This window comes from Janthinobacterium sp. 78 (assembly GCF_003096775.1).
GTDB classification, from domain to species: Bacteria; Pseudomonadota; Gammaproteobacteria; order Burkholderiales; family Burkholderiaceae_D; genus Janthinobacterium; species Janthinobacterium tructae.
The window spans coordinates 3896611-3954281 of record NZ_QENT01000001.1 but is presented as its reverse complement, the minus strand read 5'-3'; the positions used below and the strand labels follow the sequence as shown (position 1 = coordinate 3954281).

General features: G+C 63.4%; 48 protein-coding genes (2 of these 48 only partly in view). 21 read left to right on the top strand and 27 right to left on the bottom strand.

The annotated features are described in order from the left end of the window. The 6 genes in view from C8C92_RS17490 to C8C92_RS17465 are tightly spaced (at most 34 nt apart) and all read left to right on the top strand, a layout consistent with a single transcriptional unit that may run on beyond the window. Positions 1-209, top strand: the 3' portion of a protein-coding gene (locus tag C8C92_RS17490) for a hypothetical protein (RefSeq protein ID WP_116744761.1). 1147 nt of this gene lie to the left of the window's left edge; only the last 209 of its 1356 coding nucleotides appear in the window; its start codon lies beyond the left edge, outside the window; the stop codon is at positions 207-209. A 10-nt stretch (positions 210-219) separates the two neighbouring features. Beyond that, positions 220-2370: a hypothetical protein gene (locus C8C92_RS17485; RefSeq protein WP_116744760.1), complete on the top strand. Its 2151-nt coding sequence runs from the start codon at positions 220-222 to the stop codon at positions 2368-2370. Between the two features lie 20 nt (positions 2371-2390). Further along, positions 2391-3419 (top strand): aminotransferase class I/II-fold pyridoxal phosphate-dependent enzyme, encoded by a 1029-nt coding sequence (locus tag C8C92_RS17480; RefSeq protein WP_116744759.1) that lies wholly within the window; start codon positions 2391-2393, stop codon positions 3417-3419. Beyond that, positions 3403-4296, top strand: coding sequence for a GIY-YIG nuclease family protein (locus tag C8C92_RS17475; RefSeq protein WP_116744758.1), 894 nt, complete (start codon positions 3403-3405; stop codon positions 4294-4296). The genes C8C92_RS17480 and C8C92_RS17475 overlap by 17 nt, the downstream gene beginning before the upstream one ends. A 34-nt stretch (positions 4297-4330) precedes the next feature. Next, positions 4331-4987 (top strand): hypothetical protein, encoded by a 657-nt coding sequence (locus C8C92_RS17470; protein ID WP_116744757.1) that lies wholly within the window; start codon positions 4331-4333, stop codon positions 4985-4987. A gap of 16 nt (positions 4988-5003) precedes the next feature. After that, positions 5004-5738: an amidohydrolase family protein gene (locus tag C8C92_RS17465; protein ID WP_243420262.1), complete on the top strand. Its 735-nt coding sequence runs from the start codon at positions 5004-5006 to the stop codon at positions 5736-5738. Positions 5739-5744: 6 nt separating this feature from the next. On the opposite strand, the gene C8C92_RS17460 is transcribed toward C8C92_RS17465, so the two are convergent. From C8C92_RS17460 to C8C92_RS17445, 4 genes are all read right to left on the bottom strand, one after another. Further along, on the bottom strand, positions 5745-7139 hold the full coding sequence (locus tag C8C92_RS17460) for a sigma 54-interacting transcriptional regulator (protein WP_243420261.1): 1395 nt from the start codon (positions 7137-7139) through the stop codon (positions 5745-5747). A 252-nt stretch (positions 7140-7391) separates the two neighbouring features. Then, entirely contained in the window at positions 7392-9647 is a 2256-nt protein-coding gene (locus tag C8C92_RS17455) for an arginine/lysine/ornithine decarboxylase (protein ID WP_116744755.1), read from the bottom strand. 250 nt (positions 9648-9897) lie between these two features. After that, the gene (locus C8C92_RS17450) at positions 9898-10383 is read right to left on the bottom strand and encodes a dihydrofolate reductase (RefSeq protein ID WP_116744754.1); all 486 of its coding nucleotides are present in this window, start codon (positions 10381-10383) and stop codon (positions 9898-9900) included. Continuing rightward, positions 10380-11150, bottom strand: coding sequence for an alpha/beta hydrolase (locus tag C8C92_RS17445; RefSeq protein WP_243420260.1), 771 nt, complete (start codon positions 11148-11150; stop codon positions 10380-10382). Before C8C92_RS17445 ends, C8C92_RS17450 begins: the two co-directional genes overlap by 4 nt. Before the next feature lie 221 nt (positions 11151-11371). On the opposite strand from C8C92_RS17445, the gene C8C92_RS17440 reads away from it, so the two are divergent. From C8C92_RS17440 to C8C92_RS17430, 3 genes are all read left to right on the top strand, one after another. After that, complete coding sequence (locus C8C92_RS17440) at positions 11372-11947, top strand: TerD family protein (protein WP_116744752.1); 576 nt, start codon at positions 11372-11374, stop codon at positions 11945-11947. A 76-nt stretch (positions 11948-12023) separates the two neighbouring features. Continuing rightward, positions 12024-13274 carry a TerD family protein gene (locus C8C92_RS17435; RefSeq protein ID WP_116744751.1) on the top strand — a complete coding sequence of 417 codons (1251 nt, stop codon included), beginning with the start codon at positions 12024-12026 and terminating at the stop codon, positions 13272-13274. Positions 13275-13283: 9 nt separating this feature from the next. After that, on the top strand, positions 13284-14627 hold the full coding sequence (locus C8C92_RS17430) for a VWA domain-containing protein (RefSeq protein WP_116744750.1): 1344 nt from the start codon (positions 13284-13286) through the stop codon (positions 14625-14627). A gap of 13 nt (positions 14628-14640) precedes the next feature. Here C8C92_RS17430 and C8C92_RS17425 read toward each other — a convergent pair whose 3' ends face one another. The 3 genes from C8C92_RS17425 to C8C92_RS17415 are packed head-to-tail and all read right to left on the bottom strand — an operon-like array spanning position 14641 to position 15927. Then, positions 14641-15060: a DUF2141 domain-containing protein gene (locus C8C92_RS17425; RefSeq protein WP_099763494.1), complete on the bottom strand. Its 420-nt coding sequence runs from the start codon at positions 15058-15060 to the stop codon at positions 14641-14643. 20 nt (positions 15061-15080) lie between these two features. Next, on the bottom strand, positions 15081-15371 hold the full coding sequence (locus tag C8C92_RS17420) for a transcriptional regulator (RefSeq protein WP_116744749.1): 291 nt from the start codon (positions 15369-15371) through the stop codon (positions 15081-15083). 10 nt (positions 15372-15381) lie between these two features. Continuing rightward, on the bottom strand, positions 15382-15927 hold the full coding sequence (locus C8C92_RS17415; protein WP_116744748.1) for a hypothetical protein: 546 nt from the start codon (positions 15925-15927) through the stop codon (positions 15382-15384). A 244-nt stretch (positions 15928-16171) separates the two neighbouring features. Between C8C92_RS17415 and C8C92_RS17410 the strand changes: the two genes are divergently transcribed. After that, complete coding sequence (locus C8C92_RS17410; protein WP_116744747.1) at positions 16172-18457, top strand: outer membrane beta-barrel family protein; 2286 nt, start codon at positions 16172-16174, stop codon at positions 18455-18457. Here C8C92_RS17410 and C8C92_RS17405 read toward each other — a convergent pair. After that, positions 18454-19497 carry an SMI1/KNR4 family protein gene (locus tag C8C92_RS17405; protein WP_116744746.1) on the bottom strand — a complete coding sequence of 348 codons (1044 nt, stop codon included), beginning with the start codon at positions 19495-19497 and terminating at the stop codon, positions 18454-18456. The genes C8C92_RS17410 and C8C92_RS17405 overlap by 4 nt on opposite strands. Then, the gene (locus C8C92_RS17400; protein WP_116744745.1) at positions 19497-20471 is read right to left on the bottom strand and encodes a thymidylate synthase; all 975 of its coding nucleotides are present in this window, start codon (positions 20469-20471) and stop codon (positions 19497-19499) included. Before C8C92_RS17400 ends, C8C92_RS17405 begins: the two co-directional genes overlap by 1 nt. A 157-nt stretch (positions 20472-20628) precedes the next feature. On the opposite strand from C8C92_RS17400, the gene C8C92_RS17395 reads away from it, so the two are divergent. After that, positions 20629-23421 carry an EAL domain-containing protein gene (locus C8C92_RS17395; protein ID WP_243420259.1) on the top strand — a complete coding sequence of 931 codons (2793 nt, stop codon included), beginning with the start codon at positions 20629-20631 and terminating at the stop codon, positions 23419-23421. Between the two features lie 159 nt (positions 23422-23580). Continuing rightward, positions 23581-25014 (top strand): OmpP1/FadL family transporter, encoded by a 1434-nt coding sequence (locus tag C8C92_RS17390; protein ID WP_116744744.1) that lies wholly within the window; start codon positions 23581-23583, stop codon positions 25012-25014. 136 nt (positions 25015-25150) lie between these two features. Here the strand turns inward: C8C92_RS17390 and C8C92_RS17385 are convergent, their stop codons facing one another. The 9 genes from C8C92_RS17385 to wrbA are packed head-to-tail and all read right to left on the bottom strand — an operon-like array spanning position 25151 to position 35382. Further along, entirely contained in the window at positions 25151-26242 is a 1092-nt protein-coding gene (locus C8C92_RS17385; protein ID WP_116744743.1) for a beta-eliminating lyase-related protein, read from the bottom strand. Between the two features lie 12 nt (positions 26243-26254). Continuing rightward, on the bottom strand, positions 26255-26929 hold the full coding sequence (gene leuE / locus C8C92_RS17380) for a leucine efflux protein LeuE (RefSeq protein ID WP_099763502.1): 675 nt from the start codon (positions 26927-26929) through the stop codon (positions 26255-26257). 2 nt (positions 26930-26931) lie between these two features. Further along, complete coding sequence (locus C8C92_RS17375; protein ID WP_116744742.1) at positions 26932-28800, bottom strand: ABC transporter transmembrane domain-containing protein; 1869 nt, start codon at positions 28798-28800, stop codon at positions 26932-26934. 50 nt (positions 28801-28850) lie between these two features. Further along, complete coding sequence (locus C8C92_RS17370) at positions 28851-29927, bottom strand: carotenoid 1,2-hydratase (RefSeq protein WP_116744741.1); 1077 nt, start codon at positions 29925-29927, stop codon at positions 28851-28853. Then, entirely contained in the window at positions 29927-32524 is a 2598-nt protein-coding gene (locus tag C8C92_RS17365) for an FtsX-like permease family protein (protein WP_116744740.1), read from the bottom strand. The genes C8C92_RS17370 and C8C92_RS17365 overlap by 1 nt, the downstream gene beginning before the upstream one ends. Further along, the gene (locus tag C8C92_RS17360; protein WP_116744739.1) at positions 32512-32940 is read right to left on the bottom strand and encodes a DUF4124 domain-containing protein; all 429 of its coding nucleotides are present in this window, start codon (positions 32938-32940) and stop codon (positions 32512-32514) included. Before C8C92_RS17360 ends, C8C92_RS17365 begins: the two co-directional genes overlap by 13 nt. Further along, positions 32937-34352: an FAD-binding oxidoreductase gene (locus C8C92_RS17355; protein WP_165829473.1), complete on the bottom strand. Its 1416-nt coding sequence runs from the start codon at positions 34350-34352 to the stop codon at positions 32937-32939. The genes C8C92_RS17360 and C8C92_RS17355 overlap by 4 nt, the downstream gene beginning before the upstream one ends. 11 nt (positions 34353-34363) lie before the next feature. After that, positions 34364-34777: a DUF2069 domain-containing protein gene (locus tag C8C92_RS17350; RefSeq protein ID WP_099763508.1), complete on the bottom strand. Its 414-nt coding sequence runs from the start codon at positions 34775-34777 to the stop codon at positions 34364-34366. Continuing rightward, positions 34774-35382 (bottom strand): NAD(P)H:quinone oxidoreductase, encoded by a 609-nt coding sequence (wrbA, locus tag C8C92_RS17345; protein WP_099764561.1) that lies wholly within the window; start codon positions 35380-35382, stop codon positions 34774-34776. Before wrbA ends, C8C92_RS17350 begins: the two co-directional genes overlap by 4 nt. A gap of 67 nt (positions 35383-35449) precedes the next feature. Here wrbA and C8C92_RS17340 point away from each other — a divergent pair, with 67 nt between their 5' ends. Next, positions 35450-36826, top strand: coding sequence for a YihY family inner membrane protein (locus tag C8C92_RS17340; protein WP_099763509.1), 1377 nt, complete (start codon positions 35450-35452; stop codon positions 36824-36826). A gap of 7 nt (positions 36827-36833) precedes the next feature. On the opposite strand, the gene C8C92_RS17335 is transcribed toward C8C92_RS17340, so the two are convergent. Genes C8C92_RS17335 through C8C92_RS17315 form a run of 5 tightly spaced genes read right to left on the bottom strand, consistent with a single transcriptional unit; the run spans position 36834 to position 42753 of the window. Beyond that, on the bottom strand, positions 36834-37148 hold the full coding sequence (locus C8C92_RS17335; protein ID WP_116744737.1) for a hypothetical protein: 315 nt from the start codon (positions 37146-37148) through the stop codon (positions 36834-36836). A 21-nt stretch (positions 37149-37169) separates the two neighbouring features. Continuing rightward, positions 37170-39158: a WG repeat-containing protein gene (locus C8C92_RS17330; protein WP_116744736.1), complete on the bottom strand. Its 1989-nt coding sequence runs from the start codon at positions 39156-39158 to the stop codon at positions 37170-37172. A gap of 29 nt (positions 39159-39187) precedes the next feature. Further along, complete coding sequence (locus tag C8C92_RS17325; RefSeq protein WP_116744735.1) at positions 39188-40594, bottom strand: PoNe immunity protein domain-containing protein; 1407 nt, start codon at positions 40592-40594, stop codon at positions 39188-39190. A gap of 34 nt (positions 40595-40628) precedes the next feature. Then, positions 40629-41441, bottom strand: a complete 813-nt coding sequence (locus C8C92_RS17320; protein WP_116744734.1) for an alpha/beta hydrolase — start codon at positions 41439-41441, stop codon at positions 40629-40631. A gap of 1 nt (position 41442) precedes the next feature. After that, positions 41443-42753 carry an O-acetylhomoserine aminocarboxypropyltransferase gene (locus C8C92_RS17315; protein ID WP_116744733.1) on the bottom strand — a complete coding sequence of 437 codons (1311 nt, stop codon included), beginning with the start codon at positions 42751-42753 and terminating at the stop codon, positions 41443-41445. A 281-nt stretch (positions 42754-43034) separates the two neighbouring features. On the opposite strand from C8C92_RS17315, the gene C8C92_RS17310 reads away from it, so the two are divergent. The 3 genes from C8C92_RS17310 to C8C92_RS17300 all read left to right on the top strand — a co-directional run bounded on the left by C8C92_RS17310 (position 43035) and on the right by C8C92_RS17300 (position 46078). Continuing rightward, entirely contained in the window at positions 43035-43658 is a 624-nt protein-coding gene (locus C8C92_RS17310) for a 2OG-Fe(II) oxygenase (protein WP_116744732.1), read from the top strand. A gap of 128 nt (positions 43659-43786) precedes the next feature. Next, entirely contained in the window at positions 43787-44233 is a 447-nt protein-coding gene (locus tag C8C92_RS17305) for a CBS domain-containing protein (RefSeq protein ID WP_010398828.1), read from the top strand. Between the two features lie 150 nt (positions 44234-44383). Continuing rightward, positions 44384-46078, top strand: a complete 1695-nt coding sequence (locus tag C8C92_RS17300; RefSeq protein ID WP_116744731.1) for an ankyrin repeat domain-containing protein — start codon at positions 44384-44386, stop codon at positions 46076-46078. Position 46079: 1 nt separating this feature from the next. Here the strand turns inward: C8C92_RS17300 and C8C92_RS17295 are convergent, their stop codons facing one another. Beyond that, positions 46080-48341 carry an EAL domain-containing protein gene (locus C8C92_RS17295; RefSeq protein ID WP_116744730.1) on the bottom strand — a complete coding sequence of 754 codons (2262 nt, stop codon included), beginning with the start codon at positions 48339-48341 and terminating at the stop codon, positions 46080-46082. Between the two features lie 421 nt (positions 48342-48762). Between C8C92_RS17295 and aroC the strand changes: the two genes are divergently transcribed. After that, positions 48763-49857 carry a chorismate synthase gene (gene aroC / locus C8C92_RS17290; protein WP_099667641.1) on the top strand — a complete coding sequence of 365 codons (1095 nt, stop codon included), beginning with the start codon at positions 48763-48765 and terminating at the stop codon, positions 49855-49857. Between the two features lie 120 nt (positions 49858-49977). Here aroC and C8C92_RS17285 read toward each other — a convergent pair whose 3' ends face one another. Next, positions 49978-51474 (bottom strand): HDOD domain-containing protein, encoded by a 1497-nt coding sequence (locus C8C92_RS17285; RefSeq protein ID WP_099763517.1) that lies wholly within the window; start codon positions 51472-51474, stop codon positions 49978-49980. Further along, on the bottom strand, positions 51471-53210 hold the full coding sequence (locus C8C92_RS17280; protein ID WP_099764562.1) for an EAL domain-containing protein: 1740 nt from the start codon (positions 53208-53210) through the stop codon (positions 51471-51473). Before C8C92_RS17280 ends, C8C92_RS17285 begins: the two co-directional genes overlap by 4 nt. Before the next feature lie 396 nt (positions 53211-53606). On the opposite strand from C8C92_RS17280, the gene C8C92_RS17275 reads away from it, so the two are divergent. From C8C92_RS17275 to C8C92_RS17260, 4 genes are all read left to right on the top strand, one after another. Continuing rightward, positions 53607-55289 (top strand): isovaleryl-CoA dehydrogenase, encoded by a 1683-nt coding sequence (locus tag C8C92_RS17275; protein WP_116744729.1) that lies wholly within the window; start codon positions 53607-53609, stop codon positions 55287-55289. A 145-nt stretch (positions 55290-55434) separates the two neighbouring features. Next, positions 55435-56085, top strand: coding sequence for a uracil phosphoribosyltransferase (gene upp, locus C8C92_RS17270; protein ID WP_071076875.1), 651 nt, complete (start codon positions 55435-55437; stop codon positions 56083-56085). A gap of 20 nt (positions 56086-56105) precedes the next feature. Then, complete coding sequence (locus C8C92_RS17265; protein ID WP_099763519.1) at positions 56106-56468, top strand: Hpt domain-containing protein; 363 nt, start codon at positions 56106-56108, stop codon at positions 56466-56468. A gap of 298 nt (positions 56469-56766) precedes the next feature. Beyond that, positions 56767-56970: a cold-shock protein gene (locus tag C8C92_RS17260; RefSeq protein WP_010398811.1), complete on the top strand. Its 204-nt coding sequence runs from the start codon at positions 56767-56769 to the stop codon at positions 56968-56970. Between the two features lie 253 nt (positions 56971-57223). Here the strand turns inward: C8C92_RS17260 and C8C92_RS17255 are convergent, their stop codons facing one another. Next, positions 57224-57671, bottom strand: the 3' end of a protein-coding gene (locus C8C92_RS17255) for a LysR family transcriptional regulator (protein ID WP_099763520.1). 464 nt of this gene lie beyond the right edge of the window; 448 of the gene's 912 nt are visible here — the last part of the coding sequence; the start codon falls outside the window, past its right edge; its stop codon occupies positions 57224-57226.

The window sequence follows — 57671 nt, the reverse complement described above, 5'->3', positions numbered from 1 at the left end:
CGACCCTGGTGTTCGCCGTGCTGGGCCAGGCGCGCGCCAGCGGTACCTTGAGCCCGGAAGACGAAAGCGAGCTGCTGGGGCGTTTGCTGACCCACTGGGCCCTGCGCAGCACCCTGGACACGTCGGAGCTGTGCGCCGATGTCGTGCGGCACGGCCGCCAGTCCGGCAGGCCGCTGCCGCCCCTGGCATCGCGTTTGATTATCCATTGAGGAGAATGACATGAGCAGCAAGATCAGCAGCAAAAACAGGGGGGCTGGCCAGGCTGGCCCGATACATCGCGGCGGAAGCATCGCGGTCACCGTGCACGAGCACGATAGCGGGATCATGGTCGTCAATGCCGCCATCAGCCTGTACCGGGGAGCCGAGGCCGATTGCCATAATTTCAATCCCGCTACCTGGGTAGCCGATCCCGCCATGCTGGTGGGCGTGCGCTGGACCGATGGCCGCGGCAGCACCGTGTTTGCCGACCTGGCGACGGGCAGCTACGTGGGCGTGTATGGCAATTTCCCCGCCACGGCGCCCCAGTGCGTGACGGTGCAGGCCGGTTGCAGCGCCGTGCTGTGCTTCAAGCCCCAGCTCAATCCGCAGGTGGCGCTGGTGTTTGAAACGCCCGACTGCCATCCCAGCGATTGCAATTTTGGCCGGGTGGGCGACCGCGCCGTCGCCAGCGTCGCGTTTGACGGCGATCAAAGCGCGGACGGGCGCGACCAGGTGCAGGTGCTGGCCGCCTCGCCATGGGTGCCCATGCGCGGTGCCGTAAATACCTTTTCCACACCCGTGCGGCGCGCCGGCATGCACCGTTTCATGGGCCAGATGATGCTGTCGCAGCGGCCCGAACTGCGCAACGCCTTGCCCGTGCCCGAGGGCCTCAGCCCGAACGCCATGCTGGCCGTGGATACGGAATACGAGACGGAAGAGCGCCAGCCGCAGCCCATTTCCGGCAATGTGGGCGTGTCGCTGACGCGCACGGAGACGGAGCCGACGGAAGACTTGCCGCTGTGGACCTTGATACGCAACAGCACCGAAGCGATGTCGTTTACGAATTACCTGCATTTCATGGACAGCCTGTTTTGCGGCGACCTGGCCAATGTACGCGGCTTCGAACAGGAACGCTTCGTCAAGAAGGCCGACATGTTCCAGCAGCTCAAGCAGCGCCGCGCGCTGCCGTTTTCCGATGCCGATTCCTACCGCGTGCTGAAAGTGGCGACGGAAGCGTTCGTGATGGTCAATTGCGGCGTGCTGAACCAGCCGCTGGCCTTCAATCCGGCCGAGGACAACGCCTACCTGGACCGGCGCGACATTCCCCAGGGACGCGACCTGGAAACCGTGCTGCGCGATGATTACCTGGAAAACATCGATGGCTTCCAGACCTTGCCGTATCTGGCCGTGATCCGCCGCAAGCTGCCCGACATCCCCATCAGTATCCCGCGTGGCCAGGAAGGCGAGGTGGACCTGTGCTTTGGCATCATCCAGGAAAAGCTGGCCAATCCTTGCCTGCTGGAACTGATCTGGTCGTACTGGCACGAAGAGGGCATGCTGGTGCAAACCATGAATGCCATCACGCAGCGTTTCCAGAACTTGCGCGCGCCGGGCAGCGGCCTCGATCCCCTGTCGAACACGGAAATCGACATGCTGCGTCCGCTGAACAACTTGCTGTGGGGATACACGCAAGATGAGCAGCACCGGCTGACCGTGGTGCGCCGCAATTACGAGTACGACCACCATTACGGCGTGCGTCTCGATGGCAAGGCGGTACAGCACTTCCGGCCAGCCGACAGCCGCTCGAAGTTCCTCGAAGCGTTTCACCATTTGCTGCGGCTGCTTACCTCGTTCTACAAGCAGGACGACGACACGACCGTCAAGGCGGACGCCTTCCCCGTGCTGAACGCCTTGAAGGAAATCCATCTGATCCTCTCGCAGGGCGCGCACAACCAGTTCGGCGACTTGCCGTCGACGGCGCGCATCGAGATGCTGATGCAGCAGTGGATGCTGGCGCGGCCCGAATTCCGCGAATTTTTGCCCACGCGCGTGATGGTGGCGTATCCGGAACCGTGGATGGACCGGGTCGATGCCATGAAGAAACTGCAGGGCTGGACGGATACGAGCGTGATGCATTTCCGTAACCTGGCCATCTTTGGCGAGCAATTGCTGCTGTCTGTGCGCTACGGCAACTGGAGCGATATTTATGAGCCCACCCAGGCCTTCAACTGGGCACGTTTCTGGCGCCCGCAAGTGCAGGGTTATATCCACGGCTACCGCGCCGCCACGGGGGTGGATTTGTCCATCGACAGCAGCGACCCCGCGATCGAAGCGACCATGCCCTCGGTGTTGCTGCGCCAGCGCCTGAGCCAGCAGTTGCGCAGCGTCTAGGGCGGGAGCGGGGCGCGTGCATGCTCGACTTTACCAGTGCCCTGTACCTGGGCATGCGCCATCCGGCGGCCCAGCTGGCGCCATGGAGCAGCCTGACCCTGGGGCAGCCGGCGGCGCTGCGCGAGCCGCCGGGCGCGCCAGCGCTGGCAGCGGACCTGGCCGCGCTGCAAGGCTGCGAAGCGGCTTGCGTGCTGCCGTCGACCCTGCATTTGTTCTGGGATCTGTTCGGCATGCTCGCTGCCGAGCGGCTGGTGATCCTCGTCGATGGCGGCAGTTACGCCATCGCGCGCTGGGGCGCCGAGCGGGCGCAGGCGCTGGGCTTGCCGCGGCAAGTGTTTCCCAGCGGTGAGATGGCGGCGCTGCGGCGCCTGGTGGCGGCCTGGGGCAGGCAGGGACGGCGCCCGTTGATCCTGGCCGATGGTTATGTGCCGGGCAGCGAGCAAGTCTTGCCGCTGGCGGGCTATGCGGCCCTGGCGCGCCAGGGCGGCGGTTATCTGTTGCTGGACGACACGCAGGTGCTGGGCGTTATGGGTACACAGGGCGGCGGCTCGGCGCGGCGGCACGGCTTGGATGGGGAATCGCTGATCATCGGCGCCTCGCTGGCCAAGGGATTCGGTGTGCCGCTGGCCGTGCTGGCCGGCAGCCACAAGCTGTTGCGGCGCTTCGCGGCGCACAGCCAGACGCGCGTGCATGCCAGTCCGCCTTCGGCCGCCGTGCTGGCGGCGGCGCGGCGCGCGCTGACGCTCAATGCGCAGCATGGCGACGCCCTGCGCGCCAGGCTGGCGGACCGGGTGGCGCAATGGAGGGCGGGGATGGCAGCGGCCGGCATCGCTTGCCGGGGCGGCAGCTTCCCCGTGCAGCGCCTGCCAGGGTGCGCCCATTTGCAGCCAGCCTTGCACGCAGCGGGCGTGCTGGCGCTGGCGCAAGCGGGGGATGGCCCCGGCGCGCTGACTTTTCTGCTGCGGGCCGACCAGACGCCCGGGCAACTGCAGCAGGCGATGGACTTGCTTGAACATCACATCAGGAGGCGATATGCACGAAGTATTTGAAATGCTGCCCTTTGCGGGGCAGGTGGGAGCGGCCGGCGAGCAGGAATGGCCGGGGGAATGGTCGCAAGAGTGGATGCAAGAGGGGGAGGATGAGGGCGGATGGGAAGGTGAATGGCAGAGCGAATGGGAAGGCGAGCGTACGCGCCCGGGCGGTGGACGCGGTGCCATGCGCGGTGGCGGCCTGCGTGCGAGGCCGCCGCTGCGGGGCCCGCGCCGTCCCGCGCCGCCACGCTACCAGGGCCAGGGGCGCCGGCCGCCCCGGTATCCGCCACCGCCCTTGCCGTATCCGCCGCGCTATCGGGGCTGGGGCGGCTATGGCGCCATCTACCCCACTATTTATCCGGCGCCGTATCCCGTGTTCGGCGGCCAGCAGGCGCCGGCACCATATCAGGACCAGGGGCAGGATCAAGGACAGGATCAAGGACCGGATCAAGACCGGGATCAAAACCCGGACCAGGATGGCGGCCAGATGCAGGGCGAGGTGCCGCCCATCCTGGCGTCCACCCTGGGCCGCGTGCCGGGCGCGGCCGCCTTGCGCTACCAGGCGGTGGGAGCGATTCCGCAGGCTGTCAACGATGCGAACGCCACGGGGCCGGGCCTGTATGTGATCGAGTTCAACACCAGGGATGGCCGGCGCGCCTACAGCGGCCAGACCGATGATTTGCGGCGGCGCCTGAAACAGCACCACCTGTGCGGCAAGATGATGGGCATGGACATGAGCGGGCATGACGTCTATGTGGCGCCGCTCTCCTCGGCCGCACAGCGGCGCATCCTGGAAAAGGGTATCCACAGCGACATGTTTACCCACCGGCGCGGGGTGCTGACGAACCAGCGGCGCGAACTGGAAATGGCCGTGCTGGGCGAAATGTGGGCTTGACGACAGCACCTTGACGACAGCGAAGGAGAACATCATGCACCAACTCGAATGCGCATGCGCGCAATGCCGGCAGCGGGCCGGCGCCGCGTTTGAAGTGCTGGAATTCGGCCAGGACTGGCCTGGCAAGGGCAGTGCGCCGGCCGTTTTCAGTGAAGAGGAAGAATTGCAGCTGGCCATGGAATTGCTGGACGTGGCCAGCGAGGAAGAACTCGAGCAGTTTCTCGGCAATGTTTTCAAGAGCGTGTGGAAGGGCGTCAAGAAGGTGGGATCGACCCTTGCCAAGGTGGCCAAGCCCCTGGGCGGTGCCTTGAAGGCCGTGGCCAAGACGGCCTTGCCCTTTGTCGGCGGTGCCCTCGGTTCGATGATCCCCATACCGGGCGTGGGCACGGCGCTCGGTTCGGCCCTGGGGCGCGCGGCCAGCAATGCGCTGGAGCTGGAGCTGGCGGGCGAAGCGGAGGCGCCGGCCGACCGCGAACTGGAACTGGCGCGCCGCTTCGTGCGCATCGCGGGGCAGGCGGCGCGCCTGGCGGCCGACGGCGATGGCAGCGCGCGCGCCGTGGAAAGCGCGCTGACGCGGGCCCTGCACCAGCAATTGCCGCACTTCCGCTCGCCTGCGCCGCAGCAGGAAGAGGAAAGCGGGCGCTGGCGCCGGCGTGGCAACCGCATCGTCGTGATGGGCGACTGGAACTGAGCGCAGGTAGGCAGCCATGGCGCTGGTCATCGATTGCCATTGCCATGCTGGTCCCGGCGACGGCTTGAGCGGGCCGTGGGACAGCGATGCGCCGCTGCATGCTTATTTGCGCCGCGCGCAGGTGGCCGGCATCGCCCGCAGCGTGCTGTTCGCCACCTTTCACTCCGATTACGCGATTGCCAACCATGGCGTGGCGCGCCTGGTCGCTGCCGATCCGCAGCGTTTTTACGGCTTTGCCTTCGTGCATGCGCGGCGCGACCGGGGCCGCATCATGGACCTGGTGCGCACGGCCGTCGAGCGTTACGGTTTTGTCGGCATCAAGGCGCACCGGCTCGACGCGCGCATCAGCGGCGAGCTGTGCGACGCGGCCCGCTTCTTCGGCTTGCCCGTGCTGTACGACCCGGCCGGCGAGGTGGCCGTGGCCGAGCTGTTGGCGCAGCAGTATCCCGATGTCAATTTCATCCTGCCCCATCTGGGCAGCTTCGGTGACGACTGGGCCGCGCAGCTGGCGTTGATCGACCACCTTGTTCGTCACGCGAACATTTACACGGACAGTTCCGGCGTGCGCCGTTTCGACTTGCTGCAGCAGGCCGTGCGCCGCGCGGGGCCGCACAAGGTCTTGTTCGGCTCGGATGGTCCCTGGCTGCATCCGGGGCTGGAATTGCACAAGATTGAGTTGCTGGGCTTGCCGCCGCTGGACGCGGCGCTGATCACGGGAGGTAATTTTTTGCGGCTGGCGGGGCTGGCATGAGGCAGATCAAAGGGCGGCCGGCGGTGTCGCGGCAGTGGCAATGCTCGCGGCAGTAGCGGCTTGCGCCGCGCAGGCGGCCGCCTTGCGGCGTATCTGCAGGGCGCGGTCCGTCACGCCCAGGCGGGCGGCGGCGCGCTGGTTGTTACCGTGTTCCTCGGCCAGCACCAGGCGGATGGCCAGGTCGGTGGCGCAGCGCGTGATGTCCGACAGGTTCAGGCCCAGGCTCAGGGCGCGCCGCACGGCCGCCTCGAAATGCGGGTCGGGCCAGGGCGGCGCCAGCAGCCGTTCTTCCGGGGGCAGGGCGCCGATGGTGATGGGGCCGGGGCCGCAATGGCGGTGCCAGATGCGCGTGACGGTCTGGCGCAGTTCGCGCACATTGCCCGGATAGTCGCGCAGCAGCAGGTATTCGCGCACGGCGGCGTCCAGCGGGGGCGGCGGCTGCTGCGCCAGTTCGGCGAGGAAATGCCGGGCCAGTGGCAGGATATCGTCCTGGCGTTCGCGCAGGGGCGGCGTCTGGCAACGCCAGCCGGCGATGCGGTAATACAGGTCGGCGCGAAAGGCGCCGCGCGCCACTTCGTCTTCCAGTTCGCGGTTGGTGGCGCACACGAGTCTGAATTGTGTGGGCTGCCAGGTATTGCCGCCCACGCGCTTGTATTTGCGTTCCTGGATCGCGCGCAACAGCTGCGCTTGCAGTGTGAGCGGCAGTTCGCCTACTTCGTCGAGAAACAGCACGCCGCCATCGGCCAGGGCGAAAGCGCCGTCGCGTGCACCGGACGCCCCCGTAAAGGCGCCCCGTTCATGGCCGAACAGTTCGCTGCCAGCCAGTTCCGGCGACAGGGTGGTGCAGTCGAGAATGGTGAAGTCGCCGCGGCAGTTGCCGAGTCGGTGGACCAGTTGCGCCAATAAATCCTTGCCCGTGCCCGTCTCGCCCGTGATCAGCATCGACGCCTGGCTGAAGGCGGCCATTTCCACCACCTGGTGCAGCAAGGCGGTCCAGGCCGCGCTGTCGCCCACCAGGTGCTGGCGCACGGCGTTCGACGCCAGCAGCTGCGCCACGGCTTGCCAGCGCTGCAGGCGCGCCAGTACCGGGGCCGCATCGACGCTGCCGGCCGGCCACAGCAGCACATCGAGCGCGCCAGCCGCCATCAGGGCGCGCTGTTGCGCGCAGCTGGGGATGCGGCCGCAGGCGGCAATGGCCAGCACGGAGGCGTGCCGGCACAGCGCTGGCAGCGCTTGCAGCAACGCGCTATCGGTCTCGGCAAACAGCACGATGCCCGCTCCCTCCTCGCCGTCGTGCCGCCGGGCCACAGTTACCTGAGCCTGCTTCAAGGCCGTCATCAGCAAGGCGCCACTGCCAGCCGCCGCCTGCTGCACGATTTCCAGCCACACCTTGAGCGTCATATGCCAGCCATCACGAGGGCACGAGTCGCCCATCTTAGAAGCCCGATACCCCAGCCGTTTGATCTGGCGCAAGCGTGCGCGGTGGCCCAGAATGAAAAACGCCGCCTGATCTGCATCAGGCGGCGCTATTAATGAAGTTCAACGAACATCACGAGAGTGCCTAGAAACGTTCAGGGCAAGGCGCGTTGCCGAAGACAGTACGAATAGTACGGCGAGGCAATGCAACGCCGCCATGGACGTTTTCTAGGTGCTCTAGTCCTGACGGACGCAATCCACAAAATAGCCACGCTTGCCATCGACTTCGCGTTTCACCAGACCATGCACATCCGTCTCGAAGCCGGGGAAGCGCTCGTTGAAGTCGCGCGCGAAGCGCAGGTAGTCGACGATGGTCTTGTTGAAGCGCTCGCCCGGGATCAAGAGCGGAATGCCCGGTGGATACGGCGTCAGCAGGATGGACGTGATGCGGCCTTCGAGTTCGTCGATGGCCACGCGCTCGATTTCGCGGTGCGCCATCTTGGCGAACGCGTCCGACGGCTTCATGGCGGGGATCATGTCCGACAAATACATTTCCGTCGTCAGACGGGCCACATCATAGGCCTTGTAGAAATCGTGGATTTGCTGGCACAGGTCACGCAAGCCCATTTTTTCGTAGCGCGGGTTGGCGGCCGCAAATTCCGGCAGGATGCGCCACATCGGCTGGTTCTTGTCGTAGTCGTCCTTGAATTGCTGCAAGGCCGTCAGCAAGGTATTCCAGCGGCCCTTGGTGATGCCGATGGTAAACATGATGAAGAACGAGTACAGGCCGCATTTTTCAATGATGACGCCGTGCTCGGCCAGGTATTTGGTGACGATGGACGCGGGGATGCCCGTCTCGCCGAACTGGCCGTCCAGCGACAGGCCCGGGTTGACGATGGTCGCCTTGATCGGGTCGAGCATGTTGAAGCCGGGAGCGAGGTCGCCGAAGCCGTGCCAGTCATCCTCGGCGCGTATCATCCAGTCTTCCTGCTGGCCCATGCCTTCGTCGTTGAAGCTGTCCGGTCCCCACACCTGGAACCACCAATCCTGGCCCCATTCCTGGTCGATCTTTTTCATGGCGCGGCGGAAATCGAGCGCTTCCATGATCGATTCTTCCACCAGGGCCGTGCCGCCCGGCGCTTCCATCATGGCCGCGGCCACGTCGCACGAGGCAATGATGGAATACTGCGGCGAGGTCGAGGTGTGCATCAGGTAAGCCTCGTTGAAGGCGTCCTGGTCCAGCTTGACCGTATCCGATTCGCGCACGAGGATTTGCGACGCCTGCGACAGGCCGGCGAGCAATTTGTGCGTGGACTGGGTCGAGAAAATCATCGATTCCTTGGCGCGTGGACGGTCCTTGCCGATGGCGTGCATATTTTTGTAGAAATCGTGGAAGGTGGCGTGCGGCAGCCATGCTTCATCGAAGTGCAGGGTGTCGATCTTGCCATCGAGCATTTCGCGCAGGGTTTCCACGTTGTAGATCACGCCATCGTAGGTCGATTGCGTGATGGTCAGAATGCGCGGCTTCTTGTTCTTCGCTTCGCGCGCGAACGGGTTCGCCTCGATCTTGCGGGCGATGCTTTCCGGCGTGAATTCATGCAGCGGGATAGGGCCGATGATGCCCAGGTGATTGCGCGTCGGCATCAGGAACACGGGAATGGCGCCGCACATGATGATCGAATGCAAGATCGACTTGTGGCAGTTGCGGTCGACGACGACGATGTCGCCCGGCGCCACGGTCGAGTGCCACACCATCTTGTTCGAGGTCGAGGTACCGTTGGTAACGAAATAGCAATGATCGGCATTGAAGATGCGCGCCGCATTGCGCTCGGAGGCGGCGACAGGGCCCGTATGGTCGAGCAGTTGGCCCAGTTCTTCGACGGCGTTGCAGACGTCGGCGCGCAGCATGTTTTCACCGAAGAACTGGTGGAACATCTGGCCAATCGGCGACTTCAGGAAGGCCACGCCGCCCGAGTGGCCGGGGCAATGCCACGAGTAGGAGCCGTCGTTGGCGTAGTGCACCAGCGCGCGGAAGAACGGCGGCGACAGGCCGTCCAGATACGATTTGGCTTCGCGGATGATGTGGCGCGCGACGAATTCCGGCGTATCTTCGAACATGTGGATGAAGCCATGCAGCTCGCGCAGGATATCGTTCGGAATGTGGCGCGAGGTGCGCGTTTCACCGTACAGATAAATCGGGATATCGGCGTTCTTGTAGCGGATTTCTTCGACGAAGGCGCGCAACGATTTCAAGGCGTGGTCGGTTTCCTCGACGGAGCCGGCGCCGAACTCTTCATCGTCGATCGACAGCACGAAGGCCGATGCGCGCGATTGTTGTTGGGCAAATTGCGACAAATCGCCGTAGCTGGTCACGCCCAGCACTTCCATGCCTTCTTTTTCCATTGCGGCGGCAAGGGCGCGAATGCCCAGGCCGGACGTATTTTCAGAACGGAAATCCTCGTCAATGATGACGATGGGGAAACGAAATTTCATGCATGTCTCCAAAAAAGCAAGCCGCCCCTGACTGATGTGGAGGGGCGGACTAGGGCGCGACGGTCAGGCGGTAGTACAACCCGGCAGCCGCAGAAAAAAAATAAGAACGGGATTCTCGCAGAAATGCGGCGTCTGCGGGAAAAAAATATCGTAGCCAAGCGTCACCAGCATGCGCTAGCGTGACGCAACGGTGTGACAGGGGTATTACAGCGCCATTCTGGCTATGTTTCTGGCTATCTATATCACCTTATCAGGCTTTGCGTTCCAGCGTGACAAAGGCGTAAGGCAGGCCGGATTTCTCCGAGACATGCGCCTCGCGCGCGGTTTCTTGCCATACGGCATGGTCCACGGCGGGGAAAAACGCATCGCAGTCAAACGTCTGGCCGATTTCCGTGATGATCAAACGCTGCGCCAAGGCCAGTGATTGCTGGTAGATTTCCGCGCCGCCGATGACATAGCCTTCGGCTCCATCGAGCAGGGCGATGGCCGCTTGCACCGACGACACCGCTTCCACGCCGTCATGGCGCCAGTCCGCATTGCGCGTGATGACGATGTTGCGGCGGTTCGGCAGCGGACGGCCGATGGAATCGAAGGTCTTGCGGCCCATGAGGATGGGGTGGCCCGTCGTCAAACGCTTGAAGTGCGCGAGGTCTTCCGGCAATTTCCACGGCAGGGTGTTGTCGATGCCGATACCGCCTTGCTGGTCGGTGGCGACGATGATGGTCAAATGGCTCATTGGTTCTGTGAAAAGGGTGGGGGCATGGCCCGATGCCCGTCATTATCGTTGAAATTGCCGGACGCCTCCAGATGCGCACGCATGGCTTGTGCCAGCTCGTTTGGTGCTTCCAGCGGAATCATGTGGCCCGTGTTGTCTTTTAGTAAGTGCAGGGTGGCTTGCGGCAGGCGGGCGGCCATGGCGCGCAGGTCGTCGGGGTTGACGAGTTTGTCGTCTTCGGCGCCCACGATCAGCACGGGAAAATCGAGTTCCGGCAAGCGCGCCATCAGGTCGGGGCGGTTGATGGTGGTGAGAAATTGCGCCAGCAGCACGTCCTTGCCCAGGTCCAGCCCCATTTGCTGGATCAGGCCCGTGATGGCGGCATCGTCGAGGTGCGACGGGTGCAGCAGTTCGCGCAGGCGCTGGCGCGTGATGCCCGCATAGGCATTGCGCTCAAGCATGGCGACGATGCGCTGGCGCGCGCTAATTTCCGCCGGCAGCAAACCTTGGGCGGAATTGGCGATCAAAGTCAAAGACTGCACGCGCTGCGGGTGCGCCAGCGCGTGTTCGAGCGCCAGGTAGGCGCCCAGCGAAAAGCCCACCAGATGGGCTTTGGGCGCGCTGTGGCTGGCGATCATCTGCTGCATCTGCGCACGTGTGCGCGCCTGATGCAGGGGCACGTGCTGTAGCTGAAAGGCGTCGCCCAGGGCAGGGGCCAGGCGCGACCACAGGCGCTCGTCGCACAAGGTGCCGGGGATGCAAACGAGTCGTATCGTTGTATTGTTCAAGGACAAGCCTGGTACAGGATGGTGAAAATTTTTGTCGAGCGGCATTATCCGTCATTTTGCGCATGCGGGCAGCGGCGTGGTATTTTCCGTATGGCATTATTTTCAATAGTGCGCAGCTGGCAAGCAGGAACTTTATGGTAGGCTCATGACTCATCAAGCCGGGGTGCCGGCGACGTGACCTGAAACACCGAATGCAACCCCCACATTAAAGAGGAAACACCATGGCGATCAGTTTGCAAAAAGGCGGCAATGTCAACCTGAGCAAGGAAGCTCCCGGCTTGACGAAAATCGTGATTGGACTGGGCTGGGACCCGCGCGCCACTGATGGCGCCGCTTTCGACCTGGATGGCAGCGCCTTCCTGCTGAAAACGGATGGCAAGGCCCGTTCCGATGCCGATTTCATTTTTTATAACAACCTGAAGTCGGTTGATGGCTCCATCGTCCACGCGGGCGACAACACCACCGGTGGCGGCGATGGCGACGACGAGAAAATCGCCGTCGACCTGGCCAACGTGCCGGCCGACATCGACAAGATCGCCGTGGCCGTCACCATCCACGACGCGGAAGCCCGCAAGCAAAACTTCGGCATGGTCGGCAAGGCATACATCCGCTGCCTGAACGGCGACAATGGCGCGGAAATCGCCCGCTATGACCTGTCGGAAGACGGCTCGACGGAAGCGGCCATGATCTTCGGCGAAATCTACCGCGCCGGCAGCGAATGGAAATTCAAGGCGATTGGCCAGGGTTTCAAGGGCGGCCTGGGCCCCCTGGCTCGCTCGTTTGGCATCAACGCATAAAAAGCAGTTGTTTGCGTAAATGTACCGGGTGGCACCGCTGCCCGGTTCTGTCTTTCTCTTCTCTCTCCCTGACTCCATGGAAAACCTGATCAAGGGGCAGCGTCTTGCGCTGTCCGGCCTCGTCACGGGCAATGTCGTGCAACTGGGGCTCGCCAGCGTGGGCGTGGCGCTCGACTTTGCCTGTTTCGGCCTCGATGCCGCCGGTAAATTGTCCGACGACCGCTACATGACCTTCTTCAATCAGCCGCGCACGCCGTGCGGCGGCGTGGAAACCTCGGCGCCGTGCGGCGATGCGGCCGGTTTCAGTTACCAGCTGGAACGCTTGCCTGCCTCCATCGAACGCCTGGTCGTCACGGCCGCCATCGATGGTGCGGCCAGCATGGCGCAGCTGGGCAGCGGCTACTTGCGCCTGCTCGACGGCGGGCGCGAACTGGCCCGCTACGCGTATGCGGGTGCTGATTTTGCACAAGAAAAAGCCGTCATGCTGGGCGAGTTTTACCGCAAGGACGGCGGCTGGCGCTTCATGGCCGTGGGCCAGGGTTTTAACGGCGGCCTGGACGCGCTGGTCGCGCATTTCGGCGGTGAAGTGGCGCAAGCAGCTCCCGAACCTGCGGCGCCGAAGATTTCCCTGTCGAAAATCTCGCTGACCAAGGCGGGCCAGACGCACAAGGTGTCGCTGGAAAAGGGCGCAGGCGCGCCAACAAAACTCACCGTCAAGGCGACCTGGGTCGATAACGGCGATGGCGACGACGACAACGACGACCTCGACTTAAGAGTCGGCATCCTCTTGCCGAATGGCCAGATGCGCTTCATCCAGGCGCCCGACACGGCGGGCAGCTTCGACGTCATGCCGTATGTGCGCCACCTGGGCGACGTCGCCGGTGCGGCGGGCAAGGAGCCGGCCACGGAAACGGTGGAAGTCAACCCTGCGCTGGCGCAACATTACGGCGGCACGGTGGGCCTCGTCTTCAGCGTGTATTCGGCGCTGGCCAATGGCGCCGTCCCGGTGGCGTCCATGCGCCCGAAAATGGTCATGCAATACGGCGAGCAGATCGTCGAGTGCGACTTCGACTTCCGCCTGTCCAAGGCGGCCGCGGACGACACGGTCTACACCTATGTGATCGGCATGGCGCGCATCACGCCCGACAGCATCATCCTGGAGCCGTCCGGCAAGACGTCGGAACCGGGCAGCGAAGCGACGCCGTGGCTGAGCTGGCAGGGCGAGAACCTGCAGCTGGTCTTCAACGGTCCCGTCGTCTTCAAGGGCGAAGACAAGGAAGACGAGGATGATTTCAATGCGGACAATCCGCGCCGCTATATCGCCTAGGAGGCACTGATGGAAACCTTGAGCAAGGGTCAGCGCTTGCCGCTGGCCAATCTCGTTCCCGATGGCGTACTGCAGATTGGCGTCGCCGCGCAGGGGCTGGCGCTCGACGTGGCCTGTTTTGGCCTCGATACGGCGGGCAAGCTGTCCGACGAGCGCTACATGACCTTTTTCAACCAGCCGCGCACGCCGTGCGGCGGCGTGGAAGCGCGTGCCGGCAGCGATGGCGACACGGCTGAATTTGCCTTGCAACTGGCGCGCTTGCCGGCCGGCATAGACCGCCTCGTCGTGACGGCCTCCATCGATGGCGACGGTGTGATGTCGCAGCTGCAAGCTGGCCATGTGCGCCTGCAGGCGGGCGGGCGCGAACTGGCCCGCTTTGCGTTTGCCGGGTCTGATTTCGCGCAAGAAAAAGCCGTCATGCTGGCAGAAATTTACCGCAAGGATGGCGGCTGGCGCTGCATGGCCGTGGGCCAGGGTTTTAATGGCGGCCTCGATGCGCTGGTGCAGCACTTCGGCGGCGAAGTCGACCAGGCCGCGCCTGCAGTTCCTGTTGCTGCTGCCGCGGTTTCGGCAATTCAGCAGGCAAAGATCAACCTGGAAAAGAGAGTCGAACGCGAGGCGCCGCAACTGGTCAGCTTGGTCAAGCAGGCCGGCGTGTCGCTGCAAAAAGTGGGCCTTTCCGAGCACCGCGCCAAGGTGTGTTTATGCCTGGATATTTCCGGTTCCATGGGACGGCTATATAAAGAGGGGCTGGTGCAGCGCTTTGCCGAGCGCATCCTGGCCCTGGGCTGCAAGTTCGACGACGATGGCGAGATCGATGTATTTCTGTTCGGTAAAAATGTCCACCATCCGGCGCCCATGGCCTTGAGTAACTGCAATAGCTACGTGGGGCAGGCCATACAGCGCCATCCGCTGGAAGGCGACACGCGCTATGGCGCCGCCATGCAGGCCATCCGCGCATTCTATTTCCCCGACGTGTCCGGTGGCGAGCGCACGCGGCCCGTCGCGGCCGAGCTGCCCGTGTACGTGATGTTCGTCACCGATGGCGGCACCAGCGACCAGGCGACGACGGAGAAGCAATTGCGCTGGGCCAGCAATGAACCCATCTTCTGGCAATTCATGGGCATTGGCAAGGGGCGCAAGTCGAAAAGCAAGTTTCTCGCCGCCTTTGCTGATTCCGACTTTCCCTTCCTGGAAAAACTCGACGAATTGCAGGGACGCCTGGTCGACAATGCCAATTACTTTTCCGTCAGCTCGCCCGACGAGCACAGCGATGCGGAGCTGTACGATTTGCTGATGACGGAATATCCGGGCTGGCTGAAACTGGCGCGTGGGCAGGGCTTGCTGAACTGATCGTCCTGAGATGTTAGTTGTTGAGCTTGATGGCAATCGTGGTGCCCGCTTCTGGCAGCAAGAAGCGCGCCTTGTCGTAGCTGGGCGGACCCATCACTGAACGCGCGTCGTTGCTGCTGCCCGTGGGTTCGCTGGGAATCTTGAAAAAGTTGCTGTCCATCTTGCCATTCGCATTCACGTCCTGGAAGACGGCGACAGCGTATTCGCCCGCAGGCAATTTATCCAGGTGCAACTGGACGGTGCTGCCGTTGGCTGGCACGGTAGCCTGCTGCAGGGGTTTCGAGAGGAAATGCGCGGCCGATTGGTAAATGGCCGCTTTGACTGTGCCTGCACCGGGCTGGACATTGTTGACGGTCACGAGCAGGTCGGCGGCGCAGGCCAGTCCTGCGGCTGGCAGCAGCAGTGCGATGCACCAAGGTATGATTCTTTTCATTTTATGTTCTTCGGTTGATGTTAGATGGATAGCAAGCGGCGCAATTCAGCGACGTGCGCCTGGTAGGCGGCGCGTCCTTGCGCCGTGGCATGGATGCGGGTTTGCGGTTTCTTGCCGACGAACTGCTTTTCGAGCATCACATAGCCTGCGCGTGCCAGCGTGTCCAGGTGCGCCCCCAGATTGCCGTCGCTTGCCTCGGTTAGCGCTTTCAGGCGCACGAACTCGATGCTTTCATTTACTTGTAATACATTCAGGGCAGTCATGATGCGCAAGCGCGTGCTCTGATGGATGATGTCGTCCAGACCAGCCATGATGTTCTCCTCAGGCAGCGCGGCGCAGCCAGGTGCCGCCAAGCAGCAATCCGCCCCCCGCCAGCAGCGCCATGGCCAGATCGAACCAGGGGGCGAGAAAATGGTAGGCGATGAAAGTCAGCACGCAAATGCTGGCGCCCAATATCGTCCACCGCAGGCCATGCCAGAGGCCGGCCAGCATATACACGAGCATGAACAAGCTGGTCCAGAACACGGAGATGGCGCCGGGCCGGTGCACGATGAAAGTCGAGACCATGATGCCGAAGGCGACGAGGATGGCCATGGCCAGCCAGATGCGCCGGTCGCCCGGCTGGCTGGCGGTTTTTTGCCGGCTCAGCAGATACGCCGTACCGAGCATGCCCACCGCGTCGGCAATCAGCCAGCAATATCCGCTGTGTGCCGGTGCCAGATAACTGCCCAGATAGGCGCAGAACCAGACCACGCCCCACAGCTGGACGATGACTCCCGAGCGCCAATAGCGCAAATACTGTTCACTGCGCGTCTGGGTTTGCTCCACTTCCTGCAGGTATTGTTGGACTTGTTGCGGGTTCAGCATCGTGTTCTCCTGGTTAACTCTGTAATGCAGAGTACTCTATATGCGAGATATTTTTTCGTCAAGCCTTTTGTTTGCCCTCCAGCGTATGAGGCTATACGACCACAAGTGGAAGAGATTTGTAAATTGAAGTAAATAACAATGGTTCGCCTTTGCTTTGCCCAATGGAGTCGTGGCATGCTTTCGCTGTGCCCTCACGCCGCGGCGTAGCGCCTCATCCGTAGCGTCTCGATTATTTTTTAGCCAAATGCATAAAACTCTTTTCCACTGTCTGGCGGGCGGTAGCCTGCTGGTCTCCGGCGCCGCCGTTCAGGCGCAAACTGTCACCGGCGACGCCGTCGTCAAGCCCGCAGCAGCACCAGTATCGGCCAAGGCGCCCGCCATTGACGCTCCCCCTTCCGTCAGCGTGACGGCCGAGCGTCCCACGGGCCGCATCGACCGGCAAGTCTACGACGTCAAGTCCGATGTGGGCAGCAGCAACGGCACGGCGGCCGATGCGCTCAACAATGTGCCATCCGTGGCCGTTGATCCCGACGGTTCCGTGTCCTTGCGCGGCAGCAGCAATGTGCAGATATTGATCGATGGCAAGCCGTCGGCCATGCTGCAGGGCGATGCGCGCGGCGCCACCCTGAACGCCATGGCGGCCGACGATATCGAATCGGTGGAAGTGATCAACAATCCCGGTGCCCAGTTCGGCAACGAAGCCGGTGGCGGCCCGATTTTGAACCTGGTGATGCGGCGCAACCGCAAGCCGGGCGGCTTTGCCACCGTCAACGCGAATGCGGGCATCGCCGGGCGCTACAACAGCGCCGTTTCCGGTAGCTACAACGAAGGGCCGTGGGGCTACCAGGGCGGCATCAATGTGCGCCACGACGGCCGCAATTCCGTGGGCGAGGTCAGCCGCGAGCGCCTGGAGCGTGGCACGGGCGCCTTCGCCCCCAGCAGCCAAAGCTCCGCCAGCAATGGTTTGAACGACTCGCTGGGCTTGCACGGCACCGTGAATTACAACCTGAACACGAACGACACCCTGGCCGCCAGCGTGTCGTATAACGGGCGCAGCAACGACCAGCGCTCGCTCGACCGCTACATCAACGGCGACAGCACGGGCAGCACCATCGGCGACTATGTGCGCAGCACCGTGCGCAACGGCGACAGCCGCAACGCCAGCTGGGGCGCGCGCTATGACCACAAGGGCGAGTTGCCGGGCGAATCGTTGAAGATCGACCTGCGCGTGTCATCCTCGACCAATGAGAGCGACAGCGATTACGCGAATACTTATGCAGTTGCGCCCGTGCATGCCTTCGACAGCCGCGCGCGCCAGCACAGCGAGACGGGCAACCGCATCGTCGACTTCAGCGGCGACTACGAGCGTCCGCTGGCGGGCGGCACGGCCAAACTGGGCTACAAGGTGGCGGACAACCACAGCAGTTTCGACACCTTATATACGGACATCCACCCGGCCAGCCTGGCGGCAACTGTCAACCCCATGCGCAGCAACCGTTTCGAGCTCGACGAGCGCACCATCGCGCTGTACGGCTCCTACCAGATGCGCCTGAGCGAGCGCTGGGGCGCGCTGGCCGGCTTGCGTGCCGAGTACACGGACTTGAACGTGCGCCAGATCACGGGCGGCGTCGAGGCCGGCAACAATTACGTCAATTACATCCCCAGCCTGTTCGCCACGTATAAGGTCAGCGACGAGAGCAATGTGCGCTTCAGCTATGCGCACCGCCTGCGCCGGCCCAGCGCGGGCGACCTGAACCCGTACGTGGTGTACCGCGACGAGTTCAATGTCTCGGCCGGCAACCCGAAGCTGAAACCCACGCAGACGGATTCGTTCGAGATCGGCTATGAAACGAAGATTGCCGGCCTGGAAAGCAGCTTGCGCGCCTACCACCGGCGCGACACGGACGCCATCGTCGATTACCGCTACTTTATCAGCGACAATGTGCTCTTGACCACGCGCGAAAACGGCGCAGGCAGCCATTCGAGCGGCCTGGAGTTCAGCGTCAGCGGCAAGCTGACCCCATCCTTGACCCTGAATACGAGCGGCAACCTGGCGCGCAGCCAGCAGACCAGTTCCGACGACCTGGGCAACCGCAGCACGCGCACGGCGAATGCCCTGAGCGGCCGCGCGCGCCTCAATTACCAGTTCGATGCGGCGAACCAGCTGCAACTGGCCCTGCAAATGCAAGGCAAGACGCTGTCGGGGCAGGGCTACCGCTCGCCGAACAATACTTTGAATGTGAGCTGGCGCCACACGGTGACGCCGCAGCTGAGCCTGGTCATGAACGTGACTGATGTATTCAGCAGCAACAAGATGGAAACCGTCATCAATAGCGCTTCCCTGCGCGAGACGAGCACGCGGCGCTTCGATGGACGGATGATTTATGTGGGGCTGTCGTACCGCCTCGGCGGCGCCACCTCGTCGGCGAAAGAGGGAGAACGGGAACCGCGCTTCGGTCCGCCGGGTGGACGCGGCCCGGGCGGCCCTGGCGGTCCCGGCCCGGGCGGAGCGGGAGGCGAAGCAGGCTAGGCCGCCAGCGCGATCTCGTGCAGGAAGTAGATGAAATCGTCCGTATGCAGCTCGAAGCGCCATTCTCCCGTGCCATGGTTGGCGCGGTACACGGGCAAGTCGCCGTCGATGCTTTTTTCTTCCAGGTCCACGCAGTACGGGTCGCCGCCCGCATCGGCAATCACCACCAGCTTCGGCGGCCAGGCCGCGATGGTGTGATGGTGCACGGCATCGACTGAGTAGCCGAGCTGGGCCTTCACCAGCTCGGCCGCGCCGTACAGGTGCAGGCCCTGGGGGAAGCGCTTGCCGTCGACATGCACGCGCAGCGGCGAATACCATGCCAGGAAGCGGCGGTAAATCTCCGGCAAGACCCAGTGCGCGTCGATCTCGGCCATGTCCGCGGCGCTGGCGACCGTCAGCCAGTTCGACGGTTGCGCCAGGTCCTGTTCGCGCTGGCGCCGCAGCGCCAGTTTTCGCTCGAGGAAGGTGGCTGCCATTTCCAGGCGCGACAGCGGCTGGGTCAGCGAGAAATGCGTGGCGGGCGCCTTGTAGCCTGCGCCATCAGGGTAGCCGTCCGCTTGCCAGGCCAGCACGGCGCTGAGTCGCAGCTGCTCTGCCTTCCAGTGGCCGGGATCGGACGGCAAGCCCTGGTCAAACGGCTGGCGGCTGAACACGGCCAGGCTCTTGATCGCCTTGGCGCGCACTTCCAGGCTGGTGGCGCCGGACGCTGCCAGCGCCACCAGCGGCGCATACGCGTCCACGCCTGTACTTTTCAGCAAGCCATCGACGCCCCAGTACGCCAGTGCTGGCTGCTGCAGTGCCCAGGCGAAAAACGCCGCGTGTTGACTGCCTTCCACCAGGTGCACGATATCTGTCATCAAAAAGCTGCGCCAGTGCAGCAGTTGCCCATCGCGCGCATACGCCGTCAAAATGTCCAGCACGGCCAGTCGGTCGTCGGGCGCATGCTTTTTCAGCAGCCGCTCTTTCAGCCTGGCAAACTTGCTGCCATCCGTTTCGTCAAACAGCTTGCGGTGCAGGGCGGCCAGCGGTGCGACCGCCATCAGACGGCCATCGCCGCCTTGATGGGCGCATGGTGTTCATAGCCTTCCAGCGAGAAATCCGACGGTTCGATCTTTTCCAGCCACTCCGGCTCGTACTTGCCCGTCTTGGCGTAGTCGGGCACGCGCTCGGAAATGACGAAACGCGGCGCCGGGAACGGCGTGCGCTTCAATTGCTCTTCCACCATGTCGAGGTGGTTTTCATAGATGTGCGCGTCGCCGATGAAGTAGGTGAACCAGCGCGGCGTGTAGCCCGTCAGGCGCGCCACCAGGTGCAGCAGGGCCGCGCCTTCGGCGATGTTGAACGGCGTGCCCAGGCCGATATCGTTGCTGCGCACATATAAACACAGCGAGATTTCGCGCGTGCTGGCGTTCGGGATGAACTGGTACAGCAAGTGGCAGGCGGGCAGGGCGACGGCGTCCAGCACGGCCGGGTTCCAGCCGTGGAACAGGATGCGCCGGCTGCCCGGGTTCGTCATGATGGTATCGAGGCACTCGCGCAACTGGTCGACGGCCTTGTATAGCAGCACTTTTTGCACGCCATCCTCGACGAGGGGGGCGATCAAGCTAAAACCGTTCGCTTGCGCGTCGGCAATCTGCGCGGTCTGGTCGGCATCGAGCAGCTTGTAGGCAGGCCATTGCCGCCATTGCACGCCATACACGGGGCCCAGGTCATCTTCGCCTTCGCGGTAGGGGTTGGCCAGCCATTGCGCATTTTCGTTGGCGTTCTGGTCCCATACCTTGCAGCCCAGCGCGCGGAATTCGGCCGCGTTGCGCGAGGCGCGCAAGAAGGCGCACAATTCGCCGATCACGGATTTGAAAGCCAGTTTCTTGGTCGTCACGGCAGGGAAATTGCCGTTGGCCAAGTCGAAACGCATCATGGCGCCCGGCACGCTCAGGGTGCGGATGCCCGTGCGGTTGTCTTGCCAGCTGCCCGTTTCGAGCACGGTCTTGATCAAATCTTGATATTGCTGCATGTATTTCTCCAACGGTAAGGATGGTGATTGTAACGCAGGCGCGACAGGCGGGCCGCGGCCCACACACATAATTACGCTGCTGCCTTACCTGCAAACATGACTCTGTGGTAATTTGTGTGTCCTTAAAGAAATACATAGAAACGGTAGATGCTGCACCATGTTCTTGCGACAATTTGTAAATAATAATAACGCCGCCGTGGTGGAGATGAGCAGGGCCGATTTTCTCAAGGCTAACCTGCGCCTGATCCTGGCCTGGCCCTTGCTGGGGCTGGTCCTGTGCGCGGTACTGTGGACGGCCACCTTGCTGCAGCTGGAGGCGGAAAAGAAGGTGGCGCAGCAGCAGGCGCTCGACAGCGTGTCTTCCTTGTCGAAAGCGTATGGCCAGTATCTGCTGCGCACGCTGGAACAGATGGACCAGCTGACCTTGCAGCTCAAGTATGAGTGGGAAAATTCGCGCGGCCAGCTGCGCCTCGATCACTTGAAGACGCAGGGCATGTATGCCTTGCCGCAATTTGCCATCGTCGCCATCCTCGACCGCAAGGGCCACCCCGTGACGGCCACGGCGCCGCTGCAGCAGCTGCGCGTCAACGAGCGCAGCGATTTCCTGCTGCGCCACTGGCGCAGCAATTCCAGCGCGCTGCGCATCGCGCTGGGGCGGGCCAATGCGGCCAGCGAGGCTACAGTGCCGGGCGCCGACGAGAGCCTCGTGCATTTCACGCGCCGGCTGGAAGACGAGGATGGCAATTTTGACGGCGTGCTGCTGATCTCCATCCATTCCAGCTATTTTTCCGAATTTTACAACAGCGTCAGTTTCGGCAAGTTCGGCATATCCGCCATGGTGGGCGAAGAGGGCGAGCTGTTCAGCACGCGCCTCGGCTCGCGCGTGCTGCCGACCCCGAGCGGCGAGGGCACGCCGTTTCTCGACACCAGCTTCCTGGAAACGGACAGCGGTGCCATGCATTCGGGCGGCAGGATCGCTTTTTCCGACAAGCAAAGCCGCTATGTCGGCTGGCAGGCGCTGAAAGCCTATCCGTTTACGGCTGTGGTCGGCCTGTCGGACGGCGAAATGCTGCACCCGTACGCAGAAACGCGCAGCATTTACATCGGCATCGCGCTGGCCGTCACCGCGCTGCTGCTGGCCTTTGCCGCCGTCGCCACCGTGCTGTCGCTGCGCCTGGCGTGGCGCCACCACCAGTCCGAAGGCGTGCGCAACGCTTACCGCATGGCCACCGAAGGCACGAGCGACGGCTTTTACATCATTGCCGCCCTGCGCGGCGAGGATGGCAGCATCCTCGACTTCGAGATCGTCGACTGCAACGAGCCGGGCGCCGGCTACTTCGGCGTGCGCCGCGAACAATTGCTGGGCATGCGCCTGCAGTCGCGCGCCCACGAGCCGTATTTCCGCGACCTGATCCATAACTACCGGGCCGCCATGCAGTCCGGCTTTTCCGAGGAAGAGATCGAGTTGCCGGATGGAAACCCTTTCAAGCTGCGCTGGATACGCCGGCGCCTGGTGCGCAGCGGCGACCGCCTGGCCGTGACCCTGCAAGACATCAGCACGGCCAAGGAGCATGAACGCGACTTGCGCCGCCTGGCCAATGAAGACGGCTTGACGGGCTTGCCCAACCGCTACTGGCTGCAGCAATTCCTGCCCGGTGCCCTGGGGCGCGCCGCCATTGCGCGGCAGATGCTGGCGCTGCTCTTCATCGACCTCGATGGTTTTAAGGATATCAACGACACGCAGGGCCACGCCGAGGGAGACAAGGTGCTGCGCGCCGCCTCCTTGCGCCTGAAGGCCGTGCTGCGGCCGGGCGATCACGTGGTGCGACTGGGCGGCGATGAATTCGTCGTCGTGCTCGACCCGGTGGAAGACGATAGCCGTGCAGAACAGGTGGCGCAGCGCATCGCCATCGCCTTCGATGAACCGTTTTACCTGGGCAGTGAACGCCACAAGATGGGCGCTTCGATCGGCATCAGCCTGTATCCGCGCGACGGGGCCGAGACGGAAGTGCTGCTGAAGAATGCCGATATCGCCATGTACGCCGTGAAAGTGGCGGGCAAGGGCCATCACCGCTTCTTCCAGCCCGAATTGTTCGAAACCATCCGCAACCGCCGCGAACTGGAGCAAAGCCTGGTGACGGCGCTGGAGCAGGACCAGTTCCTCGTCGTCTACCAGCCGCGGGTCGACGCCATGAGCGGCCAGCTGTGCAGCATGGAGGCGCTGGTGCGCTGGCAGCATCCGCAGCACGGCATGGTGCCGCCGCTGGAATTCATCCCTGTGGCCGAGAGCAGCGGCCTGATTTCGCAGTTGGGCGAGGTCGTCATCGAAAAGGTCTGCCTGCAAATGGCGCGCTGGCAAGCCAGCGGGCTGGAGCTGGTGCCCGTCTCGATCAACGTCTCGGCGCGCCAGTTCGGCCGTGGCGACGTGCATCAGGTGCTGGCGTCCGCACTGACGCGCCATCGCATCGATGCGCGGCTGATCGAGGTGGAAATCACCGAATCGGCCATGATGGATGAGCAGAACCGCGCCGTGGAGCAGCTGTCGGCCATCCGCGCGCTGGGCGTGCGCCTGCTGGTTGACGATTTCGGTACCGGCTATTCGTCGCTGTCGCAGCTGCAGAAGTTCGCCATGGATGGCTTGAAGATCGACCGCGCCTTTACCATGGAGCTGGGCCGCTCGGAGCAGGGCGAGGTCTTCGTGCGCGCCATCCTGTCGATGGCGCATGCGCTGGGCATGAGCGTGGTGGCCGAAGGGGTGGAGACGCGCGAGCAGCTCGACATTCTGCGCGCGCTGCAATGCAACGAAGTGCAAGGCTATTTCATTTCGCGCCCTGTGCCGGCCGAACAGATGCTGGGGCTGATGCAGCAGCGCTTTCTGATACCGCTTCCAGCGCCCGTGCTGCCTCCCTGCAGCCCCGTGATTGGTGAGGAAAACAACGCTGTTTCATAAAAAGAGCGAACGTTCGCTTTTTTTTAAAAAATATTATATGCTTCGCTCATGCCGTCAGTGAATTGGAGTTCACGGCGGCAAGAACAGTGCAAGACGGGTGAGGTTGAGCTACCCGAGACAATGTGACGAAGACACTTCATATAATAAAGAGAGACTAACTTGAAACATAAATATCTGCCCCTCCTCATCGTTGCCGCGTTCGCCGGCATCTCCTCCACCGCACAAGCATCGGGCTACCGTTTTGGCTCGCAAAGCGTTTCTGCGCAGGGCACGGCCGATGCCAGCGGCGCCGAAGCGGCCGACGCATCGACCATTTTCTACAACCCGGCCGGCCTGTCGCGCCTGGAAGGCATGCAGTTCGTTGGCGGCGGCACCCTCGTCGTGCCGCATTCGACCTACCAGGATACGGGTTCGAAGACCTTCACCGGCCGCAATCCAGGCGGCACCACCAAGGATTACGCGCCGGATGCGGTAGTCGCGCCAGCCCTGTACGCGAGCAAGAAGGTCAATGATCAATGGACCGTCGGCATGGGCCTGTTCGTGCCATACGGCGCCAAGCTCGATTACGGCAACGACTGGAGCGGCCGTTATGCGATCACCAACATCAAGCTGGAAGCCATCGCCCTGAATCCTTCCGTTTCCTTCAAGGTCAACGAACACCACTCCTTCGGTTTCGGCGTCACCGCCGAGCACATGAAGGCGGAACTGGGCCAGGCAGTCGACGTGCCGGGTTCCGTGGCCTTCCTGGCTCAGCACGCGCCAGCCGCGTCGCAAGCCTTCCTGGCCAATATCGCCAAGACGCAGGGCCTGGCCGCCGCGCAGGCAGCTGGCGCAGCACTCAAAGGCGCCAAGGATGGTCATGCCTCGATGGATGGCGACGACTGGGGTTTCGGTTTCAACCTGGGCTATCTGTACCAGATGAATGAAGGCACGCGTTTCGGTATTTCCTACCGTTCGTCGATTTCGCACAAGCTGAAAGGCGACACGATCTGGGACTTCTCGCAAGTGTCGGACAACGCTGCCGTAAATGCCTTCATCTCCAAGGCATCGAACAAGGTCAATTCCAAGGCGCTGGTGGAAGTGCGCACGCCGGAAACCCTGTCGGTCAACGCCTTCCACCAGATGGATGATCGTTGGGCCTTGATGGGCGACGTCACCTGGACCCGCACTTCGCGCCTGGAGAACCTGGATATCCAGTTCCCGCCAACGGCCGAAGGCGCCGAGCGCATTCGCCAGAACTGGAAAGACACTTACCGCGTCTCGCTGGGCACCAATTACAAGTACAGCGAAAACCTGCTGCTGCGCGCCGGTATCGCGCATGATCAGGCGCCCGTACGCAGCGCGGAACTGCGCCACCCGGCCTTGCCGGACAGCGATCGCATGCAGTACTCGATCGGCGCGAACTGGAAACTGAACGCCAACTCCTCGCTGGACCTGGCTTACAGCTTCATCGACTTCAAGGATGCTGACGTCAACTACACAAACGACTGCTCGCCTGTCAAGACTGGCTGCACCGGTAACGGTGAAACCACCAAGGGCCTGTTCAAGACCCGCATGCAGTTGATCGGTCTCGCTTATAACTACAAGTTCTAAGCAGGTAGTGGCGGCCAACCCGGCCGCCATGAAAGGAAAAAAGCGCCTTCGGGCGCTTTTTTTTTGGGTGCATGGGTTTTCGGAAGTTGTCGGGTTACGCGCTGCGCGCTAACCCGACCTACCCGACCTGCGCTGCTCAGGTCCTGGCGCGCATCGCCTGATCCAGCAAGGTCAAGGCCAGCCGTACGCAGTCGTCCGACAAGTCCAGCAAGTTATCTCCCACATACCATTCCACCACGCTGTGCCCTGGCAGGGCGGCGTGGCTGGCGCGGCCGAACAGCCAGATGCCGTGCTCCTCGGCCACCTGGTTGCGGATGGCGATGGCCCGCTCGCGCGAGACGGGCAAGTGCAGGTGCAGCATGTTGGCCTGCGGCTGCGCAGGGTTGACGGCGATGCTCGGAAAGTCACGCAGCAGCGCGTACAGCCACTGCGTGCGTGCGAAATAGCGGGGCATGGCGGCGAGGCGCGCGTCGAATTGCATGGCGGCTGCCACCACGTAGGGCGTGCGGTGGACGATGTTGCCGCCCTGGCGGTGAAACCACGCGCGCGCGCGTTCGACAAACGGGCGGCTGCCGGCCAGCATGGCGCCACCGAGGCCGCCGATGCCCTTGTACAGCGACACGTAGACGGAGTCAAAACCATCGCAGATGGCGGGCAGGGGTTGCTTGAGACCCGCTTGCGCTTCCCACAGGCGCGCGCCATCCATGTGCAGGTGGATGTTGTTGTCGCGGCAGTGCCGCTTGATGTCGTTTAACTCATCCCAGGACGGGCACTGGCCGCCGATTTCGCGCATCGGCAGTTCGACCTGGGCGGCGCCCAGCGCATCGGGCACGGCACGCAAGTCGTCCACCGTCCACGGACGGTGCGGGTCGCCGATCATCAAACCCGTGAAGTGCTCCAGCAATGCATGGTTGCCCCGCTCGTGGCGCAGGATGTGCGACGTCGGATGCAGCGCCACCAGCGAGGAACCGCGGTCCTGGCAAGCCAGGCGCAGGGCCGTCACCTGTGTCATGGTGCCCGTGATGCAGAACACGGCCGCTTCGAAGCCGAGCAGGCTGGCGACCTTGTTTTCGAACTGTTCGATCAGTGCGCCTTCGCCATAGGTATCGTGCGCGATGTCGTTGGCCTCGCACCAGGCGGCCATGGCGGCGAAAGTAGCCGCTGGCGTGGGCTGGCGGTGGCCCGGCAGGATGGTGTGGCAGTGCTGTCGCAGTTCGGCTTCAGTCAAGGCGCTTCTTCCTCAAAGTGTGGCGGTGGCCAGTTTCGCGCCGAAGCCGATGAACATGGCGCCCACGCCGCCGCCCATGCCGGCCGACAGGCGGCGACGGCGGCGGAAGGTCTCGGCCAGGCGTGCACCGACAAAGATGATGGCCGTCAGGTAGGTAAAGCTGATCACCTGGCAGATCAGGCCCAAGCCGATGAAGGACAGCACGGGTTTTGAAAAGGCCGGGTCGACGAACTGGATGAAAAACGAGATGAAGAACAGGATCGCCTTCGGATTCATCAGGCTGATGATCAGGGCCTTGCGGAACGGGTCGCTTTCCTTGACGGGCGCTGGCGCAGCTGCCGCTTCGCCTTCAGCGGGCGCGGGCGCGCGCAGCTTGCGCCAGCATTTGACCAGCATCTGCAGGCCGATCCAGCCCAGGTAGGCCGCACCGATGTATTTCACGACATAAAACAGGGCCGGGCTGGCTTTCAGCAGCGAGGCGACGCCGCAGGCCGACAGCACCATCAAAATCAGGTCGCCGGCGAAGATGCCGAAGGCGCCCTGGTAGGCGGGCCGCACGCCGCGCTGGGCGGCCACCGACAGCACGTACATGGAGTTGGGGCCGGGCAGGATGACGATGAAGATGGTCCCCAGTAAAAAGGTCCAGAAATCGGTGATGCCCAGGTTGGCGTGAAAAAGTGCGTTCATGATTATTCTGCTGGATTGAGCTGTACGTGATGGAATTGCAGTGCGGCCAGGTTCGCATAGATGCCCCCGAGCGCAACCAACGACGCATGCGTGCCCGTCTCGACGATCTTGCCGTCTTCCATGACGATGATGCGGTCGGCCCGCTGCACGGTGGCCAGGCGGTGCGCGATGATGACGGTGGTGCGGCCCACCATGGCCGCTTCCAGCGCCTTTTGCACCAGGCGTTCCGATTCCGCGTCCAGCGCGCTGGTCGCTTCGTCGAGCAGCAGCAGGGGCGGGTTTTTCAGCAGGGCGCGGGCGATGGCGATGCGCTGGCGCTGGCCGCCGGACAGGCGCACGCCGCGTTCGCCGAGGAAGGATTTGTAGCCGTTTGGCAGGCGTTCGATGAATTCGTGGGCAGCCGCCATTTTCGCAGCCGCAATGACTTCCTCGTCGCTGGCGCCGGCGCGGCCGTAGCGGATGTTTTCCATGGCGTCGGCCGAGAAGATCACGGTATCTTGCGGCACGATGCCGATGGCGTCGCGCAGGGTGTGCAGGTCGAGCTGCTTGATATCCACGCCATCGAGGCGGATGCTGCCGCTTTGCGGGTCATAAAAACGTAAAAACAGCTGGAACAGCGTGGTCTTGCCGGCGCCCGACGAACCGACGACGGCTACCGTTTCGCCGGCGCGGATATCGAGGCTGACGTGATCCAGCGCGTGGGTGTCCGGGCGCGACGGATACGAGAACATGACATCGTCCAGCGACAGCGAAGCGCCGTTTGCGGCGCGCGCCGGCAGCTGCAGGGGCGTGACAGGCGACTCGATTGCCGATTTGACGGCCATCAGTTCCAGCAGGCGCTCGGTGGCGCCGGCGGCGCGCTGCGCTTCGCCCATCACTTCAGACAGTGCGCCGATGGCGCCGGCCACGATGGACGCGTACAGGATGAACTGCCCCAGATCACCGCCCGTCATCGAGCCTTCCAGCACGGCGCGCGCGCCCAGCCACAGCACGAAGACGATGGTGCCGAAGACCAGCAAAATCGCGATCATGGTCAGCAGGGCACGCGCGCGGATGCGGCGCATGGCCGTCATGAAGGCGCCTTCGACGGAGTCGCCAAAGCGTTTCGATTCGATTTTCTCGTGCGTGAACGCCTGCACGGTGGGCATGGCATTGAGGATTTCGCCGGCCATGGCCGAGGCGTCGGCGATGCGGTCCTGCGAATCGCGCGACAGCTTGCGCACGCGGCGGCCAAACACGATGATGGGCACGACGACGAGGATCAGCAAGCCGATGATGATGCCGGCCAGCTTGGCGCTGGTGACGAACAGCATCACCAGGCCACCCAGGAACAGCAGCACATTGCGCAGCGCCATGGAGATGCTGGTGCCGACCACGGCCTGTATCAGGGTTGTGTCGGTGGTGATGCGCGACAGGACTTCGCCCGTCTGCGTGGTTTCAAAGAATGCCGGGCTTTGCGTGACGACGTGGCGGTACACGGCGCTGCGGATGTCGGCCGTGACGCGCTCGCCCAGCCACGACACCGTATAAAAGCGCGCCGCCGTGGCCAGCGCCAGGATGGACGCCACGCCGAACAGGGCGAGGAAGACCAGGTCGACGTGCTGGATGCTGCTCGAGCCAGCCGCGCCGCCGAAACCGAGGTCGATCATCTGCTTGAACGCGGCGGGGATGGCCAGGGTGGAGGCGGCGGCCACCACCAGCGCGATACCGGCCAGGAAGAACTGCTTGCGGTACGGCGTCAAAAAGGGCATCAAGCCCTTGAAGGCGGCCAGGCTGCCTTTCTTCAGTTCGCGGCTGGTGCCGGTGTCGGGGGAGGGCGCTGCGCTTGCTGCGGTGCTGCTGGTATTGCCTGTATCTGTGCTGGTTGTCATTGTTTTTCGCTTAGTAGGTACTGTATCCGGTCTTGCTTGCTTATCATTGCTTACAACTTCATCGGCTGCACATAGCCCGTCATTTCCAGGTAGGCGCGGCCCACCGGCTGGCCATCGCGCTCCACCGTCACGGCGCCTTCCCAGTACACTGCCCCCGTCGAGCGGCGCGAATCGAGTTCCTGGTCGGCTTGCAGTGGCTTGATCTGCCAGCGCGTGGAACCAGTACGGATCTCGGTGGCGACCGGGTATTGGGCCTGCGTGCGGGGCGAGCGCCACAGCTGCGTGGGCGTGAAATCGACCTCGCCGGGAGCGAACTGCGTCATCTTGCCGGACGCATCGCGCCATGTCGCGTGCGCCCATAGTTTAGCACCTGTCTTGCTGCGGATCTGGAAGGCCATCAGGGCGCCGCCGTCAGCGAGGTTGGCGCCTATCCAGTTCCAGCCGCTGGCGTCCGCATCGAGCACCTGGCTCGACCACTCGTGATCGAGCCAGGTGGTGCCCGTCACGGCCTCCGCCTTGCCGCCCGCACGCGCGATCGTGCCACGGGTCGCAAGCTGCGGCTCGCTGTAATAGTAACTGCTTTGCGCGGGCCGCGCGCCCTTGCGCGAGTAGCCGCCGTCACCCTGCAGCAGCACGGGCTGCGTGGGGGCCAGGGTCAGCTGCAGTGTAAAGTCGCGCGCGGCCAGGCTGACCTGGTAGCTGCCATCGGCTTGCCGCTGCATGCGCCAGTCGTCCAGTTTCACATCCGTGTCGCCCACCTTGGCGTAGGCCAGGCCGAAGCCCTCGCGCGCGCTTTTCTCGTCATGCAGCAGTTTGCCCACCTTCGGGTCGGACAGGGCCGCATGGCCGATGATCAGCTGCTTCGGCGCGAAGGCGCTGGGGTTGTCCGCATCGGACGCCGTGGCGCTGCGAAAGAAGGTCACCTGGTAGCCCAGTTGCTCGCCGCCGGCGGTTTTGACCCAGCCCGTGGCGTACCACCATTCCGTTTTATATGCGGGATGGGCGCCGAAATCGTGCGGCAGGCGCAGGCTTTGCCCGGCCGGCAGCGGCGTGACGGGGGCGAAGGCGGGCGGCGCGGCGATGGCGGCGGCGCTGCAGAACAACAGTAGACAAGTTAAACGGCGCATTACCAGTCCTCCCTGACGGCGCGGATGGGGCCAGCGGACAGGGCTTGCCGGCCCGCGATGAGGGCAGTCAGGGCGGCCGCCGTCAGCAGGGCGGCTGCCACGCTGGCGATCAAGGACCACGGCAGGTGCAGCTGCATGGTCCAGTGGAACGATTGCGGATTGACGATGAAGACCAGCACAAAGCTGATCAACAGGCCCAGAACAAAACCGGTGGCGATGCCCAGCGCCGTCAGCGCGCCGCCTTCCAGCGCCAGGATGGCTAAAATCTGCCCGCGCGTCACACCCACGTGGCGCAGCATGCCAAATTCCCGCGCGCGCGCCAGGGTTTGCGCGGAAAACGTGGCGGCCACGCCGAACAGGCCGATGACGATGGCGATCGCTTCCAATAAATAGGTGACGGCAAAGCTGCGGTCGAAGATCTGCAGGCTCAGGGCGCGGATGGCCGACGGATTCGACACTTCCAGGCTGGCGCCGAAGGGCAGCGCTTTCAGGCGCTGCTGCAGCTGCTCGCCCGTGGCGTCCTTGGCCAGCCACAGGGCCGCATCGCTGACATCCATGTCGCCGGTCAGCGCGCGGTAGTCGGCCAGCGGCATCTGGATGGCGCCGGACGAGCGCGCATAGTCGCGCCAGATGCCGGCGATGAAGAACTGGTGCAAGCCGCCCGCCAGCGGTAGGGCGATCTGCTGGCCCGGTTTGACGTTGTACAGGTCGGCCGCCGCCTCGGACAGCCAGACGGGCCGGCTGCCCGCAGGCACGGGCAGGGTGTCGCCTACCAGCACCATGCTTTTGCCCGGATCGGCCAGGTTGACGGGGCGCGCCAGCAGCATCACGTTCGGGCGGTCCGGCGCCAGCGAAAGCGAGCGCAGACGCTGAAAATCCACCCTGGCCACGCCGGGCAGGGCGCTGATGGCGGCTTGTTCGCGCGGGTTCAGGCCCGCCGTGCCGCCGCTGGCGATCGTGCGCGTATACACGTCGGCCGGCAAGATCTGCAGCAGCCAGTCATCGACGGAGACGCGGAAACTCGACACCATGATGGCCATCGCCACCATCAGGCTAAAACTCGACAGCACGCCACCGAGCGCGATGCCGGCCTGGCCCGAAGCATTCGCCAGGCGGGACAGGGTCAGGCTGCGCACGGGGGCGTGGCTGCTCGCGTCCGTGCGCAGCCAGGCGCGCTGCAGGACGCGGAAGACGACGGCCGCCAGTTGCGGCATCAGGGCGATGGCGCCGATCAGCAGCAGCGCGATGGACAGATAGCCGAACAGCGGCAGCTCGAACACGGGTGGCAAGAACGTCAGGGCGCCGGCCAGCAGCAAACAAGCGAGCGCGGGCCAGGTTTTCGCCAGGCGCGTCGTCACGACTTCTTCGCTGCCCGATTTGAGGGCGATGGCGGGGGCGGCGCGCGCCGCTTCCAGCGCGGGCGCCGCGCAGCCCAGCAGGGCGACGCCGAGGCCGAGGGAAAAATACACGAAGGCGGCGACGGGCGTGAATTGCACCTGCGGCTGCACGCCCGCGAAATAGCCGGCGCCCAGGTCGCCGCCGAAGAATCGCAGGGCGACAGCGGCCATGGCATAACCGCCGGCGATGCCCAGCGCGGCGCCGACCACGCCCAGGCTGGCGCCTTCCAGCAGCACCTGGCGCAGCAATTGTCCCCGCTCCATGCCCAGCACGCGCAGCAGCGCGAACTGGCCGCGGCGGCGGATGACGGACAGCGCCTGCGTGGAAAACACCAGAAAGGCGCCCGTAAACAGGGCGACGAGGGCCAGCACCGTCAGGTTGACCCGGTAGGCGCGGCTGAGGTTATTGTTGCGGCTATTCTGGTTTTCGTCATTCGGCTGGCCCACCTGGAAACGCCCCGGGTATCGGGCTTCCAGTGTGCGCGCGAGATCGGCCTGGAAGGCGTCGCGGTTGACGCCCTGGCGCAGTTTCAGATCGATGCGCGACAGCTTGCCCAGCTTGTTGAAGCGCCACTGCGCCGCGCCGATATCCATCACGGCGATGCGCTGGCCGGCGCGCGCGCGCTGCAGCGAACCGGCCACGCGCAGCGGCACCTGGCCCGTACCCGATTGCAGTGCAATCGTGTCGCCCTGCGCCACACCGAGCCAGCGCAAGGCGGCCGGCGATAAAAAGATGGCGTCGTCGGCCAGGGTGTCGAAAGGCTGGCCCTCGGCCGGCGCGCCGATCAGGTCGGGCGAGATGAAGCCGGCTCGGAAGACGTCGAGCGCCAGGATGTGCAGCGGGCCGCCGTCCTTGCCAGCATGGCCGGCCACCGCAGCGTGCAGGTCCAGCACGGGCGAGGCCACGGCTACGCCGTCGCGCTGCGCCAGCCATGGGTAGATGCTTTCGTCGAACAGCGCTTCGCGCCCGGCTACCTGCACGTCGGCCTGGCCGGACAGGCTTTTGACGGCCGTGGAAAATTCGTTGAAGGCGGCCGCGTTGATCAAATGGATGGCAAAGCCCAGGGACACGCCGATGGCGATGGCGAGTATGGCGACGAGGGCGCGCACGGGATGCGCGCGCCATTCGCCCAGCAGCAGCCAGCGCGACAGCAGGCGCGTCGTTGCCGGGCTGGCCAGCGGCGCACTCAATTCAGACATTCGACGGCCAGGCGTTCGCCGGCGCGCCGCGCTTTCAGTTGCGCCGCGTCGCGGTTCTTGTCGCCCGCGCCGACGGCGTCCTGCGCCGCCCATTTCTGCTCCAGGCGCAGCCTGGCGCACTGCTTGTCATGCGTTTCCTTCTGTTTGGCGGCCCGTTCGCGCGCCTGGTCTGCCAGATTTTCCTGCTTCTTGCGTGCCGCTTCCAGCTGGCTGGCCGCCCGTTGCTGGCGCGTCGCCGCGCCCTTGTCGACGGCAGGCGGGGGCGAGGGGATTTCCAGGATCTGCAGCTGGCCGCCCGTGCAGGGCGCGGCGCTGTAGCTGGTCTGGCCATCCTGCACGCATTTGTAGACGTCCTGCGCGCCAGCCTGGCCGGCCAGGCCCGTGCAGATGGCAAACAGGAAGAACGGTGTTCTCACAGGATTTTCCCCGGATTCATGATGTTCTGCGGGTCCAGCGCCTGCTTCACGGCGCGCATCAGTTGCAGTTCCAGCGGCGACTTGTAGTGCGCCAGGTCGTCTTTTTTGAGGGCGCCGATGCCGTGTTCGGCCGAGATGGAACCACCAAAAGCGTGCACCTGGTCGTGCACGATGCGGTTGATGGCGTCCTGGTTGGCCAGGAAGTCGCGATCCGTCATGCCTGGTGGCGGCGCCACGTTGTAATGCAGGTTGCCGTCGCCCAGATGGCCGAAGCACACCAGCTGGCAGCCGGGGAAGGCCGTTGCCAATGCCACGTCCGTGACGGCGATGAAATCGGCGATACGGGAAATCGGCAGCGAGATATCGTGCTTGATGTTCTTGCCCGCCTGCGCCTGCGCCAGCGGGATGTGCTCGCGCAGCTGCCATAGTCCCTCGGACTGCGCCACGGAACTGGCGACGACGGCGTCTTCGATCAACTCATCTTCCAGGGCCGCGCCGATGCTCGCCTCCAGCAATTCCACGGCGTGCGCCTCGGACTGGCTGCTCGACAGCTCCAGCAACACGTACTGGCAATGCGGCTCGGCGAAAGGACGCGGCAGCTGGGGGAACTGCTCCGCCACCAGTTGCAAGCAATACTGCGACATCAGTTCAAAACCCGTCAGGCTGGCGCCGCAATGGTCTTGCATCAGGCTTAATAAACGCAGGGCGTGGGCTGGCGAGGGCATGGCGGCCAGCGCCGTGATGCAGGCTTTCGGCTGCGGATACAGTTTCATCACCGCGCCGGTAATGACTCCCAGGGTGCCCTCGGCGCCGATGTACAGGTCGCGCAAATCGTAGCCGGTATTGTCCTTGCGCAGGCCGCGCAAGCCGCTCCAGATCTCGCCCTGCGGCGTGACCACTTCCAGGCCCAGACAGAGCTCGCGCGTATTGCCGTAGCGCAGCACGGCAGTGCCGCCCGCATTCGTCGCCAGGTTGCCGCCGATGGTGCAACTGCCCTCGGCCGCCAGCGACAGGGGGAACAGGCAGCCGGCGGCGACTGCCGCTTCCTGGATGGTTTGCAAAATGCAGCCCGCATCGACCGTGATGGTGCGGTTGACGGGGTCGAGTGCGCGTATGCTGTTCAGGCGCGCCAGCGACAGCACGATGGCCGTGCCGGCAGCGTCCGGGATGCTGCCCAGGACCAGGCCCGTATTGCCGCCTTGCGGCACGACGGGGACTTGCCATTGCGCGCAGGCGCGCAGCACGCCTGCCACTTGTTCCACGGTGCCGGGCCGCAGCACGGCCAGTGCCTTGCCGGTAAACCGGTCGCGCCAGTCGGTGAGGAAGGGCGCCATGTCGGCGTCCAGGGTGAGGACATAGGTGTCGCCCAGCAGGTCGCGGCAGGCGGCGAGGAAGTCGGCTTGGTCAGTCATAGTCTGTTCGATCATTTCTTGATGCTCACTTTATTCACTTTTTCCAGCAGCTCTTTGGCCATGCGCTTGGCGGCCTTTTTGTAAGGACGCAGATACAGCACGGCGCAGAAGAAGTAGATGCAGACGATGGCCGCCTCGCCCCAGGCCATCATGGCGGAGACGGGATTCGTGTCGCTGTAGCCGCGCACCACGCCCTCTGTAAAATACAGCAGGATCACCATTGACGACCATTGCAGGGTGTAGACGTCGCGCTTGATGACGCCGTACAGGGGAATGAACAGGGGCGCTGCCTTCAGCACGACCCAGGAGCCACCCGGCTGCAGCGGCGCGACGACGGTTTCCCACAGCAGGCACCAGATGATCAGGGTGACGAGGCTGGCGATGGCGCCCCAGTGAAAATACTTGTGCAGTGTGCCGTGCATCATGCGCCCGCCAGTTTTGCGGCGTTTTCCGCCAGGCGCCGGCCCAGGGCGATGGCCAGGCGTTTTTCATCGTCGCTGAGCGCCTTGTCGCCAGCGATGCCCGACCAGTGCGTGGCGCCATACGGCGAGCCGCCCGTGGAAGTCGTCATCAGTTCGGGATGCGTGTAGGGCAGGCCCATGACCAGCATGCCGTGGTGGAAAAGGGGGATCATCATCGACAGCAGGGTCGATTCCTGGCCGCCGTGCAGGCTGCCCGTGGACGTGAACACGCAGGCGGGCTTGCCGGACAGGCTGCCGGCCAGCCAGTCGCTGGCCGTGCCATCCCAGAAGTACTTCATGGCCGCGGCCATGTTGCCGAAGCGCGTAGGCGACCCCAGGGCCAGGCCCGCGCATTCCTGCAAGTCTTCCAGTTCCACATAAGGAGCGCCATCAGGCGGGACTTCCGGCGCCGTCGCTTCCGTCACCGTCGAGACGGCGGGCACGGTGCGCAGGCGCGCGTCGCAGCCAGGCACGCTTTCCACTCCCTGGGCTATCAGCTCGGCCAGCTGGCGCGTGGCGCCATGGCGTGAATAAAACAATACGAGAATAATCAGATTGGTTGGCTTCATCATTGGTATTATAGGGCGCTTTACAGCCTGATACGACTGCTGTCATGGCGCCGTTCTGATTTTGCACATGTTTTCAAAATATATACTCCCCATCTTTCAATACCTGTGGCGCACCTTGCACATCGGTGCCGACATTGTGCGCGGCCTGACGTGGTCCGAAACGCGCGACCTGCTGCAGTTCGCGCGCCGCCGCGTGCGCGAGGAAAGCTTGCCGCAAGTGGCCGGCAGCCTGACCTTCGCCACCGTGTTTGCGCTGGTGCCGCTGCTCACCCTGGCCCTGGCCATCTTCACCACTTTCCCCCTGTTTAATACCTTCCGCCACGCGCTGGAAGACTATTTCGTGCAAAGCGTGATGCCCAAGGGGATATCGAACACCATCCTCGATTATCTGACCACGTTTGCCTCGAAAGCCACGCGTTTGTCGGCCATCGGCGCCGGTGCCCTGATCGTCACTTCGGTAGGCATGATGGGCTTGATCGAACGCGTCTTCAACCGCATCTGGCGCGTGCGCCAGGAGCGCCGCTGGACCAAGCGCCTGCTCGTCTACTGGGCCATCGTCACCCTGGGGCCGCTGCTGGTGGGCGTCTCGCTGACGGTGACCTCGCGCCTCTTCATGGCCACCAGCGGCGTGGTGGGCGCCGTGCCTTTCATCGGCGCAGTGTTTTACACGCTGGTGTCGATCGGCCTGACCATGCTGGCGTTTACCTTGCTCTACATCGCCGTGCCGAACCGCGACGTGGATTGGCGCGACGCGGCCTGGGGCGGCTTGCTGGCGGCGCTGGCGTTCGAGGTGGCCAAGCGCGGCTTCGGTGAATTCATCCAGGAATTCCCCACGTATTCGCGCATCTACGGCGCGCTGGCCGCCTTGCCCCTGTTCCTCGTGTGGATTTACCTGAGCTGGATGATCACCCTGGTGGGCGCCTTGCTGGTGGCCGCCTTGCCCGTCGTGAAATACGAGCGCTGGTGGTACGAGGCGGCGCCCGGCAGCGAATTCGTCGACGCCGTCGCCATCCTGAAGGTGTTGCACCAGGCCTGTCACTGCGCCGATTCGGCCCTGGTGGGCGCGGCAGAAATCCGCCGCAGCACGCGCCTGGGCTTCGAAGAGATGGAAACCCTGCTCGACAAGATGGTGCAGCAGGGCTGGGTGGGCAGGGTCAACGTGGAGGGCGCCGTGCGCGTACAGTGGGGCAAGCGCGTGGCCGACAGTTCCGACCATTGGGTCTTGCTGGGCAATGTCAACCGTATCAGCCTGGCCGACGTCTACCGGCTGTTCGTCTTCGGCGGCATGCGCGTGAACTCCGGCTATCCGGCCGGTTCCACCAATGAGCGCGATATCCAGGCGGCCATCGATGCAGCCGCGCTGGCGGCGCAGGTGGAAAACGCCGTGGAGCAGGGACTGGGCCTGACCTTGGCGCAGCATTTCGGCGAAGTACGCTGCGCCTGACGCTCGATCAGGTGTTCAGCCTGTCGTACAGCAGGGCATCGAGCGCGCCCGTCAGCGTATTGCCCTCTTCGTCGAGCAGCGTGTAATCCTGCTGGCTGTCGCCCAGCGAGGCGCTGCCCTCGATGCCACACACCAGTTGGTAGGTGGCGTCATCGATCGCCAGCTTGATCAAGGCCAGGACTTGCTCGCGCTGCCCCTGGGCCAGTGCCAGCCCGTCGAGCAGGGCGCCAAGCCGGGTCTCTCCCTGGCTCCCCTGCGCATACAAGGCCAGCAGCGACGCATTGGATGCGACGACATCATCGATGAATTTTTTCGCGTGCATGGATGCCTTGTATTGGAAAAATCACAGCAGCACGGGCCGCAAGGCCGCCTGCAGCGCCAGCTTGCTGAACGCGGCCGCATCGGACGCGCGCACCACGCCCAGGTAATAGGTGTCTTCGCCACCGTGCAGGTTGACCAGGCGCAGCTGATGCGGCGCCAGGTGGGCGGCAATGGCGGCCAGGCCCTCGGCCATGGCGTCGCCATCCTCGCGCTGCGCCCACGAAAAATCGCGCAGCGCGGGCAGGCCGATATGCTGACCGATGCGTGGCACTTCATCGACGGCTTTCCAGTCCAAGGTGGTGCCGTGGCCCAGCGCATCGGCGGCCGTGGACCAGAGCAGGAAGAAGCACGCCGCCTCGGGCGAATCGCCTTCGTATTCCTCTTCCGGGTCGTCCTCTGCCAGTTCTTCGAGCGTGATGTCCACGCAGCGCGCGGCCAGCTCCGCATCGCCTTGCAAGAGCAGGGCGGCCATGGCGCGCAACTGCTCGCGGTCGGCCTTGGCCAGGATCTGCGCTGGCGTAAAGCTGCGGCGCCTGACGGGCTTCTTTTTACCCAGCCCCATGGCCTCGTTCAATTGCGCCGTGATGGCCGCCTTGAAGTTGTCCACGGTGTCGAACTGTTCCAGCAACTGGCCCGTGAAATCCATGCTCCAGGCCATACCCTCCTTGACCACATATAAAAAGTCGCTTTGCACGGCCACGCCGCGCAAATGGTGGGCGGGCGGATACAGCGGCGTAAACGCCTGCTTGCCATCCAGGGTCAGCATGCAGGCCAGTCCCTGCGCATCGATGGCGAAGATCAGGTTCTTGCGCAGCTTAGGCGGCGACGAGGTGGTGGCGCAGTCGATGGCTTCGTACTGGCATGGCGCCAGCAGCTCGCCCTGGCTGTTCGCCATGCCAAACAGGAAGCGGCCGTCGATGCGCTGGCTGACGATGGCGATTTTCTTCTTCGTGCCGAAATCCTGCACGGAGCTGTAGGCCGGCGGCAGCACTACCTTGCCCATGGCGTCGAGCACGCCGCAGACATTGCGCTCGTCATCGTGCGCCTGGCGCTCGATGTCGATATAGCCATCGTCGCGCTGGCCGATGTGGTCCACGCCGTCCATCAGCAGCGCACCATCGGGCAGGCGCAGCAAGCGGCTGGCGCCGTCCGGATCGATCTGCTGCAGCAAGTGGGGGCTGATCACGTACAGGGCGCCGGGTGCGGGCGGCAGCACCACCGTACCGTTGAGATCCAGCACGCCGTGCGCATCGGGTGCGTCCGCCGTGGCAAAGGTGATCCAGCCATCGTCCGCGTAGTAAACGCCCAGGTCCACACAGCGTTGCGACAGCGGCACGATCCAGCGGCCGTAGGGCGTGACCAGGCCGGTGACCTCCGGTTCGCCAGCGGCGCGCACTTCATAGCACAGCGCATCTGCCTCCCATCCCACCACTTCCAGGCCTTGCAGGAAAGGCAGTTCGTCCGCGCCGAGTTCCTCGACATCGGCCAGCTGCGCATCGGCCGTGGCGGACCAGTAGCCAGTCGCCGGCGAAGTGGCGCCGGCGGCCAGCAGGGGCGCCAGGGCTTCCTTGTCGCCACGCAGCAGGGCAAGGTGCAAGGCTTGCGCCTCGGCGCGCAGGGCGTCGAGCGCGGCGGCGTAGTCGGGCGTGTCGATATCGTGGGGGACCAGCTGCACGCAATCGAGGATCAGCCACGCCTGGCCGCCGGCCAGCAAGGTGCTGATGGCGCTGCGCGCGACGATGGCGGCTGCGTCGCGCGGCTTGTCCATCAGCGCGGACAAGGCTTGCCAGCTGGTCTGCGCCTGCGCCATCGGCGCGGCCAGCACGCAGGGGCAGTCTTCGCCATCGCCGTAGATGGGCCAGGCGACGGCTTGCGTGCCGGCGCCGATGAGCAGCTTGAACAGCGCAGGTACGTCCAGCCGCCATTCGGCCAGGCCGGTAATCGTCTCGGTGTCGAATCCGGCCTGGCCGGGTAAAAAGGCGGTGCTGAACAGGGCTGCGGTGTTGATCATGGATATTTGTCTGAAAGTGAACGGGGGGTTTACGGCGCTGGCGGCATGACCCAGTGGGCCAGCGCGCTGCGATCGAGTCCCAACTGCTTGGCCACGGCGGCCGCCTCGAAAGCCCACAGGCCGTAGTAGCCGCCCAGGCCCTGTGCGCGCAAATGGCCGTTGAACCAGTCTTCGCGCACCAACGCGCCATGCCAGGTGGCCAGGTAGTGCCGCAGGTGCTCGAGCTGCTGCGCGCGATCGTCCGTATCCAGGCACTCGAACAGGGCCGAGTAGGGCTCGGCGAAATACCATTCGTCGACGGCGGGACGCTGCGGATCGATGGTCGCCAGCAGTGCCTCAACCACGCCGTCTTCGCCATCGAAGGCCGTTTGCAGGGCGGCCAGGCGGGCAGCCAGGTCGTGGCGGCCGAACAGCAGGGTCGCGCCCAGCAACTGCAGAGTGCGCGCGTAATCCGTCAATTGTTCGAAATCAAAGGCGGGCAAGGCATCGTCATCGTAGGCCGCGGCCAGGGCAGCGCGCGCCGTTTCGCAGGCGGCAATCGCCGTTTCCAGCGCCGTTTCCACGTCAGGCAAGGGCAAGCCAGCCGTGTAGCGCAGCGAGAAGACCTGGTACGCCGTGCTGGCGGCCGCGCACGCCCAGTAGGCCGCGTCGCCGCCATCGATTTCCGCCTGCGCCTGCGCGCGTCCGTAGGCAGCGAGCAGCGCATCGAGGTAAGTCAGGTTGCGGCCAAAGTCGAACGCAGTGCCGAACGTCTCGGGCGGCGTCTGGCGCGGCGCGCAGGGCCAGGCCCCGGACGAAGGCGGGCAGGTGGCGGCGCAATCGCGCTGGATGGCCCAGTCGGCGAAGACTTGCTGCATATACTGCGCCGTCTCGTCGTCGTGGGCGATGGCGCCGACCCCCACCATGGTCGTGCCCAGCAGGGTGTAGCCAGGGAAGCGGCTGCTCTCGTAGGCGATGGTGGTCACGCTCTGGATGGCCTTGCCGTCGCTCAGGTCGCGCACGCGGAAGTACACGTCGTCCCAGCCGGCCAGCGGTGGCGCTGGCTGGCCAGGCGGCAGGGTGGTCCAGCTGCCGTCGTCCTGCTCTTCATAGGCGTCGAGCAGCTCGTCGAGGCCGCCGGGGCGGTCGATGCGGTTGTTGGCGTCGTATTGCAGGCCCAGTTCGGCCGCGAAGGCTGCCGCGTGGCGGCCCTCGAAGACCAGGTACTGGGAGCTTGTGGTGCCGACCAGCAGATCCGTGTGCTGGCCCGCCACGACCAGCGCCTGCGGCAGCCGGCACCATTGGTAGTACGGAATGCCGGCCATGGGGCCGCCTTCGTCCGCCAGCGGGTTAGTGAAACGCAGCTGTTCCAGCCATGTATAGCGTGCGTGCCGCTGCGCTTCCGTGCCGCTGCCCCGGCCAGTCAATTCTTCAAACAGGGTATTCAACAACATCATCCATCGATCCTAAAAAAGTGTGCGTGGCGTGGCGTCATGCCGGGGTGCTTTGCGCAAACGCAAACAGCGCGTCGAGCACGGCGTCCGGCTGCTCGGCCATCAATTCATGTCCGCTGTCGACCTGCACCACGGTGCCATGCGCGATGGCCGCCGTCAGCAGCCTGGTCGACTTGGGCGGCGTCATCATGTCGCGCGCGCCGAAAATGAATAAAGTGGGGCAGTGTACCGAAGCGGCGGCGATTTCGCCGTTCGCGTAGGCGTTGCAGGCGAAAAAATCCGTGTGAAACACGTGAGCGGGATTGAGGGCGGCGATGCGCTGTTTCAAGCGCCGCGCGCCGCCCATGGCATAAAAACCCGGGCCGGGAAACGACGGCTTTTGCGCGATCGACGAGTGCGACCAGATGTTGACCATGTCGATGGCCGCCTGTTCGTCCTGGAGCGCCGTTTCCAGCAGCGCCGGCGAGACTTTCATCGGGTAGGTGGAACCGAGCATGGCCAGGTGGCTGACGCGATCCGGCGCCAGGAATGCCGCTTCCAGCGCGATCAATGAGCCCATGCTGTGGCCGATCAGCATGGCCTTGTGCGCACCAGCTGCGTCCAGCACGGCCAATATCCAGCGCGCCAGCTCTGCGACATTATCCTTTGCCGTACCCAGGCTGCGCCCGTGGCCCGGCAAGTCGACGGCCAGCACGTTCCAGCCGTGGTGGGCGAAATAGCGCGTTTGCAGGGCCCACACGGAATGGTCGTTCTGTGCGCCGTGGATGAAGACGGCCGTGGGCTGGCTCGGGTTGTATGGTTTGCCGCCCGTGTAGCAGTAGGCCGTGGTGTTTTCGATGGTGAGCAGCATGTCAGGCGCCTTTCTGCGACAGTTTCAGGCTGCGGGCCAGGTCTTCGATCAAATCGTCTGCGTCTTCCAGGCCCACCGACAAACGCATGGTGCCTTGCGTGATGCCGGCCTGCGCCAGTTGATCGTCCGGCACGCGGAAGTGCGTGGTGGAGGCGGGGTGGATGACGAGCGACTTGGCGTCGCCCACGTTGGCCAGGTGCGAGAAGATCTTGAGGCTGTCGACGAAGCGCTGTCCGGCCGCGCGGTCGCCGCGCAGGCGGAAGGTGAAGACGCCGCCCGCGCCTTTCGGCAGCAGGGTCTTTGCCAGTGCGTAGTCGGGGTGCGATGGCAGTTCGGGGTAGGACACGGCATCCACGGCCGGATTGGCCAGCAAAAAGTCGATGATTTTGCGCGTGTTGGCCACGTGGCGGTCCATGCGCAGGCCCAGGGTTTCGATGCCCTGCAGGATGGCGAAGGCATTGTGCGGGCTCATGACGGCGCCGAAATCGCGCAAGCCTTCGCGCCGCGCGCGCAGGGCGAACGGCGCCACCGTCGATTCCTCGGCGAAGACCATGCCGTGAAAGCCGTCATACGGTTCGCACAGTTCGGCGAAACGGCCCGTCTTGTCGTAGGCCGTCTGCCAGTCGAAGGTGCCGCCATCGACCAGCAAGCCGCCGATGGCCGTGCCGTGCCCGCATAAAAACTTGGTCGCCGAGTGGAATACCAGGTCGGCGCCATGCTCGAAGGGGCGCAGCAAATACGGCGTGGTAAAGGTCGAATCGAGCATCAGCGGCAGCTGGTGTTCGTGCGCCAGGGCGGCAATCGTCGGAATATTCAGCACGTCGAGGCCGGGATTGCCCAGCGTTTCGCCGAACAGCACTTTCGTATTCGGGCGGATGGCGGCGCGCCAGGCATCCACGTCGCGCGGGTCGACAAACGTCGTCTCGATGCCGAAGCGTTTTAATGTGTAGGCCAGCAGGTTGTGCGAGCCGCCGTACAGGGCGCGCGAAGCGACGATGTGCGAGCCGGCGCCGGCGATGGTACATAAACCAAGGTGCATGGCGGCCTGGCCGCTGGCCGTGGCGATGCCGGCCACGCCCCCTTCGAGCGCGGCGATGCGCTCTTCCAGCACGGCGTTGGTGGGATTCGAAATGCGCGAGTACACGTGGCCGGCCCGCTCCATGTTGAACAGCGAGGCCGCATGCTCCGAACTCTTGAAGGCAAACGAAGACGTGAAATGGATGGGCGTGGCACGCGCGCCCGTGGCCGGGTCGGGCGCCGCGCCCGCATGCAGGGATAAAGTATCGAAACCGGGGTATTTCGGGCCGCTCATGGTGTCTCCGCCAAGTTTTATAGTGGCAAGATCGTAACCTGATTTAGCGCTGAGTAAAAGGCCTCGCGTGCAGGGCGCATGGCGCCGTGCTGGCGGGCCGCGCGTGTAACTTGAAGTCGAAAAAAGTAACCGGCGGCGCGTGGCGGTGGTAGGATGCCGTGTCAGTGATATTCGGGCTGTTCGACCTTCGCGCGTGCGCCGCACCGCGGGGAAGCAGCTGCACACGAACGAAATCCTGGGCTTCAGGCGCACTCACATGCATGTCCACCAGGAAAAATTCTATGCCCGCAATATCGTTCGACGGCGCCCTTGCCGTGCCCGGACCATCTATCGTTGACGGCCTGTGCCGCGCTGGCTGGCTCCTGCAAGAGCAATTCATTTCCCCTGAACTCAGCCGCGAGTTGGCCGCCGAATGCGTGCAATCCATGCTCAGCGGCAAGATGAAGGGCGCCGGCGTGGGCAGCGGCCATGCACCGCTGCTGCAGCCGGACATTCGCGGCGACCATATCGCATGGCTGGAAGCGGGCCGCTCAAGCGCCTGCGATCGCTATCTGCAGCATATGGAAACGTTGCGCCAGACCCTCAATCGCGAGCTGTTCCTGGGGCTGGAAGAGTACGAAAGCCATTTTGCCCTGTATGCGCCGGGCGCCTTTTACCGGGCCCATCTGGACCGTTTCCGCGACGATGACAAACGCACCGTGTCCGTCGTGCTGTACCTGAACGACGACTGGCTGCCCGAACACGGCGGCGCGCTGCGTTTGCGCCCCGATGGCGGCCCCAGCGTGGATATCGCGCCCGAAGCAGGGCGCATGGCCATGTTTTTGTCGGGCGAGATGCTGCACGAGGTGCTGCCGACGGCGCGCCAGCGCTTGTCGATAGCAGGTTGGTTCCGCCGCCGCGCGTGATGGAAGGTGGCGCGCAATCCCCCTCGATTTGATTGCGCGCAAGGCTGGATTTTTCCGCAGGCATAGGCTACAGTCGCAGTAAGGGCTAGAATAACTAAAATACCAATCACGCGGACAGGACGGCCAATATGAAAGTATCTGAAATTCTCCAAGTCAAGGGCAACATCCTCTACACGGTCACGCCTGACCAGCCCCTGCTTGACGCGGCCAATACCATGGCTGAAAAAGACATCGGTTCGCTGGTGGTCATGGAATTTGGCGACCTGGTCGGCATGCTGACCTTCCGCGAAGTGCTCAACGCGCTGCACGAGAACGCGGGCCAGATCGGCGGCGGCACCGTGCGCAAGCACATGGATGACCATCCGATCACCGTCACCCCGGATACGGAAGTGAATGAAGTGCGCCGCATCATGCTGGAAAAGCACGCGCGCTACCTGCCCGTCATGAACGCCAAGACCTTGCTGGGCGTCATCTCCTTCTACGACGTGGCACGCGCCGTGCTCGAAGCGCAAAGCTTTGAAAACCAGATGCTGAAAGCGTATATCCGCGATTGGCCGGCTGAAACCACCGACTAAGCTTCGTTCATGTAGTAAAGACAACGCCGGCACTGCCGGCGTTTTGCATTGGCAGTCCGGATTTGCTTGTTATTTGTCAGCAATAGATTTGGTAGTGGGAGTTAGTATTACTGCAGGCAATGTTCTGTATGGTCATTCACAACGGGGGTAATGATGAACCAACAGTGTTATATGCGGGCGATGCTGCTTACCCTGATTCTGTCTTGTATTCTGCCTCACGGGCGCGCCCTAACGACATCGCCTGAGCCGGCCAGCCAGGTGTCAATGGAGCGAAATCTATGTGTGGCAGCCAGAAATGAGGATGTCGCAGGCTTGAAGGCGGCAGCCTCGCCGTTGGTTGATCCTTTATTGGAATGCCCTGAATTTGATAGTACGCTATTTGGCATTGCGCTAAGAGCTGAGCCGGCTTTCTGGCAGGAGTTTGTTGCGTTGACCGATGCTAGCTGGCATGCGCGCTTGAATGGCGTGCGACTGAACAGCTCGATACAGAGCATTTCGCTGGGAATGGGAGACGATGGAGCACGCGCCTACTACCAGGAAGTTTTGCGTTTGCTCAAAGAAGGGATATTGCCCGAGGAAAAACGGCAGTTTTCTTGGGAGACGGTAGCAACCCTACTTGGCAAGTTCATCAGCAACCAATCATTGGATACAGCGACTCCCTCGCCGGAAAGGCGAGAGTTGGCTATAGCCATTGTGCAACACTTGCTGCCTCGCTTGCCTGTAGATCTGGCGCTGCCGACAGAGTATGCCGCGCGCATATTCTGGGAAGGCATGGTCAGCATGCCTGAGCCGCAGGCTGTCAGCGCACTGGAATTGATGCACAAAAAATTCGGTTCCCGCGTGGCCAAGTCTGCGCAGCATGTGCCAGGTTCTTTTGCATTGCAATATGCCGTCAAGGGCCGCTTGTTGCTGGCGCTGACCGAGGCCGGGTTGTTGTCGCCAACCATGCCGTCCATCTGGATCATGGCGGCGCAATACGACCATGTCGATGTATTGCGCAGTCTCTCAAACTCCGGCACGGTGCCAGCTGGCGTGTTGGCCGCCTCTGTTGCGTCGCACAGGTCGAACAGGAGCTTTGCCGCGTTTGACTTCTTGTTGGATCACATGATAGCGCCGCCATTGCAGCCTGAACTGAATCAGGCATTGGCCAGTATTCTCGATCTTACTGCGGATGAGTCCAAGGTGGGCAAGAAATGGCCGCGCATTGAACGATTGTTGAGCCTTGGCGCGGATATCAACCAGGTTTTTTCCTCGGCAGAAGTGTATTTTTCCAATCGATTAGTCTTTTTGCTGCGCCAGGATCCGCAACTGGCGATGCGCTTGCTGGAACGCGGGCTGTCCGGCGATGTTCCCATGCAAGAATCGAAAATGAATCTGCTCCTTACTTATCTCTCACTGGTCTCACCTCTGTATGGGGGAACACCGCCCTATGACGCGCAGGTACTGCGCATGCTGGCGAAAAACACGCGCGACATTAATGTTGCTTCAACACGTATGCAAACTTTTCCCCTGTATCAGGCAATCCGGCGCTCGGCAGAGCTGGGAAGGGCGATGCTGGAAGCCGGTGCACAGGTCGATGCCATAGAGCCACAAGGAACCACTATGTTGATGCGGGCCGCTGCTTTGAATGATGCCGACATTGTCCAATTTTTGCTGGCGGAGCGCGCGGACGCGGCGCTGCTTTCTCGCCAGCGTATCAATGCTCTTGCTTATGCACAATGCTATGGAAGCAAGGACGCGGAACTTCTGTTATTAGCGAAAGGAATCGCTGCCGAGGGCACGCAGCGCTGCCTTGATGAACGTGCGGCGTGCGCGGCTACGGGCAAATGCAAGGGGAAGGGATAGCCTACGCCGCGCCCTGCAGTGCCTCGTTGTTCAGCCAGGTGCTCAACGCCGTGGCCGTCATCGGGCGGGCGAACAGGAAACCCTGCGCCATGGGGCAGCCCAGCGCCTGCAAAATTTGTGCTTGCCGCTCGTCTTCCACGCCTTCGGCGATCACGGCCAGGCCCAGGTTACGGCCCAGCTGGATGACCATTTCGGCGATGCTGCTGCCGCGCGCGGAACCCGTGATTTCCGTCACAAACGCGCGGTCGATTTTCAGGCGGTCGACTTGCAGCCGCTGCAGGTACGACAGCGACGAAAAACCCGTGCCGAAGTCGTCGATGGCGATGCTCACGCCCGTCTGCTTGATCTGCCACAACATCTTGATCAGCAGGTCCGGCTCTTCCATGGCCATCGATTCCGTGATTTCCAGTTCGATGAACTCGGGCGGCGCCTGCGTCTCTTCCAGCGCCGCGCGCAGCATTTCCAGGAACAGCGGGTGGCGGAACTGCACTTGCGACACGTTGACGGACATGACGAAGTTGCGGTGGCCCTGTTCGCGCAGCAGCACCAGTTCGCGGCAAGCCGTGCGCAGCACCCATTCACCGAGGTCGATGATGATGCCCGAATACTCGGCAATCGGGATGAAACGGTCGGGCGAGATGAACTTGCCGTCCGGCGTCTGCCAGCGCAGCAGCGCTTCGGCGCCCACGGGGCGGCGCGTGGTCAGGTCGATCTGCGGTTGATACACGACAAACAGCTGGTCCTGGCTGAAGGCCGTGCGCAGCGCATGCATCATGCGGACTCTTTCGCGGATTTCGATGCCCATGCTGCGCGAAAAATAGAAGTGCCCGGCGCGCTGCTGGCTTTTTGCCCGTTTCAGGGCGATATCGGCATCCTTCAGCGCATCGGCGCCCGTGCCCGCATGTTCACCCAGCCGCACCAGGCCCAGGGTGGCCGACAGCTGCACATCCTGGCCATCGATGCAGAACGGCGCCTGGAACAGGGCCAGGATCTTGGCCGGATTGACTTGCGACGAGTCGCCCAGCACGCAAAAGATGTCGCCGCCCAGGCGCGCCACCGTCAGCTGGGAACCGAGCTGGGTTTGCAATCGGCCCGCCACGGCAATCAGCAGGGTGTCGCCGAACTGGTGCCCCAGCGCATCGTTGGTCTCGGCAAAATGGTCGAGGTCGACCAGCGCCAGGGTGGCGTCGTCGCGCGCAGGCCCGGCCAGGGTGGCGTCGAGGATTTCCACCAGGCGCGTGCGGTTCGGCAGCTTCGACAACTGGTCGTAGAAGGCGGCGTTGTGCAGGTGCGATACCAGTTCGACATTGTCCAGGCCCACGGCGACGTTGCTGCAAAACACTTCCAGCAGGCTTTCATCGATGGCCGAGAGGGGGCGCGGCAGAACCAGGTAGGCGGCCGCATCGCGGCCGGCCTTGCCCGAGAAATACAGGGTGGCGTAGTCGTGCGCGTAGACATTGCGCCGCTGCGCCAGTGTGTGCTCGACGGCCGCCATCACGCGCGGGTTTTGCAGGCCGCACAGGGCGCTGTGCGGCAGGCTGGAAAAGCTGCCCGTGCAGGCCGACACGAGCAGCTCCTTGCCGCCATTGTCCAGCATCTCTTGCACGCACAACACGCCATCGGCACGGATGCCCAGCAGGTCGGCGATCTGCGCCAGCACGCCGGCCGAGAAGTTTTGCACGCCGTGCAGCGCCATCAGCTGCGTGCTGGCGTGGACGATCTGGTCCAGGCCGCGCCGGCTGTTGCTGATCGAGCGTATCTGTTCGTACGAGCGGATGGCCGCCGTCACGGTAGTAAACAGCTTGATGCGCGTCAGTTCGGACTTGGTCTTGTAGTCGTTGATGTCGTAGTCGCGGATGGCGTCGATTTCCGGCGCATAGCCGGGCTGCCCTGTGCGCAAGATGATGCGCACGTCCGTCATTTTGAGGGTTTCGCGGATGTAGCGCACCAGGTGCAGGCCCGCGTCATCCTGTTCCATCACCACGTCGAGCAGGATGACGGCGATGTCGTCTTCATGCTTGAGCAGTTCGCGCGCCTGGCCGGCCGAATACGCATGCACGAATTCCAGCGGGCGGTGCTGCATTTCCAGGTTGCCCAGGGCGAAAGTGGTGGTGGAGTGGACGTCTTCATCGTCGTCGATGATCATCACCCGCCAGACGCTGCGCGGTGCGATGGCCAGCGGCGGCGCTGGTTGCTCATCGAGGAATACCAGGTCGTCGTGATCGTCCTTGTTGGCGTCAAGGGGGATGATCGGTGCGGGCATGTATAGCTTCTCCAGGATGACTCGATATTTTTACGAGCGCGTCAAAAAAGCCCATGGCGTTGTTGCGTTGCCTCGCCGTACTGGCGTACTGTCTTCGGCAACGACGCCTAGCCCTGGGCATTTTGTGACGTGCTCTCGGCGCAGGCCAAATGTGGATTGGTAACCTGTATTGTGTAGCGCGCTTTGATCCAAGTATATAGCTATTTAATAAGCAAAATGTTTTTTTAAGCCTATTCCGTAGAGCAATATTTATTGTATTGCATGATTGCAACTCATATTTGGTGTTTTTTGTATGAAAAAAAGCACGGGATTTAAAAATGGTGATGACGGGCGCGAATATCGGGCCTTGCTGCGGCATTCGCGGCATGGCATGCCCCGCAGGCTGGTAGAATTGAGTTTTCCTGTCCTCACACTTCCTACTATGTCCGGCAATTCTTTTGGCAAGCTGTTTACTGTTACCACTTTCGGCGAATCGCATGGCCCGGCCATCGGCTGCGTGATCGATGGCTGTCCGCCAGGATTGATCCTGTCGGAAGCCGATATCCAGCCCGAGCTGGACCGCCGCAAGCCGGGCACCTCGCGCCACGTGACGCAGCGCCAGGAGTCCGATACGGTGGAAATTCTCTCCGGCGTGTACCAGGGCGTGACGACGGGCACGCCCATCGCGCTGCTGATCCGCAATGAAGACCAGCGCAGCAAGGACTACGGCAATATCGCGGAAAGCTTCCGTCCCGGCCATGCCGACTACACCTACTGGCATAAATATGGCGTGCGCGACCCGCGCGGCGGCGGTCGTTCCTCGGCGCGCCTGACGGCGCCCGTGGTGGGCGCGGCGGCGATTGCCAAGAAATGGCTGCTGCAGCAGTACGGCACCACGTTCAAGGGCTGCATGAGTCAACTGGGCGACATTCCCGTGCCGTTCCAGTCCTGGGAACACGTGCATGCGAACCCCTTCTTTGCCGCCAGCGGCGACGCGGATCTGATCGCGCGCATGGAAGAGGCGATGGATCAATTGCGCCGCGATGGCGATTCCATCGGCGCGCGTATCGACGTGATCGCGCAAAACGTGCCGGTGGGACTGGGCCAGCCCATCTACGACAAGCTCGACGCCGACATCGCCTACGCCATGATGGGCATCAATGCCGTCAAGGGCGTGGAAATCGGCGCCGGTTTCGATTCGGTGGCGCAAAAGGGTTCCGAGCACGGCGACGAACTGACGCCGGAAGGGTTTATCGGCAACAACGCCGGCGGCGTACTCGGTGGTATCTCGACGGGACAGGATATCAGCGTCTCGATCGCCATCAAGCCGACGTCGTCGATCCGCACGCCACGCCGCTCGATCGATAAAGAGGGCAATCCCGTGATGGTGGAAACCTTCGGCCGCCACGATCCGTGCGTGGGCATCCGCGCCACGCCGATCGCCGAAGCCATGCTGGCGCTGGTCTTGATCGACCACGCCCTGATGCATCGCGCGCAATGCGGCGATGTCAGCGTGAATACGCCGAAGTTGAAGTAAGTTGAATGTTGTCGGATTACGGGCCTGCGGCCCTAATCCGACCTACGACCCACGCCATGTGTAGGTCTGATTAGCGGGGCATCGCCCCGCGTAATCCGACAACATCGTTGGCGTTTTCTATCAAGCCACCTTGTTCGCCACCAACTCCAGTTGATGGCGCATCTCCACCGACTGCACCAGCAAGGCCCGGATATCGTTGATCAGGTTGAATTCCGTCTGGTTCAATTGAATCGGCGGGAAGCTGTCGTCCCAGTCGCCGTATAAAAAGCCCGTGGGGTGGCCGTTGGCCGACAGGGGCAGCACGACGAAGCTGCGCGCTTCCGATAACGTCGCTTTCCACCATTGCGGCAGCTTGGCGGCAAATTTCGGGTCGCGCGCATTGTCGATGAAGATCACGCGATCGCTATTGAGGGCCGCGTGGAAGACGTTCGGCTCATACGCGTCGCCAAATACCATCAGGTCCTGCAGGTCGGCCATGCCTTCGCCCATGCTGATGCGCGCCGAGTACAAATGATCGCGGTGGTTGCGCACGAATGCCACCGAGCGCGAAAAATCAAAGCCCTGGTGCAGCGTTTCGAGCGCCATCGAGACCATCTGGCCCGGGCTGGCGCTGCCGATGGCGCTGCGCAGGTCGGCCAGGCCGCCGATCAGCACGCGGTTGCCCTCGGCGCGCATGCGCGTCGAGGCCAGCTGGCGTGCGCGCCGTTCGGCCGGTTTCGACAGCGGGGCGATCGACAGGTCGGCCGCCGCCATCATCTTCGCCTTGTCCACCGCCACTACCAGGTCCGTGGCAGCGATGCCCAAGGTGCCTGCATAGTCGTCGATCAGCGCGTGCACCTGCGCTGCGCCGGCCGCATCGTCATGCCACAGCGAGTCGGCGCAGCGCGCCGCCATGGTCGACAGGCCCGCCATCCAGTCGGCGCCGCTGACGGGCGCGTTGTCGGGCGACGGCTCCATCGGATGCATGCCGTTGATCAGGTGCTGCGGCAAACCCCAGTGGGCGGCCGTGGCATAGCCCACTTCCTGTAGCGACAGGCCGAGGATTTCGCGCGCAGCGGCCGCCTCGTTGCCGGGACCCGCATGCGCCTGCATGCGCGCCCAGAAGTCCGTCATGTAGAACGTCACCATCATGCGGCCCAGGGTGTGCAGCATGGAGCAGACGACGGCTTGCTCCGCCTGCAGGCTGCCGGCGCTGGTGGCCACTTGCTGCGCCACCATCCCGGCCAGCACGGCCTTCTCCATTTCCACGTGCGCACTGACGGAGTCGGGCGAGGCCTGCGACAGCTCCTCGATCAGTTTTAGTCCCAGCGCCAGGTGGCCGATGGCGTCGATGCCCAGCACCAGCACGGCCTTCGAGACCGTGTTGACCCGCTGGCCGAAGGCCGAATACATGCCGCTGTTGGCCAGGCGCAGCACCTTGTGCGTGAGGACAGGGTCGGACAGCACCGTTTGCGTGATGTCGAATTCGTGGTCATCCTCGCCGCGCATGGCGCCCAGGATGGCGCTGATGGCTTTCGCGAAGCCGGGCATGTCGCCCTGCTGGCGCGTACGCGCCCACAGCAGGTCCAGGGTGTTTTTGCCGAGCTGTGTCGGCACCGTGAAATGATCTGGATTCATTGCACCCCTCCGCGCTGTTCATTGGCAGACGGCGTGGGCACCAGCGCCGCATAGGTTTTGTCACTCAAGGCCGATAGCGCGGCATGGGCCGGCATCGGTTTGCCCGTCAAATAGCCTTGCACATACTGGCAGCCGCGCGACTCCATGAAGTGCATCTGCGCCTCCGTTTCCACGCCTTCGGCCACCACGGACAAATTCAAATGCTTGGCCAGGTCGAGAATGGTATTGCAGATGGCCGCGTCCTTGCTCGATTCGGGCAAGTCCTTGATGAAGGTACGGTCGATCTTCAGTACGGAAATGGGGAAGCGCTTCAGATACGCGAGCGAAGAGTAGCCGGTGCCGAAATCGTCGATGGCGATGCGCGCGCGGCGCTCCGTCATCTTGACGAGGATGGTTTCCGCATGCACGGGGTCGATCATCAGGGTGCCTTCGGTAATTTCCAGCACCAGGTGTTCGCCCGAGAGTCCCGAAAAGGCGATGGCGTCATCGAGCACGTCGAGGAATTTGTCGTTGCGGAACTGGCGCGGGCTGATGTTGACGGAGATGTACAGCGGCCGCTTGGCCACTTCCTGGAACTGCTTGAGCTGCACGCAGGCCGCTTTCAGCGCCCAGGCGCCCAGCAGATTGATCAGGCCATTGGCTTCGGCAATCGGGATGAAACGCACGGGCGGCACCAGGCCCAGGGTCGGGTGCTTCCAGCGCATCAGGGTTTCGAAGCCCTGGATCTGCCGCGTGTGCGCATCGACGATGGGCTGGTAAAACAGCAGAAACTCGCCTTCGCGCACGGCGTGGAACATGGCCGCTTCCAGTGAAATATCGTGTTCCGACGGGCCATTCAGACGCGGACTGTAGACCAGGCAGCGGGCCTTGCCCGTTTCCTTGGCGCGCGACATTGCTGCATCGGCCAGCGCCACCAGGCGCACTTCATCTTCTGCGTGCAGCGGATAGATCGATACGCCCACGGACGCTCCCACGTAGATCGTGTGGCCATCGACTTCGAACGGCGCCTGCAGGGTGGCCAGCAGGCGGCCCGTCACCAGCTTGATTTGCGCATCGGTGGCGCTGCCGGGCAACACGGCGACGAATTCATCGCCGCCCACGCGCGCCAGGGTGTCGCTGTCGCGCAGGGTCTTGCGCAGGCGCGCGGCGGCCAGGCGCAGCACGGCGTCGCCGACCGGGTGGCCCAGGCCATCGTTGACCTTTTTAAAACCATCGAGGCCGATGGTGGCCACGGAAAACCCCTGGCCCGAACGCGCCGCCTGGGAAATGACCATGCGGATGCGGTCCGACAGCAGCAGGCGGTTCGGCAGCCCGGTCAGCGCGTCGTGCGTGGCCATGTGGCGCAAGCGTTCTTCCGTGTTGTGCTGGGCCGAGGTGTCGCGCCCGACGACCAGCAATTCGGCCACGCCCGCTGCATTCATATAAGAAGACAGGCGCAGCTCGAACCAGAGTTCCTGGTCCGGCGTTTGCAGGCGCACTTCCAGGCGGCCCGGTTCTTCCAGGGAATCTTCCAGCGCTGCCTGCAGCGCCGCGCGCGATGCTTCGGCGGCCAGCGGCAGCAGCAAGTGGCCGGACAGGCCTGAGGGGGCGCCGAACAGGGTGGCTGCGCGCTTGCTGGCGAACAGGATCAGGCCGTCCGTATCGAGCCGGAACACGACGTCGCCTGCCTCTTCCATGAGGTTGTCCAACTCGTGGCGTGCCTCGCGGTGGGCGGCGGATGGGGTACTGGAAAACATCGTGCGGGCTTTTACCTTTTTGTGATCAGTGCCGGCGCACGCTGCAGGGCAGGGCGCCAACGGAAAGAGTGCATCGTGCGTGACGCGCGCCATAGCGGGCCGGAGGGCAACTATCGGAATGCGATCCACACGAAATGTATCATTGAAAAGCATTCGATTACATGAAATAGAGCAACATTGCTTCAGGTTTTGTAAATATTCCTGCCTTCCATGAAAAAAATCACGCTGCGCGACACACGCAGGCATTTTCGTTCCCCATGGAAACATTTATCGGCGCTTGCTTCCACTGGCGCGCTTGCCCCGCCATGCGCTTTGCGCTAGTCTGGCTGGCAGACGGTGTTGACGGTGCGCCAGCGACAGCCAGGGCGCCATGATAACAAATCGCGGGAGACTCCCATGAATGCTTTTGACACGCATGAAGTTTTCAACCAGGCCACGCCGTTTGAAAACGTCAATCTGTTCGCTTGCGACCCGGCGCTGACCGAAGCGCTGCTGCGCGAGGGCGGCGGCGCGGCGCGGCAGGAGCTCGACGCGCTGGGCGAGAAACTGGGCCGCGCCGAGACATATGCGCTGGCGCGCCTGGCCAATATCCACACGCCCGAGCTGCAGCAGTTTGACCGGGCCGGGCGCCGCATCGACGAGGTGCTGTTCCATCCGGCCTGGCATGAGCTGATGGCCATCCTCGTGGGCGCCGGCGCACACGCTGCGCCCTGGGCGTCGCCGGGCCCCGGTGCCCAGGTGGCGCGCGCGGCCGCCTATCTATTAGTGGGGCAGGTGGAAAACGGCACGCAGTGTCCCGTGACGATGACGTATGCCTCGGTGCCGGCCTTGCGCCAGGCCCTTGATCTGCCGCAGATCGCTGCGCGCTGGCTGCCGAAAATCCTCTCGCGCGACTACGATCCCCGCTCCCTGCCCGTGGAACAGAAACGCGGCGCCCTGGTCGGCATGGGCATGACGGAAAAGCAGGGCGGCTCGGATGTGCGCAGCAATACTACGTGCGCCGTGCCCGTGCCGCCGGACGAGGCGCGGGCCCTGTTCGGCGACGAGGCTGGCGGCGCCTGGCGCATCGTTGGCCACAAATGGTTTTTTTCGGCGCCGCAGTGCGACGCCCATCTGATCCTGGCGCAGGCGGAAGAGGGGGGATTGTCCTGTTTCTTTTTGCCCCGCTACCTGCCCGACGGCAGCCGCAATGCCATCCGCGTGCAGCGCCTGAAGGATAAGCTGGGCAACCGCTCGAATGCCTCATCGGAAGTGGAATTTACCAATGCATACGGCTGGCTCGTGGGGCAGCCGGGGCGGGGCATTCCCACCATCCTGGAAATGGCCAGCCATACGCGCCTCGATTGCGTGCTGGGCAGCACCGGCATCATGCGCGCCGCCCTGACGCAGGCGCTGCACCATGCGCGCCAGCGGGCCGTGTTCGGCAAGCCGCTGGCCGGGCAGCCATTGATGCAAAACGTGCTGGCCGACCTGGCGCTCGAATCGGAAGCCGCCACGGCATTTGCCCTGCGCCTGGCCCGCTGTTTCGATGAAAAGGACGATGCAGGGCAAGCGATGCTGGCGCGCGTGCTCACGCCGGCCGGCAAGTACTGGATTTGCAAGCGCGGTCCCGGCTTCGGCGCGGAAGCCATGGAGGTGCTGGGCGGCACCGGCTATGTGGAAGACGCGCCGCTGGCGCGCCTGTACCGCGAGCTGCCCGTCAACTCGATCTGGGAAGGTTCGGGCAACGTCATGTGCCTCGACGTCTTGCGGGCCTTCGGCAAGTCGCCGGCCGCGCGCGACGCCCTGGCGGCCGAGCTGGCGCTGGCCGGCGATGCCGACGCTGCCTTTGCCGAGTACCGGACGCGCCTGCTGGCCGACTTGGACGGGCCGCAAACGGATGAATTTGGCGCCAGGCAATTATCTGAGCGCATCGTGCTGGCCGTGCAGGCCGCCTTGCTGCTGCGCCATGCGCCGCCCTTTGTCGCGCAAGCCTTCCTGCAGTCGCGGCTGGTGCAAGCGCCGGGCGGCGCGTATGGCCGCTTGCCGGCGGGCACCGATTGTGCGGCCATCCTGGCGCGCGCGCTGCGCGAGTACTGACCCCGATAAATCCGATTATTTCGAAAATTCCAGCCACAGGCGGGCTGTGGGCTGGGATAATGTGGCAATCCTTCATTTTATCGACACACAGCGCGCCTGCGGCCATGCTTGTCGCCGCGCCAGAGAGCAAAGAAAGAACAACAATATGAAACAAGATCCACGCTTCCCGAATTTGTTCATTACAGATCACCCTTTGATCCAGCACAAACTGAGCCACATGCGCGAGCACGACACGTCGACGCGCACCTTCCGTGAACTGCTCAAAGAAATCACTTTGCTGATGGGCTATGAAATCACGCGCGACTTGCCGCTGACCACGCGCGAAATCAAGACCCCACTGGTGACCATCGATGCGCCCGTCATTGCTGGTAAGAAACTGGCCATCGTGCCCATCCTGCGCGCCGGCATCGGCATGAGCGATGGCTTGCTGAACCTGGTGCCATCGGCCCGCGTGGGCCACATCGGCGTGTACCGCGATCCCACCACCCACATGCCGGTGGAATACCTGGTGCGCCTGCCGGACTTGAACGAGCGTACCTTCATCCTGTGCGACCCGATGGTAGCGACCGGCAATTCGGCCGTGTACGCCGTCGACGTGCTGAAGAAGCGGGGCGTGACGGACGAGCAGATCATCTTCCTGGCGCTGGTAGCCGCGCCGGAAGGCGTGACCGTGTTCCAGAACGCGCATCCGAAGGTCAAGATGTATTGCGCTTCGCTCGATTCGCACCTGGATGACCACGCTTACATCGTGCCGGGCCTGGGCGACGCCGGCGACCGCATCTTTGGCACCAAGTAAGCCAATCCGCGAGTATTACGATGGCAACCTTGATCGACCCGGATTTTCGCGCGCGTTTGCGCGCCCTGAACGAAAAATATGCGGCTGGCGTGCCGGCCCTGATGCAAGCGATCACGCAGGCCAGCGGCCGCTGCGACAGCGAAGGCCCCCGCCTGGAGCCGTTGACGGAGTTGCACCGTGCGCTGCACGCGGTCGCCGGCTCGGCGGCCACCTTTGGCTTTGCCGCGCTGGGCCAGGAATGCCGGCGCATTGAACAGCAGGTGCGCGCGATGCTCAACACGCCTGCCCAGGCGGTGGCGGAATGGCCCGCCGTGCGGGGGCAGGTGGCGGCGTTGCTGCACTGGGCCGCGCGCGATGCGGGCGCCACCCATTTCAGCGTGTAAGTGACAACACCATAGAGATGTGGTTGCAATGATTCATTTGATGCAACGCAAAGCATTGGCGTCGCAGATTAGGATATAGTGTCTCCATGCCGCTGGTACGGGGCGCCGCAAGACGGGGATTTGGCTATTAAAGTAGTGTTCGCAAGTTTATTTTGCGAAAGAATGGTTTTTCTCAGTTTTGTTGGTATAATTGGGCATCGTTGGATTCGAGGTAGTAGTGCAGTTTGTCTGTCATTTCTTTCTTGCTTCAAACGATATAACGGGCGCAAGCCCAACTTAACTGAAATAGGAAATTGTAATGGCAACTGGCATCGTAAAATGGTTCAATGATTCGAAGGGCTTCGGCTTTATTACCCCTGACGAAGGCGGCGAAGATCTGTTCGCTCACTTCTCGGCTATCCAGTCGAACGGCTTCAAGTCCCTGCAAGAGAACCAACGCGTTTCTTTTGAAGTGACCGCTGGCCCTAAAGGCAAGCAAGCTTCGAACATTCAGCCAATCTAATACGCTGGATCAAACGAAATAAAGAAATCCTCGGTCTCCGAGGATTTTTTTTCGCCTGAATTTTCGTGAGGCATCGATTTTGCGTCGGCTGTGCGTTCTTTTGGCGTGCTTGCGTCGCCGCGTAGGTCGGCTTAGCGCTTGCGCGTAAGCCGACAATGGTGGTATTGGGAAGGTGTATGGGCTGGTGTCGGATTACGCTACGCTAATCCGACCTACGCCGATCTGCGCACCCACGTCTAGGCTTGGGCGCTATTTAGATTGCTCTTTCATGCCAGTAGTCGGGCTGGGCATATGAATGCCGTAAAAAATCCACAAACGCCCGTATGCGCAGTGGCAAGTGGCGGCGCTGGGCAAACACGGCATAAATATCGTTGCCCGGGGCCGCGAACTGGTCCAGCACCGTCACCAGCTGGCCCGAGGCGATTTCCGCGCCCACCTCCCACATCGAGCGCCACGCCAGACCCTTGCCTGCCAAGGCCCAGTCGTGCAGCACTTCGCCGTCGTTGCACACCATATTGCCAGCTACCTTCAAAATGACATTCTTGCCGTTTTCGCGGAAGGTCCAGCCGCGCTGGCTGCCTTCGCTGCTGATCGCCAGGCAATTATGTTTCGCCAGGTCGGCCGGGATGCGCGGCGTGCCCGCCCGTTTCAGATAGGCGGGCGAGCCGACCAGCACGCGCTGGTTGTCGGACAGTTTCGTG

What these genes read in the sequence shown, in the direction of transcription:
- C8C92_RS17485 (WP_116744760.1), top strand. Translation starts at nt 220, where the DNA reads ATGAGCAGCAAGATCAGCAGCAAAAACAGGGGGGCTGGCCAGGCTGGC.
- C8C92_RS17480 (WP_116744759.1), top strand. Translation starts at nt 2,391, where the DNA reads ATGCTCGACTTTACCAGTGCCCTGTACCTGGGCATGCGCCATCCGGCG.
- C8C92_RS17475 (WP_116744758.1), top strand. Translation starts at nt 3,403, where the DNA reads ATGCACGAAGTATTTGAAATGCTGCCCTTTGCGGGGCAGGTGGGAGCG.
- C8C92_RS17470 (WP_116744757.1), top strand. Translation starts at nt 4,331, where the DNA reads ATGCACCAACTCGAATGCGCATGCGCGCAATGCCGGCAGCGGGCCGGC.
- C8C92_RS17465 (WP_243420262.1), top strand. Translation starts at nt 5,004, where the DNA reads ATGGCGCTGGTCATCGATTGCCATTGCCATGCTGGTCCCGGCGACGGC.
- C8C92_RS17460 (WP_243420261.1), bottom strand. Translation starts at nt 7,139, where the DNA reads ATGACGCTCAAGGTGTGGCTGGAAATCGTGCAGCAGGCGGCGGCTGGC.
- C8C92_RS17455 (WP_116744755.1), bottom strand. Translation starts at nt 9,647, where the DNA reads ATGAAATTTCGTTTCCCCATCGTCATCATTGACGAGGATTTCCGTTCT.
- C8C92_RS17450 (WP_116744754.1), bottom strand. Translation starts at nt 10,383, where the DNA reads ATGAGCCATTTGACCATCATCGTCGCCACCGACCAGCAAGGCGGTATC.
- C8C92_RS17440 (WP_116744752.1), top strand. Translation starts at nt 11,372, where the DNA reads ATGGCGATCAGTTTGCAAAAAGGCGGCAATGTCAACCTGAGCAAGGAA.
- C8C92_RS17435 (WP_116744751.1), top strand. Translation starts at nt 12,024, where the DNA reads ATGGAAAACCTGATCAAGGGGCAGCGTCTTGCGCTGTCCGGCCTCGTC.
- C8C92_RS17430 (WP_116744750.1), top strand. Translation starts at nt 13,284, where the DNA reads ATGGAAACCTTGAGCAAGGGTCAGCGCTTGCCGCTGGCCAATCTCGTT.
- C8C92_RS17425 (WP_099763494.1), bottom strand. Translation starts at nt 15,060, where the DNA reads ATGAAAAGAATCATACCTTGGTGCATCGCACTGCTGCTGCCAGCCGCA.
- C8C92_RS17420 (WP_116744749.1), bottom strand. Translation starts at nt 15,371, where the DNA reads ATGGCTGGTCTGGACGACATCATCCATCAGAGCACGCGCTTGCGCATC.
- C8C92_RS17415 (WP_116744748.1), bottom strand. Translation starts at nt 15,927, where the DNA reads ATGCTGAACCCGCAACAAGTCCAACAATACCTGCAGGAAGTGGAGCAA.
- C8C92_RS17410 (WP_116744747.1), top strand. Translation starts at nt 16,172, where the DNA reads ATGCATAAAACTCTTTTCCACTGTCTGGCGGGCGGTAGCCTGCTGGTC.
- C8C92_RS17405 (WP_116744746.1), bottom strand. Translation starts at nt 19,497, where the DNA reads ATGGCGGTCGCACCGCTGGCCGCCCTGCACCGCAAGCTGTTTGACGAA.
- C8C92_RS17400 (WP_116744745.1), bottom strand. Translation starts at nt 20,471, where the DNA reads ATGCAGCAATATCAAGATTTGATCAAGACCGTGCTCGAAACGGGCAGC.
- C8C92_RS17395 (WP_243420259.1), top strand. Translation starts at nt 20,629, where the DNA reads ATGTTCTTGCGACAATTTGTAAATAATAATAACGCCGCCGTGGTGGAG.
- leuE (WP_099763502.1), bottom strand. Translation starts at nt 26,929, where the DNA reads ATGAACGCACTTTTTCACGCCAACCTGGGCATCACCGATTTCTGGACC.
- C8C92_RS17375 (WP_116744742.1), bottom strand. Translation starts at nt 28,800, where the DNA reads ATGACAACCAGCACAGATACAGGCAATACCAGCAGCACCGCAGCAAGC.
- C8C92_RS17370 (WP_116744741.1), bottom strand. Translation starts at nt 29,927, where the DNA reads ATGCGCCGTTTAACTTGTCTACTGTTGTTCTGCAGCGCCGCCGCCATC.
- C8C92_RS17365 (WP_116744740.1), bottom strand. Translation starts at nt 32,524, where the DNA reads ATGTCTGAATTGAGTGCGCCGCTGGCCAGCCCGGCAACGACGCGCCTG.
- C8C92_RS17355 (WP_165829473.1), bottom strand. Translation starts at nt 34,352, where the DNA reads ATGACTGACCAAGCCGACTTCCTCGCCGCCTGCCGCGACCTGCTGGGC.
- C8C92_RS17350 (WP_099763508.1), bottom strand. Translation starts at nt 34,777, where the DNA reads ATGATGCACGGCACACTGCACAAGTATTTTCACTGGGGCGCCATCGCC.
- wrbA (WP_099764561.1), bottom strand. Translation starts at nt 35,382, where the DNA reads ATGAAGCCAACCAATCTGATTATTCTCGTATTGTTTTATTCACGCCAT.
- C8C92_RS17340 (WP_099763509.1), top strand. Translation starts at nt 35,450, where the DNA reads ATGTTTTCAAAATATATACTCCCCATCTTTCAATACCTGTGGCGCACC.
- C8C92_RS17335 (WP_116744737.1), bottom strand. Translation starts at nt 37,148, where the DNA reads ATGCACGCGAAAAAATTCATCGATGATGTCGTCGCATCCAATGCGTCG.
- C8C92_RS17330 (WP_116744736.1), bottom strand. Translation starts at nt 39,158, where the DNA reads ATGATCAACACCGCAGCCCTGTTCAGCACCGCCTTTTTACCCGGCCAG.
- C8C92_RS17325 (WP_116744735.1), bottom strand. Translation starts at nt 40,594, where the DNA reads ATGATGTTGTTGAATACCCTGTTTGAAGAATTGACTGGCCGGGGCAGC.
- C8C92_RS17320 (WP_116744734.1), bottom strand. Translation starts at nt 41,441, where the DNA reads ATGCTGCTCACCATCGAAAACACCACGGCCTACTGCTACACGGGCGGC.
- C8C92_RS17315 (WP_116744733.1), bottom strand. Translation starts at nt 42,753, where the DNA reads ATGAGCGGCCCGAAATACCCCGGTTTCGATACTTTATCCCTGCATGCG.
- C8C92_RS17310 (WP_116744732.1), top strand. Translation starts at nt 43,035, where the DNA reads ATGCCCGCAATATCGTTCGACGGCGCCCTTGCCGTGCCCGGACCATCT.
- C8C92_RS17305 (WP_010398828.1), top strand. Translation starts at nt 43,787, where the DNA reads ATGAAAGTATCTGAAATTCTCCAAGTCAAGGGCAACATCCTCTACACG.
- C8C92_RS17300 (WP_116744731.1), top strand. Translation starts at nt 44,384, where the DNA reads ATGATGAACCAACAGTGTTATATGCGGGCGATGCTGCTTACCCTGATT.
- C8C92_RS17295 (WP_116744730.1), bottom strand. Translation starts at nt 48,341, where the DNA reads ATGCCCGCACCGATCATCCCCCTTGACGCCAACAAGGACGATCACGAC.
- aroC (WP_099667641.1), top strand. Translation starts at nt 48,763, where the DNA reads ATGTCCGGCAATTCTTTTGGCAAGCTGTTTACTGTTACCACTTTCGGC.
- C8C92_RS17285 (WP_099763517.1), bottom strand. Translation starts at nt 51,474, where the DNA reads ATGAATCCAGATCATTTCACGGTGCCGACACAGCTCGGCAAAAACACC.
- C8C92_RS17280 (WP_099764562.1), bottom strand. Translation starts at nt 53,210, where the DNA reads ATGTTTTCCAGTACCCCATCCGCCGCCCACCGCGAGGCACGCCACGAG.
- C8C92_RS17275 (WP_116744729.1), top strand. Translation starts at nt 53,607, where the DNA reads ATGAATGCTTTTGACACGCATGAAGTTTTCAACCAGGCCACGCCGTTT.
- upp (WP_071076875.1), top strand. Translation starts at nt 55,435, where the DNA reads ATGAAACAAGATCCACGCTTCCCGAATTTGTTCATTACAGATCACCCT.
- C8C92_RS17265 (WP_099763519.1), top strand. Translation starts at nt 56,106, where the DNA reads ATGGCAACCTTGATCGACCCGGATTTTCGCGCGCGTTTGCGCGCCCTG.
- C8C92_RS17260 (WP_010398811.1), top strand. Translation starts at nt 56,767, where the DNA reads ATGGCAACTGGCATCGTAAAATGGTTCAATGATTCGAAGGGCTTCGGC.